The following is a 57,362-nucleotide window of genomic DNA, read 5'->3' as shown; positions in this document are numbered from 1 at the left end:
GGAGCGGCGACGAGGCCGGCGATCGCGAGCAGCGCGGCCGCGCGGAACGCACGCGTGGGGGCGTGACGTCGGAGGCGGCTGAGGAGGCGCATGGACACCAGTTTAGGAAATGCAGCCGTACGGACCCCGGTACCCTTGAGGGATGCCCTCTCTTGCCGAGTCCATGGACGCCCTGCGCGCGATCGCCGACTCCGCTCCCGTCTCCGCGCTCGCCTCGGCTTTCGCCGCGAACGGCCACGAGTTCGCCCTGGTCGGGGGCCCGGTGCGCGATGCGCTGCTCGGACGCCCGGTCACGGACCTCGACTTCACCACGTCGGCGCGCCCGGAGGAGACGCAGCGGATCCTCGAGACGCTGAGCGGCTCGGTGTGGGATGTCGGCCGGGACTTCGGCACGATCGCCGCGCGCGTGCACGGTGAGACGGTCGAGGTGACGACGTACCGTGCGGAGATCTACCGCGACGACTCGCGCAAGCCCGAGGTCACCTACGGTGACACCATCGAGGGCGATCTCGTGCGTCGCGACTTCACGATCAACGCGCTCGCGCTCATGCTGCCCGAGCTCCGTCTCGTCGACGTGTCCGGTGGGGTGGAGGACCTGCTCGCGGGCGTGATCCGCACCCCCGCCTCCCCCGCGGTGTCGTTCACGGACGATCCGCTTCGGATGCTGCGTGCCGCGCGTTTCGCGGCGCAGCTCGGCTTCGACGTCGAGGCCGGCACGCTCGCGGCCATGGCGGAGTACGCTGATCGGCTCGACATCATCTCCGCCGAGCGGATCCGCGACGAGCTGGTGAAGCTGCTCTCCGCGCCCGATCCGGCGCCGGGGATCCGCCTCCTCGTCGATACCGGGCTCGCTGACCGCTTCCTTCCCGAGCTCACCGCGCTCGTCACCACCCAGGACGATCACGGCCGCCACAAGGACGTCTACGAGCACAGCCTCACGGTGCTGAGGCAGGCGATCGAGCTTGAAATTGCGCGGCGCGCGCCCGAGGAAACCGCTCCTGATCTGGTGCTTCGTCTCGCAGCGCTGCTGCACGACATCGGGAAGCCCGCCACGCGCCGCTTCGAGCGCGGCGGCGTCACGTTCCATCACCACGACGTCGTCGGCGCGAAGCTCGCCAAGAAGCGGCTGCGGGAGCTGCGTTTCGACAACGACACGATCAAGCGCGTGGCCCGCCTCGTCGAGCTGCACCTGCGCTTCTTCGGATACAGCGACCAGCAGTGGACGGACGCGGCCGTGCGCCGCTACGTGCGTGACGCCGGGGAGGAGCTCGAGCGCCTCCACATCCTCACCCGCGCGGATGTCACGACGCGCAATCGTCGCAAGGCGGAGCGCCTGGAGCACGCCTACGACGACATCGAGCGGCGGATCGCGGAGCTCGCCGAGGCCGAGGAGCTCGCCGCGGTGCGACCCGAGCTTGACGGCGGGCAGATCATGCGCCTGCTCGGCATCCCGGCCGGCCCGCTCGTGGGCCGCGCCTACCGGTACCTGCTCGAGGTTCGGCTCGATGAGGGCCCCATCGGCGCCGAAGCCGCTGAGGATCGGCTTCGGGCCTGGTACGCAGAGCAGCCCGAGGCGAACCCCGAAGCGAACGGAGCGTGACCAGCATGGAGACGACGCAGCAGGAGGGTGCCGCGGCGCCGAACGCGGACCCCGGATCCTGGTTCGATGGCCGGTCGCGCGTGATGTTCGTGCACGCCCACCCGGACGACGAGACGATCACGACGGGGGGCACCCTCGCCGGGCTCGCTGAGGCGGGACGGGAGCCCCTCCTCGTCACCCTCACCCGGGGTGAGCGGGGTGAGGTCGTCGCGGGTCCGTTCGCGCACCTCGCCGGAACCGACGCCCTCGCACCCCACCGGCAGACGGAGCTCGCCGCGGCGCTCGCGATGCTCGGGCTCGAACGGCACGCCTTCCTCGGCGTTGAGCCGGCACGGGCAGAGGGCTACCCGCCCGTGATCTACGAGGACTCCGGCATGGCGTGGGGTCCGGACGGTCGCGCGGGAGCGGCGCCCGACGCGAGCGCCGACGCGCTCACGAGCGCCCCCGCGGTCGAGGCCCTCAACGATCTCTTGGCCGCTGCGTACCAGGCGGGCGCGCAGGCCATCGTCAGCTACGACGATGGCGGCGGCTACGGGCACCCCGATCACGTGCTCGCCCATCGCCTCGCCCGCGCGGTCGCCCAGGCGCTGGGGCTCCCGTTCTGGGAGATCCTCGGCGACGAGGCCGCCGAGCGCGCGCTCGCCGAGACGGGCGCTGCCGATCCGAGCGCCGCCGAACCTGGAGTCGCCGAACCTGGAGCCGCCGATCCCGGCGTCGCCGATTCGGGCGCCGCCGATCCCGGCGTCGCCGATTCGGGCGCCGCCGATCCGTCGATCGATGCCGCCTCCGATCAGGCTGCCGCCTCCGCTCCCGCGATCGAGGTCCACGACGTCACGGCCTGGCTCCCCCGCAAGGTTGCGGCGCTGCGCGCGCACGGCACGCAGCTCACGGTCGACGGCGATGACATCGTGCACGTCGGCGGGCAGCGGGAGCCGATCGGGGATCGCGAGACGTTCCGCCGGATTCCGGCTCCTCCCGGTCACGGTGGCTAGAATTGGAAGCTGTGGGTGCGGCGGGTCCGCACCAGCATGCGAATTGAGGGATGCGATGACGGTAAAGGTTGCCCTCGCGGGCATTGGCAATTGCGTGAGCTCTTTGGTGCAGGGCGTCGAGTACTATCGCGGCGCAGCCGACGACGAGAGCGTTCCGGGCCTCATGCACGTGCGGCTGGGCGGATATCACGTCTCTGATCTGGAGTTTGTTGCCGCCTTCGAGGTCGACGCCGAGAAGGTCGGCCGTGATCTGAGCGAGGCCATCTGGGCCGGGCACAACAACACGATCAAGTTCTCGGACGTTCCGGAGCTCGGCGTCACGGTGCAGCGCGCCCCGACGCTCGACGGTCTCGGGGAGTACTACCGCGACGCCGTCGAGGAGTCTGCCGCCGAGCCGGTTGACGTGGTGCAGGTGCTCCGCGACTCCGGCGCCGAGGTGCTCGCCTGCTATCTTCCGGTCGGCAGCGAGCAGGCCGTCAAGTTCTACGCGCAGGCCGCGCTCGAGGCCGGTGTCGCGTTCGTGAACGCGGTGCCCGTGTTCGTGGCGAGCGACCCCGAGTGGGCCGCGAAGTTCGTCGATGCCGGTCTCCCGATCGTCGGCGACGACATTAAGAGCCAGGTCGGCGCGACGATCACGCACCGCGTTCTCGCCCGCCTGATGGAGAGCCGCGGCATCGCCCTCGACCACACCTACCAGCTGAATGTCGGCGGCAACATGGACTTCAAGAACATGCTGGAGCGCAGCCGCCTGAAGTCCAAGAAGATCTCCAAGACCCAGGCCGTCACCTCGAACATCGACGTCGACCTCTCCCCCGATGATGTCCACATCGGTCCGAGCGATCACGTGCCGTGGCTCGAGGACCGGAAGTTCGCCTTCGTGCGCCTCGAGGGCCGCGGCTTCGGTGACGTGCCGATGAGCCTCGAGTACAAGCTCGAGGTGTGGGACTCCCCCAATTCGGCCGGCACGATGATCGACGCGATCCGCGCCGCGAAGGTCGCGCTCGATCGCGGCGACGCCGGTCCCGTGGAGTCCGCCTCCGCGTACTTCATGAAGTCGCCGCCGGTGCAGAAGCCCGACGATGTCGCACGCACGGAGCTCGAGGCGTTCCTCGACCGCTGATCCCTGCCGCGCGAACAGAGGCCCCGATCCCTTTCGGATCGGGGCCTCTGTCGGTATCTGAGTGCGGGAAGGCGGATCGCCGATCAGCGCCGCGCGAGTTCGCGGTAGAGCGCTTCGAGGCGCTCGGCGTGCCGCGCCCAGTCGAGCGTGAGCGCGAACGCGCGCGCGCTCGCACCGAGGGCGGACCTGCGCGCCGGGTCGCGGAGCAGGCCGTGGATCGCGCGCGCCCAATCCGCCGGGTCGCGCCCGTCGACGAGGATCGCCGAGCGGCCATCGGGGGCGGACTCGAGCAGCCCGGTGTGGCGTCCCGCGATCGTCGGAACCCCGCACGCGGCGGCCTCGACGGCCACGAGGCCGAAGGTCTCGGAGCGGGACGGCACGAGTGCGAGGTCGGCGGTGGCGAGGAGCCGGGCGGCCTCGGACCGTCCCTGCGCGGGGAGGAATCGCACGTGATCGGTCGCGCCCAGTTCTTCGGCGAGGTGCGGCAGGCCCGCGGCCCAGGCTTCGCCTCCCGGGGTCGGCTCCCCCGCGATCAGGAGTTCCGTGCGAGCCGCGAGCTCCGGATCGAGTTTCATGAGCGCGCCGATCGCGCGGATCGCGAGATCCTGCCCCTTCAGGGGCTGCACCCGGCCGAGCACGACGATGCGGAACGGGCGACGGTCCCCGAGCCGCTCCGTTTCACGGGAAACATCCCGGGGCGTAAACGCGGAGGTGTCGACGCCGGGGTGGATGACGATCCCCCTGCCCGCCGATCCGCCAGCTGCCGAGCGCGCGGCCGCGAGCTCGCCCTCGCTCCCGGCGACAAGGGTGCTCTCCCTGATCAGCGCGCGTTCAGCGGCGATCCTGAGCGGCGGTTCCCCGCGGTCGTTCGCCGCGAGCCGCGCGTTCTTCTGCGCGCCGACGGTGTGCAGGCTCAGCGCGAGGCCGACGCTGCTGCGCGCCGCGGTCTCCCGCGCCGCGACGCCGCTCAGCCAGTAGTGGGCGTGCACCGCGTCGAACGGCCCGAGCGCGGCGAGTGCGCGCGAGGCCGCGGGGAGGATCGTCGGCAGCTCTTCTTTCCGGAGCCCGGGATCCCCGGCCTCGATCGCCACGAGGCTCGGGCCGGGACGCGCGGGATCGAGGGGCCGCTCCCCCGCTGCGGCGTCGTCGCTCGCTCGCGTGATCACCGAGACCTCGTGGCCGCGGGCCGCGAGTGCGTGCGCGGCCTCCGCGACGACCACGTTCATGCCGCCGGCGTCCGCCCGTCCGGGCACCGCACCGGGCGAGGTGTGGAGGGAGACGAGGGCGATCCGCATCCCCCCAGCGTACGACCGGAATATCGGGGTGCCGAGCGGCTCGGATGATGCTAAGCTATTGGGGTTGTCTGCGCACCGAGCAATCTGCGAGGTGAGCGGGCACGATGCACAACACCCTCCTGCCACAGAAATCCTGTGGCCGTGAAGTCCGAAGGAGGTGGGTCAGTAATGCATCCGTATGAACTCATGGTGATCCTCGATCCGGGTATCGACGAGCGCACTGTGGCCCCCAGCATGGACAAGTTCCTCGGCGTCATCCGCAACGCGGGCGGCGAGATCGAGAACGTCGACATCTGGGGCAAGCGCCGTATGGCCTACGAGATCAAGAAGCAGTCCGAGGGCATCTACGTCGTGGTGAACTTCACCGCGTCGAACGAAGCCACCGCTGAGCTCGATCGTCAGCTGGGTCTCTCCGAGGCCGTTCTCCGCACCAAGGTCCTCCGCGCCGACGAGCTCATGGCTCAGCGTGCAGCGCAGGCCAAGCGCGACGCGGCCAAGGCCGCACGCGCCGCGAAGGCTGGCGCGTAGCCCATGGCCGGCGAGCCGCTGATCACCGTGGTGGGCAACCTCGTTGCCGACCCCGAGCCGCGTGTCAGCCAGGCGGGCAAGTCGTGGGTGACCTTCCGGATCGCCTCGACGCCGCGCGTGCGCGACCGTCAGTCCGGTGATTGGTCGGACGGCGAGCCCCTGTGGCTCGGCTGCCGCGCCTACGGTGAGTACGCCGACAACATCGCAGCGTCCCTCACCAAGGGCACGCGCGTGATCGTCCAGGGCCGTCTCACCCAGCGCAGCTACACCGACAACCAGGGTCAGCAGCGCACGTCGCTCGACCTCGAGGTCGAAGAGATCGGCCCGTCGCTCCGATTCGCCACCGCTCAGGTCGCCCGCGGTCAGTCGCGCGGCCAGGTCGGCGGCTTCGGCGGCGGTCAGCCCGCAGGGCAGAGCAGCTGGGGCAAGCCCGCTGCTTCCCCGCAGGACAACCCGTGGGCCAGCTCCGGCGGCCAGCAGGGCGGTTCCGCTGGCGGCGATTTCGGCGGCTTCGACGACGAACAGCCCTTCTAAAGGCACCTGTCGGCCATCGAGCCGACGCACCACTTCTTGTTCCGGGACACCCGGAGCGAAATACGAAAAGAGACCACTATGGCAGGCAAGTCCAGCGGCGCAGGCCGCAAGCCGGGTCGCGGAAAGAACTCGAAGGTTCTCGCACCGGCGAAGAAGCAGACCGTCGGCGTCATCGATTACAAGGATGTCGCTACGCTCCGCAAGTTCATCTCTGAGCGTGGAAAGATCCGCGCCCGCCGTATCACCGGCGTGTCCGTGCAGGAGCAGCGACTGATCGCGAAGGCCGTGAAGAACGCCCGCGAGATGGCACTCCTCCCCTACGCCGGCTCCGGCCGCTAAGGAGGAAACATCATGGCGAAGGTAATCCTCACCAACGAGGTCCAGGGCCTCGGTTCCGCCGGCGACGTCGTCGACGTCAAGACCGGTTACGCCCGTAACTACCTCGTGCCCCAGGGCTACGCGGTGCACTGGTCGCGTGGCGGCGAGGCTCAGGTCGCGCAGCTCCGTGCCGCGCGCGATGCCCGCGCGCTTGCTTCCGTCGAGGACGCGCAGGCGCTCAAGGCCAAGCTGCAGGAGGGCAAGATCCGCCTGCAGGCCAAGACCGGCACCGGCGGCCGCCTGTTCGGCTCCGTGAAGCCCGCCGCCGTCGCGGCAGCGGTTTCCGAGGCCGGCATCGGCGAGATCGACAAGCGCAAGGTCACCGTGCCGTCCATCAAGACGACGGGCGAGTACAAGGCCATCGTGCACCTGCACGAGGGCGTCGACGCCGAGATCACCCTGCAGGTCATCTCGCAGCGCTAATCGCGAACGCAGCTCAGCGGGGCGGCGGATTCCTTACCGGATCCGCCGCCCCGCTGGCGTTTTTCCGCTGCGTTTACCTGGTCAGAGCACCTCTCCCCAGGGGCATGAATAACAGGTGAACGAACTTCCGCTCAAAACGCCGACATCGGCTTGACAAAGCGCGATTTCATCCGAAAGTTCTCCACACCCCGAGGCCCGCCAAAAGCCTCAAGCTCTACCTTAAACTTGAAAAACTTTCCTCTTGTGGATAAGTAAAATGCCTGATCAGGCGAAGAGTTGTCGTCATCTTTGTTCGTGATTCCACAGGCTATCCCCAAGCATGTGGAAAACCTGTGGCGAAACGCGAGAGGTTATACACGGAGTTATCCACAGGTTGAGCACCCGGCCGTTTGGCGGGTGCGGAAGGTGCCCATACCGTGAATGTCCGGGGTCGGGTGTGTGATGTTCAGACACCGAGTTCGAGCCGTGGCAGAGGAGTGATCGAGTGTCTATCGCCCACCTGGGAATCCCTGATCCGTTCGTCGAAGACGAGGGTCGGGGGCACGAGCGTACCCCGCCGTACGATCTCCTCGCCGAACAGAGCGCGCTCGGCGGCATGCTGCTCTCCAAGGACGCCGTCGCCGACGTCACGGGCCAGCTCAAGGGCCCCGACTTCTACGTGCCGAAGCACGAGGTCATCTACGAGGCCGTCCTGTCGCTCTACTCGCGCGGCGAGCCCACCGACGTCATCACCGTCACCGACGAACTGACCAAGACCGGCGATCTCCAGCGCGCGGGCGGTGCCGAGTATCTCCACACCGTCACGAGCATCGTGCCCACGGCCGCCAACGCCAGCTTCTACGCCGAGATCGTCGCCGAGAAGGCGCTCCTGCGGCGCCTCGTCGAGGCGGGTACCCGCATCGTGCAGATGGGGTACGCGGGCGAGGGCGAGGCGATCGACCTGGTCAACGTCGCGCAGTCGGAGATCTACGGGGTCACGGGGGAGAACCAGGGCGAGGACTACGTTCCGCTCTCGCTCGCGGTCGACGCGGCGCTCGAGGAGATCAACAAGGCCAACGGTGCCGCGGACGGCATGCTCGGCGTGCCAACGGGCTTCAGCGAGCTCGACGCGATGACGAACGGCTTCGCCGGCGGCCAGATGATCATCATCGCTGCGCGTCCCGCGATGGGAAAGTCGACCCTCGCGATGGACGTGGCGCGTAACGCGTCCGTCCACGCGAACGCTCCGACCGTCTTCTTCTCGCTCGAGATGGGCCGCGCCGAGATCGCGATGCGACTCCTCGCCGCGGAGGCCTCGATCCCGATGCAGACGCTCCGCAAGGGCGCGCTCGACAACCGCGACTTCCAGAAGCTCGCGGCAACGCAGGCGCGCGTCGCCGAGGCGCCGCTGTTCATCGATGACAGCCCCAATCTCACGCTCGTCGAGATCCGCGCGAAGTGCCGGCGGCTCAAGCAGCAGCACGGGCTCCGGATGGTCGTCATCGACTACCTGCAGCTGCTCTCGAGCGGCAAGAAGTCCGAGAGCCGTCAGCAGGAGGTCAGCGAGTTCTCGCGCGCACTCAAGCTGCTGTCCAAGGAGCTCGACGTCCCCGTCATCGCGCTGTCGCAGCTCAACCGTGCCTCCGAGCAGCGCGCCGACAAGATGCCCGCGATCAGCGACCTCCGCGAGTCCGGCTCGCTCGAGCAGGACGCCGACATGGTGATCCTGCTCCACCGCGAGGCCGTCGGCGACCGCGACAGCCCGCGCGCTGGCGAGGCGGACTTCATCCTCGCGAAGCAGCGCAACGGCCCCACGGGCACCGTCACGGTCGCGTTCCAGGGCCACTACTCGCGCTTCCAGGACATGCCGAGCGGTCTCTAGTCCTCTCCGCGCCCGAAGACCTGGCAGCGCGGGTTGCGCGTGCCCAGGCGAGCGACCCGTGGGGAGACTGCCTGCTCAGATCAGAATCGGGCGCCGTTCGGGCCCGCATGCGCTCGGAGCCGGGCAGGGTAGACTGGGGCGGTGCGAGAAAGGGGCGTCATGTCGGCTGCGGCAGCGAACGTGTCCGGTGAGGCGACCCCGGAGGCGCGACCCTCACGGGCGATCCGTCTGATCCGCGTCGGGGTTCTCCTCGTCGCGGCGATCGCCATTGCATTCTCGGCCACGATGCACGAGCAGCTCGGCTTCGACCTCACCGTCGCGGCGCTCGCGCTCGCCGGGATCGGCGTCGCGCACGTGATCGAGGCCACGGCGCCCGCCTCGGCAGGCCGGCGCACCGTGCCGGCGCTGCTCGCTGGCGTCGCCCTCTTCGCGGCGGTGCTCGTTCCCATGAGCGCAACCGCGATCGGCTTCGCCGTCGTCATCGCCGCCTGGTCGCTCGTGAGCGCCCTGCTCGAGTTCCTCGGCAACGCGATCCGTCCAGGAAGTCGCCCCGATGTGATCATCGTCGGCGCGAGCGGCTTCCTCCTCGCCCTGTTCGTCCTCCTCGCGAGGCAAGACCAGGTCGCGATCCTCGGCTTCTTCGGCGGCTACGCCGTCATCGCCGGAGTGTTCCTCGGAATCTCCGCCTTCGACACCCAGCGCGAATCGCGCTGACCCCACCCCGACACGGAAAGCAGACGATGCAGAACCCCAGCGAGCCCGCACCCCAGGCACCCGTGACTCCGTCGCGCAGGGACCGCCTGCGCCCGCTGGAACTCGTCGGGTTCGCAGCGGTGCTCGGCATCTTCGCCGGCGGCATCGTGCTGCTCGCAACGCGCAGCTTCATGCTCGCGCTGATCTTCCTCGGGGTCGCCTTCATTGCCACCGTCATGACGGTCGCCCTGATCGGCCTCGGTACGAAGCCGAGTGCGGAGGATCTTGAGGCCCGCAAGGACCTCCAGCTCCCCGACGACGGCGGAAAGCACTGGCACTAGCCGAACCCGACCTCTCGGGAGGGATCAGCGGGCCTGAGCGCGCACGTCCCTACTTCGCTCCCGCGCCCGCCAGTTCGAGGTCCCGCGGGAACGAGACCTCGTCGAGCACGCTCCGGTCCCCGGAGTAGTGGACCTCGTTGAGCACGGTGGTGACGGTGCGCCGGATCAGTTCGGCGTCGATGGGCGGCATGCCGGGGAGGAGGCCGCGGAGGATCACCGGGCCGGTGAGCAGATCTGCGACGTACGCGGGATCCGCGCCCTCCGGGATCTCGCCGCGAGAGACGGAGCGCGCGAGGAGCACGTGCGTGTGCGCGCGGCGCGGGGCGAGATAGCCCTCGATGAACGGCTGCGCGTCGTCCGGGTTGACCGACAGGTGGTCGAGGAAGCCCGCGAGCACAGACTTCGTGAGGGGGTGGTTGAACAGCTCCGACTGGCGGATCTGGATTTCGAGCAGGTCGCCTGCGAGGGTGCCCGTATCGACGTCGGAATCGTCGCCGAAGTCGGAGGCGAGGATAAGCGGAACGACGTTCGCGATACTGCGGAATCGGCGGTAGAACGCCGGTTTCGAGGTGCGCGCGTGCTTCACGATGCGCTCAACGGTCAAGCCCGAATACCCGTACTGCGGCGCGAGTTCGGCCACTGCTCGAACGATTCGGACGTCAATCCCTGCCTCGCGGGGTCGTCCAATCTTGGTCATGCATCCAACAATAGCGCGGTTCAGTAACGGAATTCTTGAGTCTCGTGTTTCCCAGGGAAACTCGGAGCGAATACTAAGTATCGATCTCGAAAAGGGGGACTGGACGGGACTTTTCCCGATAATGACACCGGGAAACTGGCCGTTTAGTCCTCAGGATCGGCGGGATCGATAGGTGCGTGATGATCGAAGTTCGCGTCTCCGCGCTTCCAGTACCCGCTGATCGAGTAGCGCTCGCGCGGCAGCCCGAGCTCGCCGCGCAGGTATCGCCGGAGCGAGAGGAGACGCCCGGCCTCGCCCCCTGCGAAGACGTAGGTCCCGTCGTCGATGCCGGCGGCCCGGGCGGCCTCAGCGAGCCCGTCAGGGCCCTGCGGGGCCGCGGTGATGGGCACGTCGCGGCCGCCCTGGGCGGCGAGGTAGCTGCGGACCCAGTCGATCGGGCCCGGCAGGTCGACGATCACCTCGACCCTGGCGGAGTCCGGCATCTCCTCGATCCAGCGGGCTGCGGCGGGAAGAGCCGTGGGATCCACCACGCACAGCACCCGGCGGGCCTCGGTCGCGGCGTCCACGGAGCCCCGCGGCCCCACGACCACGAGCTCGTCGCCCGGCTCGGCCTCGACCGCCCAGGCGGCAGCCGGGCCGGGGTTATCGTGACGGAGCACATCGATGTCGAACTCGGTGTGCCCCGATCCCACGTTGATCCGCACGTTCAGGGGAGTGAAGTCGCGACCGAACGCGGGCCGATCCGGGCGGATGATGCCGGACTCGGTGGGACTCGCGGCGGTCGGCGCGACGAGCTCTCCGGTCTCGGGATCGGGGAAGAAGACCTTCGCGTGGTCCTCGGGCCCGGTGCTGGTCCAGTCACCGAGCTCATCGCCGGAGAGCGTGACGCGGATGAACTCCTCCATCCGTGCGACGCGCACCGCGGTGACGCGGCGCGCCGTGAACCGGTGCATCGTGCGAGTGCGGGCGAATTCTTCGGACTGCGGCGACATGCTGACGAACCTGCTTTCGCATTTGCTGGAGATCGGCGGCGGGCCGACGATCGGGAGGGGTGAGGAGGCCGTGGCGCACACGCTTTCCTCCTCTCTAGCCTCTCGCACTCCGCGACGCGCCGCATCCCGAATTCCCACAGGGGGGAACCGTGCAGGGCAAATGCCTCAATGATCGGGGCCTTCTCCTCACTTTGTTTGCGGACGAGCGGGAACGCAATCGTCGGTCGGCACCCGAACTGCGGTTGCAATCCCATATGCTGACCTGGAAAATGAGATTGGATTCTCGAATCGTTCGCGGAGGACATGTGGCGGTCAAAGAGCGCGGTGGAACCGTGCGTGGTAAGCAGAAGCGTGGGCTGGAGTCGCGAGCAACGCTGCTCGAGTCGGCCGCGGCAATTTTCGCCGAGAAGGAGTACGAGGGAGCGCGGCTCAAGGACATTTCCGAGCACGCCGGCATCAGCCTGGGCTCGCTCTACTTCCACTTCGGGAACAAGGAGGACGTCGCGAAAGCCCTCCTCGAGCAGCAGAGCGAGCGGATGGTCCAGGCCTTCGAGGCCGCGGTCGAGGGCGAGGATTCACCACTCGAGCGATTCCTCGCGGCCCGCGAGCGTCTCGGGGCCCTCATCGCAGAAGACAGGATCGTCCAGTCCGGAATCCGGCTGCGGCAGAGCACGTCCGAGGAACTCCGAAAGCTCGGTGACGCCCCCGATCGGCACTGGGCGGGAATGACCGTGGAAATGCTCCAGGCCGCCGTCGACGCGGGTGAGCTGTCCGAGGATCTCGACGTGGCCACGCTCGCGGAACTGCTCAACGAGATGTTCGTCGGCGCCCAGATCATGTCGGGGCAGCGGGGCGAGTGGTCCGAGCTGACCGGGCGTCTCGAACGCCAGCGGCCTTACGTCTCGCAGCTGCTCGGACTCCCGCAGTAAGGGCGGCCGCGTCGCAACGCGCGAGGCGCCCCGGACCGCCACAGCGGTCGCGGGGCGCCTCGCGCGTTCACCTGCCCATAAAGGGGCCTCGGATTAGCGCTGCAGGTAGTCCAGCAGGCGAGCGGCGTCGCCGATGTATCCGGCGGGCGTGAGCGCGAGCAGGCGCTCCTTCGCCTCGGAGCCGATCTCGAGGCCCTGCACGAACTCGACGAGCTCGGCCTGGCCGATCCGGCGGCCGCGGGTGAGTTCCTTGAGCGCAGCGTAGGGGTCGCTGATGGTCGAACGGCCCGCGGTCACCTCGGCCCGGATCACGGTCTGGATCGCCTCGCCGAGCACCTCCCAGTTGGCGTCGAGATCCGCCGCGAGCACCTCGGGCGCCGCGTCGATCTGGCCGAGGCCCTTGAGGATGTTGTCGAGGGCGAGCACCGAGTGGCCGATGCCGACGCCGATGTTGCGCTGCGCCGACGAGTCGGTGAGGTCACGCTGCCAGCGGCTCGTGACGAGCGTCGCGGCGAGCGAGTCCAGGATCGCGTTCGAGAGTTCGAGGTTCGCCTCCGCGTTCTCGAAGCGGATCGGGTTGACCTTGTGCGGCATCGTGGAGGAGCCCGTCGCGCCCGCGACGGGGATCTGGCGGAAGTACCCGATGGAGATGTAGCTCCAGATGTCGGTGGCGAGGTTGTGCAGGATCCGGTTCGCGTGCGCGATCCGCGTGTAGAGCTCCGCCTGCCAGTCGTGCGACTCGATCTGCGTGGTGAGCGGATTCCAGTCGAGGCCGAGGCCCTCGATGAACTCCTGCGAGATCGCGGGCCAGTCCGCGTTCGGGTCGGCGGCGATGTGCGCGGCGAAGGTGCCGGTCGCGCCGGAGAACTTGGCGAGGTACTCGATGTCGTCGATCTGGTTGAGCTGGCGCTCGAGGCGGTGCACGAACACCGCGAGCTCCTTGCCGAGCGTCGTGGGGGTCGCCGGCTGTCCGTGCGTGCGGCTCATCATGGGGAGCTCGCGGTACTGCTCGGCCTGGCGGGCGAGTTCCGCGATGACCCTCTCGAAGCGGGGGCGCCAGACGTCTGCGACGGCCTGCTTCACGGTGAGCGCGTAGGAGACGTTGTTGATGTCCTCGCTCGTGCAGCACACGTGGGTGAGCTCGGCGAGATGACCGAGGCCCTGCTGCTCGAGGCGGGCGCGCACGAGATACTCGACCGCCTTCACATCGTGCTGGGTGGTCTTCTCGGTCTCCGCGAGCTCGTCGATCTCGGCCTGGCCGAAGTCTGCGGCCCAGGCGCGCAGCGACGCGAGCTGCTCGGCGTCGATCGGGGTGCCTCCGAGCAGCGAGTGCTCGGTCAGATAGGCGAGCCACTCCACCTCCACGTGCACGCGAGCCTTGTTCAGGCCGGCCTCCGAGAGCGTGTCGCCGAGCGGGGCGACCGCGGCGAAGTAGCGGCCGTCGAGGGGGCTGATGGGCTGCGGGGGCAGGGGCGTCATGGGGTCTCCGAGCGTAATCAAGTGGAGGCCGGCGCCCGGTGGCGCGGCCGCGCGTCTATTCTCCCATGCGATCTGGCGCGTGCCGATTGGGGGAGGCCGAGCGGAATCCGTGCCCGGATCGGGATCAGTGCCCGGATCGGAGCCGGGGTTCGAGGCTCGCGAGCAGGGCGCGGCTCGCGCGCTCGACCTGGGCGAGCACGGCGTCGAAGGCCGCGTCGTCGGAGAAGTAGGGATCGAAGACGTCCGGGTCGGCGGGCTGATCCGGATCGAAGTCCGTGAGCAGCACGAGGCGGTCGCGGGGTGCTCCCGCGGCGAGCAGTGCGCGCTCGTGATCGCGGGCGAGGGCGATGATCAGGTCGTTCTCCGCGATATCCGCGTCGGTGACCTGCGCGGCCCGGTGTGCCGCGCCGTCGTAACCGGCGCGGTCGAGCGCGGCGACGGTGCGCGGGTCCGCGGGGTCTCCCGCGTGCCAGCCGCCCGTGCCGCTCGAGGTCACGGTGAGGCGACCGCCCCAGCCGGCGTCCTCGGCGAGCGCGCGCAGGACGATCTCGCCCATGGGGGAGCGGCAGATGTTGCCCGTGCAGACGAAGGTGACGCGGAACGGGCCCGGATCGGTGACGCGATCAGCGCTCATGACGCTCAGCGGTTCTCGCGCGGGCGCTTGCGGGTGCCGAGCAGGCCGTTGAGAATGCCGGAGAGGATCGACAGCACGATCGCGCCGAGGACGCCCCACCAGAAGCCGCCGACGCCGAGGCCGAAGCCGGCGAGCTGCGACAGCCAGGCGACCACGGCGATCATGATCCCGTTCACGATCAGGCCGAACAGGCCGAGGGTCAGGATGTAGAGCGGAATCGAGACGAAGCGGACGACCTTCCCCAGCGTGCCGTTGACGAGCCCGAACACGAGGGCCACGAGCACGAGCGTGAGCATCTTCCCGGCGTTATCGTTCTGCAGCGGGATGATCCACATGCCGTGATCGCCAGGGCCGCCCACGATGAGCGTGGTCAGCCACAGCGCGAAAGCGTTGACGAGGACTCGGATGATGGTGCGCATGCCCCCGATTCTCCCATCGGGGGCCGCGAAAGCTACCAGCCCGCGCTGAGGTCCTTCACGACCGGCTTCCCGTTCTCGAACTCGATCCTGCCCGACATGCGGAACTTGTCCTCGGAGAGCTTCGGATCCTTGTCGAACGAGGTGGCGTTGCGGCGGGTGCCGACGACCCCCTGATCGGTCGTGAACGAGGACATGTCGAAGCGTTCGAAGCCCTGCGGCTGGCTCACGATCTTCATCTCGGACAGCTTCGTGCTCTGGACGCTGTAAGGGCATGCGGCGTCCATGTTCGTGGGGACCTGCACGCACTTCGTGGCCCGAGCCTGCGCGGCCTTGAGCACCTCCTCCTTGAGCTTGTCCGTCGGCTCGCCCTCCACGTGCACCGACACCGAGCTCCCAGCGACCTCCTCGGGCAGGGCCCGGAGCTCATCCGTCGAGACGCGGAAGTAGTCGTCGCCATTGCCGCCCACGGGATAGACGCCCGGATAGAGGTAGACGGACTTCGACCCGGACCCGGTGAAGGCGCCGTCGGAGCTCTCGAGCTTGACCTCCGCCGTGCCGAGGGCGACGGCCGGGGCGTCGGAGCCGCTGATGTTTCCCTGCACGACAAGCGCGTCCTCGAGCTTCCACGTGTCGAGCACGAGGAACTCCTTCGGCCCGGCCGACACGGCGAAGGTGCGGGAGAAGCGCTCGCCGTCGATGGCCAGCTCGGCGCTGACGCTCGCGCCCGAGGCGCCACGATCGATCGTCTGTACCTCGACGATCTCGATCCGCTTCGACGCGGATCCGAGCACCTCGTTGGTGAGCAGCTCGCGGTCGGCGGTCCTGAGTCCGGGATCGACCATTTCGGTGGCCGCTTCGGCCTGACCGTCGGCGAGGAGCTGCAGGTACTCGCGTACCTCCGCCGCGGGGTCGCGAGTGCTGTTGATCGCCGCCGTGGCGATCACGCCGGCGACGACGAGCAGCACGACACCGAGCACGGAGAAAACCCCGATGAGCAAGCCCTTCTTGGTGCTGGGCTGAAGCGGTGCAATGGCCGGGGGAGCGCCAGCTCCCGGCGATCCGGCCGAGGGGGATTCGATCGCGGGGGATCCGGCCGCGGGGGATCCTGCCGCCGCCGGTGCCGCGTCAGGTGAGCCGGCAGGCGACGACGTGGCGGCGCCGGGCCCCCGAACCGGGAGCGGGAACAGGGCTGCGGGATGCGCGGCCGAAGCGAGCGCGGGGGGCGGGGGAGCGGTCGTCTCGAACGGCTCAGTGCCCGCCACCGGCGGGGGCGCGGTCTGCTGGCCGGTGGCCTGCGCCGCGTGATCCTGGGGGAGCGGCGGCACCGCGCCCGTGTCCGAACCGAAACTCATCGCAGCAGGCCACGGGGCGTTCGCCCCGGCGGCCGGGTCGGCTGCCACCGTGGTCGACGGCGCGGCGGCGGGCGCAGCGACCGGCGGGATCGGCTGCCCCGCGAGCCACCGCGAGATGGTCTTCTGCGAGGCGAACGCGCGCAGCAGCCCGGGACTCAAGCGGGTGAGGAAGAGCGGCAGCACCTCCGCGCCCAGCGAGACGAGCGCGGCCACGAGCGCCATCAGGAACGGAACCGACCAGTCCAGGCCCAGCTGCACGGCACCGCGCAGCGGCACGAAGCCGGTCGCGGCGCCCGTCGCGCCGATCCCGAGCAGTCCCGAGGCGAGCACGACCCAGGCGAGGAGCACGACGGCCGGGAGCTGCCAGACCCTCGCGACCTCGAAACGGCCGGTGCGGGGCCGATGCAGGCCGATCGACACCGCGGCGAAGATCATCATCAGGAGTCCAGCCAGGTGCACCCAGATCGCGTTCCCGCCGAGCAGATCACCCGCGTGAGCGGTTGCGCTCCCGGTGAAGCTCGCCGCGCCGGCAACCCCGCCGAACGAGGCGAGCGCCGCGGCGAAGCCCGCGATGTTCCCGAGCAGCGGAAGCCCGGCGAGGATCGCGAGCGGAGCCTCCATGCGGATCGCGATGATGACGAGCGCAATGAGTCCCACGACGGCGAACGTCGAGAACTGCACGGCAAGGAAACGGGCGCCCTCCCGGAGCGTGAGGGCGAGGCCGCCGTCTCGGATCCCGAGCAGCTTCCTGCGGGGAATCTCGCGCGCGAGGTACAGCGTCACGAGGAGGAGCACGAACACGGTGCAGAAGATCCGGAGCGGGTTCGTGCCCACCTGGATGGCGTCCGAGCCGGTGAGCGACGCGCTCCCGGACAGCCTCGGCAGCCCCGAGACGAGCGCGAGGACCAGCGCGATCAGCGCGGAGTCCACGGCAGCGCGGCCGAGCTGGAGTGCGGCGTTCGGAGCGGGGGAGTCCTTCGGGACCGAGCGGTAGCGCACGATGATAGCGGTCACGAGAACCACGACGGCAAGCGCGCCGAGCGCGAAGACCGAGATCGTCGCGGCGCCCTCGCCCAGGGGGCCAGCGCCCGCATCGACCTGAACCCCGCCGCCGAGGACGAGGCCCGTTCCGATGAGCAGGATCGTCATGGCCTGGGAGAACTCGACGCCGCTCCCGCTCGTGAGCCCGCCGAGGAAGAGCAGTGTCGACCCGATCAGGGCGACGCCGAGCGTGGCCGCGGCGATCACGGCGAGGGTGATGATCCCGTCTCTGCTGAACGACTTCTTCACCTCGGCGACGAAGGGGGTGTCGGCGCGGGGGGACGGCTGGTGGCCGTGGGGGTGCGCGGGGTGCGGCTGCGCTTGCTGGGCCTGCGGCTGAGGGGCCAGCGGCTGAGGGGGCTGCGGCTGCTGGGGGAACGGCTGTGGCTGTTCGAGGTGGGCCTGCGGCTGCTGGAGGTGCGGTTGAGGCTGCTCGGGGTGCGGCGCATACTGCTGCGCCTGCGGCGCATACGGCTGCGCCTGCTGGCCGTACTGCTGCCCGTGCGGCGCCTGCGGCTGCTGCGTCCCGGCCTCCGGGGCGTCGAACGGCCGATCCTGCGGGTCTGATCCGGGGTTCTCGGCAGAGGGCAAGGTGAACTCCTTCGATTCGCTGTGTCGCACTCCACCGGACCCTGCGAGCGGGCGTCCCCGGGTTGCGAAACGAGTGTAGCAATCTTGGAATCAGCTGTGTGGGCCTGGTGTTCCCGTTCCCAGCCCCGCTGCCCCGCTCACGCGCTCGAGGCGGTTTCCCGATGTGCGGCCGGCAACTCGCGCGCCAGCAGCACGCGCTCGCCGAATGCGTGGATTCCCTCGGAGTGCTCCGACGCGGGGAGTTCTCGGAGAAATCCCCGATCCGGCACTATTTCGGCGAAGCCGCGTGCGCGGTAGAACGGCGCGTTCCACGGCACGTCGCGGTAGGTGCGCAGGGTGAGCAGCTCCGCTCCGCGCTCGTGGGCGACACGGGCGGCGGTCGCGAGGAGCTCCGAGCCGATCCCGCGCCGAGTGACCGCGGGCGAGACGGAGAGCTGCTCGAGGTGGGCGAGTCGCGGGGCGCCGTCGGGATCTCCCGCGCGCGCCTCTGGTTCGAGAACGTGCGCGAAGCCCACGACGGTCCCGGCCAGCTCGGCGACGAGGAGAAACCCCGGATCAGCGTCGCGAGCGGCCCCCGTTGCCGGGGGCGGCCAGTCCGAGGCGGCGAAGCGCTCAACAAAGAGGAGGTCGGCCTCCCGCTCGATCGCCTCGAGAAGCGGAAGATCCGCGGGAGTCGCTCTCCGAACGATCGGAGGCTGCACGGCGGGGGTCAGCGGGAACCGGCGGCCGACGCCTCGGGAAGCGGGTACTCGGCGGCCGCGGCGCCGACGGCGAGCAGCCGCGTGGCGAGAGCGGCCTCGTCGACGCCGGCCTGCGAGCAGACCTCGTGGACCCAGGCGGCAGTGCTCTCCAGCACCTCCTGCGTGAAGCCGCGGCCCGCGGCGGTCGACTCGAGCTGCTGGGTGTTGCCGCTGCCCTCGCGGGAGACGTCCATGGCGAGTCCGAGAGCGCGGAGATGCGCGAGGTGCCCGGACACGGTGGGGGTCGAGTAGTCGAGTTCCTCCGCGATCTCGCGGCCGTTCAGGCCGGGTGATGCGCAGACCAGGCGCAGGATGGCGAACTGCGGGAGCGTGACGCCGTGCATGCTGAGCTGGGCCTCGGTGCGATGGTTGAGGGCCGCGAGAAAGGCGGAGAGCTCGTGCCCGAGGTTGGGTGTGGTGCGCGGGGCCGGAATCGGTGACTCGGCCGTGCGGCCGGTGACCTTCTCGCTCAGCCGGGTCGAGACGATGTCATTGAGCGCGCGGAAGATGGCCGACAGCTCCGAGAAATCCTCGCCTGCGATACGGCAGCACTCGACGAGCGGCGTGTGGAGTTCGGAGGCCAGCGCCGTGAAGAGCTCGCGGCCCGCATGGGTGAGTTCGAGCCGCTGTGCGCGGCCCTCGCCACGCTGGGTGCGGCTCGCGACGAGTTCTCCGCGCGTCAGGATCTTCAGCTGCTTCGACGCGGCGGCCCCGGAGACCCCGAGGCAGTGCGCGACACGCTTTCCCGGGATGCCGGGGGTCTCGGTGAGGATCGAGAGGATGCGGAACTGGGTGTAGCTCGTATTTCGCCTGCGCAGCACGGTCTCGCCGTAGGAGTTCATCGTGCGAGCCAGGGCGGTTGCCGCGCGCTCGAGGTCAAGGGAATCCGACATGTCGGGCCTTTCCGCTGGTGAGTGTGCGAGATCGGATCAGGATCTACGGTTTCGTAACTTACTAAATTCGTTACGCGACGTACGTAATGGTATTGCGGGCCGGAGCACCCGCGGTCTCGGAAAGAACGCGTGAACTGCGTATTCAAGCCGAGAGCGCCGAGTTGCCCCCGGCATTCCTGGCCCAGCATAGCGGAGCAAACAGTAAATTAACTTCAGCGCCGTACCGTATTGGTGGGAATTGGCTTGAAGTTTCGGGAGTTCCGGGTTACGTTCCATATCGTCTCGTTTCTCGGGGACATTTCAGTTGAGCTGCGGGCGAGGCCTCCGCAGCGTCCGGACAGGAGAGCCCATGAATCACCCGCGCACCCCGCACGCACGCGGTGCACAGCCGAGCAGAATCCGTCGCTTCGCGGCCGGAATGCTCGGCATCTCGCTCGTCGGAGGCGGACTGTTCTTCGGCGGTGGAGCGGCCGCTCCGGCCGAAGCCGCCGCGTACAGCCCCACCTGCGCTGCGGAACTCACCTCCGCTGCGATCACGCCCTCTGAGGACCTGACGCTCACGGGGCGCGTCCTTGAGAGCTGGCTGAAGCCCGACTGGGAGTTCGACAACATGAACCAGGCCGCGCAGCGGGGCCAGTCGAACTTCGACATCAAGGTGGCGCCGGAAGCGAAGGCAGGGGACACCTACACGCTGCACGTCGACGGCATCGGAACGTTCGCCGGAACGCCACGCGACCTCGTCAACAAGGCAGATGGCGCAGTGATCGCGACCGCCAAGATGATCGGGTCGACCGGCGTGGAGTTCACCTTCACGGACTACGTCAACACCCACAAGGACGTGACCGGCACCTACGAGCAGTCCTACGGCTACTCGAGCGTCTACGCCCCCGGCGGTGTCCTCCAGCCCGGCCAGGTGTACACGACGACCTTCTCCGGCTGCGAGAACGGCGTCTCGACCTCCTTCGACACCACCACCCCTGAGCAGTACAACACCACGGGACTCCGCAGCTCCTGGCGCGGAACTCAGGACGAGGCCAAGCTCGCGGTCGTCTACAACGGCCAGCCCGCAGCCTCGGCAACCGATCTCACCACGGTGTCGCTCACGATCGATCGACCGGGCACCAAGTGGGATTGCACGCAGCTCGAGAACCAGACCTCTCCCTTCGGGATCGGGTACGGGATCTGGGGCGGCAAGTTCATGACGGATGCCAAGCTGAGCACGCAGACGACCGCTGCCCCGAAGCCGGGTGAGTACCGAATCGTCTCCTGCACCGACCGTGAAATCAAGATCGAGTGGATGCCGCAGGCCGCGGGCGAGACGTTCCGCGCGCAGCTGCAGACCATCCCCGACGGCACGAGCCAGTGGGAGGCCCTGGGCCGCAATCCGTTCACGATCGGCGCGCACGAGGAGTCCCTCGAGCACGGCGCGATCGACCGCAGCGCGGTCCCCACGCGCCCCTTCACCGACGGCAGCGCCGCGGGCGATCTGAACTACGTCGACCCGGTGATCACCAAGGTGCGCGCGGCCGACGGCTCGTTCGAGCTGACGGTCACGAACCCCACGACCGATGGCGTGGTGAAGGCGCAGAGCTACACGGACGCGCTCTACAACGCGGCAGGCGTGCTTTCCGCCGATCAGCGAGCCTTCGATGGGCACCGTGTCGAACAACGTGTGGAAGCTGCCGATGCTCGCGCCCGGCGAGACGGCGACGGCGAAGGTCGCGTTCGACGAGTCGACGATCCCCGCTGGCGACAAGATCACGAACCGCTTCGGCATTGACGAGTCCGACTGCGTGACCGGTGAGCTAGATCCCGCCGAGCTGGGCAAGGTCTGCGCCGAGGTGGTCGTCGAGGTTCCCCCGACGGCGGTTGTCCCGACGCAGCCCGCGATCGCGGCCGCTGAGTGCACGCCGGCCGACGCCGGGAAGACGGTCTGGGAGACCGTGAGCGCCCCCGCAGCGGTCGAGGGCCTGACGTTCTCGGACGTCACGGTCGACGACGCGCACGTCGCCACGGTGACGGCCACCCCCGAGAAGGGCTTCGCGATCGACGAGTCCAAGCTCGGCGAGGGCTGGAAGCTCAACGCCGACGGCACCGCGACCTGGACGAAGCAGCTCCTCTCCAAGGACTGCGCTGACGCGGTCACGCCGCCGAAGGAGCCGACCACGCCCACGAACCCGGAGAACCCGGCCAAGCCGGCAACGCCGAAGGACCCGGATCTCGCGGTCACGGGCGGCGCCGAGCAGATGGGCCTCGCCGCGGGAGCCGGCGTCCTGCTGCTCGCCGGCGTCGCGAGCGTCGTAGCGGCCCGCCGCCTGCGCGCCCGCAAGGCGTAGCGACGCACCACCCGAACGGGCTCGTCGAGGGATTCCTCGGCGGGCCCGTTCGTCGTTTCTGCGGTCCGAACGGCCCAACTGGGCGTTCCCCGCAACCCCGCGCGTATCCCGATCCCGCAATACCCTGCTCACTACACTCGGAACTATGAGCGACACCGCAACGCCGCCCGTGCGCCTCCGCGCCGACGTGCTCGCAGTACCCGCCTACCGCCAGGGGGCCACTCCGAGCAAGCCGGGCTACAAACTCTCGAGCAATGAGAACCCGTTCGACCCGCTTCCGGGCGTCGCCGCCGCGGTCGCGGCGCGCGTCGACCACAATCGCTACGCCGCCGCAGGCATGCCCGACCTCCGCACCGCGATCGGCGCGGAATTCGGCGTCGGGCCAGAGCGCGTGCATCTCGCGGCCGGATCCGTGGCGATCCTGTTCCAGCTGGTCCACGCTGCAGCCGCCGCAGGGGAGAGCTACGTCTTCGCCTGGCCGAGCTTCGAGGCGTACCCCTCGCTCGGCCTCGCGAACGGCGCGCGCGGCGTTGGCGTTCCGCTCACCGCTGCCGCAGAGCACGACCTCGAAGCGATGGCCGCGGCGATCGACGAGAGCACCAGGGTCGTCCTGCTCTGCACCCCGAATAACCCGACCGGGCCGGCGATCCGGCGCGACGCCTTCGACGCGTTCATGGCGCGCGTGCCCGCCGACACCCTGGTGGTGCTCGATGAGGCGTACCGGGAATTCGTCACCGATCCGGATGCGGTTCGCGGCGAGGACGTGCTCGCGGCCCACCCGAACCTCGTGGTGCTTCGCACCTTCTCCAAGGCCTACGGGCTCGCCGGACTCCGGATCGGCACCGCGGTGGGGCACCCGGCGATCCTCGCCGCCGCCGCCAGCGTCGGTATCCCGCTGTCCGTGACGGGCGTCGCGGAGGTCGCGGCTCGCGCCTCGCTCGCGCCGGAAGCGCGGGCCGAACTCGCGGACCGGATCGGGGAGATCGTGTCCCGCAGGGAGGAACTCGCCGCTGGCCTCCGCCGGCTGGGCATCGATGTTCCCGCGGCGCAGGGCAATTTCGTCTGGCTGCCGGAGCGCGCTGACGCGCCGGGCGGCATCGCGAGCGCGGCTGCGCTCGCCGCCGATTTCGCGGAGACGGGCACCCTGGTGCGCCCGTTCGCGGGAAGCGGCGTCCGGATCTCGGTCGGCGAGGCCGAGAGCATTCCGGTGGTCATCGAGATCGTGCGCGAGTACCTCGCGCGGCAGGAGGGCAGCAAGTGAGCCACGACACGAACCGGGAGGCCCGGCACGCAGGCGCCGCGGATGCCGAGGCCGCGATTGCGGCGGTGCCCGCGTACGGCGCCGCCGATCCCGAGCCGATCCGCTTCCTCGACGCCGAGGGCCGCTATGCGCCGTCGGACTCGGCAGCGGAGTTCGCCGCGGAGCTCGATGGCGTCGGTCTCGAGGACTTCAAGGCCTGGTACCGCGACATGGTGGAGACGCGCGCCTTCGATACTGAGTGCACGCATCTGCAGCGCCAGGGCCAGCTGGCCCTGTGGGTGCCGAGTGTCGGCCAGGAGGGCTGCCAGGTCGGTCTCGCCCGCGCGAGCGAGCCGCAGGACACGATCTTTCCCGCCTATCGCGAGCACGCCGTCGCGAAGATCCGGGGCGTCCCCCTCGTCAAGGTGGCCGCGCTGTTCCGCGGGCTCACCCACGGCGGCTGGGACGTGAACGATCCCGCGAACGGGAATTTCCGTTTGTACACGCTCGTGCTCGGCGCGCAGACGCAGCACGCGACGGGCTACGCGCTCGGCCAGCTGCTCGACGCGAAGCACCGGGCGGGCGACACGAGCATGGAACCCGGCGAGGCCGGCACCGCGACCGGCGAGGCCACCATGGTCTTCTACGGTGACGGCACCTCGAGTCAGGGCGACGCGAACGAGGCGATGGTGTTCGCCGCGAGTTACCAGACCCCCGAGGTCTTCGTGGTGCAGAACAACCGCTGGGCGATCTCGGTGCCCGTGACGCGCCAGTCGCGCACGCCCCTCTACCGGCGCGCGCTCGGCTTCGGGATCCGCAGCGTTCAGATCGACGGCAACGATCCGCTCGCGGCGTACGCCGTGGGCCGCCGCTTCCTCCGCCTCGCGCGCGAGGGCAATGGCCCCGGTTACATCGAGGCACTCACCTACCGGATCGGCGCGCACACCACGAGCGACGATCCCACCCGGTACCGCGAGGAGCAGGAGCTCCGCGACTGGGAGCGGCGCGACCCGATCGACCGCCTCGAGGCGTATCTGCGGGAGCAGGGCGTCGAGGACGACTTCTTCGCCGACGTACGCGCAGGCGCCGACCGCGACGCGAAGCGGATCCGCGACGAGATTCTCGCCCTCCCCGCGCCCGAGCCGGACAGCATGTTCGCGCACGTGTACGCCGAGGAGCACCCCCGGATCGAGGAGCAGCGGGCGTGGCTCGCGCACTACGAGGCCTCCTTCGCGGGCCAGGAAGGAGCGGGCGCATGACCGGCACCGCAGCCGTTGCGACGCTGAGCGAGCGCCAGACGCTGCCGCTCGCTCGCGCACTCAACGAGGGGCTTCGCTCCGCGATGGTCGCCAACGATCGCGTGCTCATGATGGGCGAGGACATCGGGCCGCTCGGCGGCGTCTTCCGCGTCACCGACAAACTCCAGGCCCAGTTCGGCTCCGCCCGCGTGCTCGACACGCCGCTCGCCGAGGCGGGAATCGTCGGCAGCGCGATCGGCCTCGCGCTGCGCGGCTACCGCCCCGTCATCGAGATCCAGTTCGACGGGTTCATTTTCCCCGCGTTCAACCAGATTGTGACGCAGCTGGCCAAGTTCAGGAATCGCCATGAGGGCGGCGTCGCCCTCCCGATCGTGATCCGAGTGCCCTACGGCGGACACATCGGCGCGGTCGAGCATCACCAGGAGAGCCCCGAGGCCTACTTCGCGCACACGCCGGGTCTCCGCGTCGTCTCCCCGTCGACGGCGAACGACGCGTACTGGATGATCCAGCAGGCGATCGAGTCCGATGATCCTGTCCTGTTCTTCGAGCCGAAGGCGAAGTACTGGCACAAGGGCGAGGTCGATCCGACCGCCCCGTCGGGGGCCCTCCACCAGACGCGGATCGCCCGACCGGGCACCGACTGCACGGTTGTCGGCTGGGGCGCCATGGTGACCACGCTGCTGCAGGCCGCCGAGGTGGCGCAGTCGGAGGGCACGAGCCTCGAGGTCGTCGACCTCCGCAGCGTCTCGCCCATCGACTACGCGCCGCTGCTCGAGTCGGTGCGCCGCACCGGCCGCCTCGTTGTGGCGCACGAGGCCCAGGGCTTCGGCGGAATGGGCGGGGAGATCGCCGCGCACGTCGCCGAGCACGCGTTCTATTCGCTGCAGGCCCCCGTGCTGCGCGTCACGGGCTACGACGTACCGTTCCCGCCTGCCCGGCTCGAGGGCCTCTACCTTCCCGACGCGGATCGCGTGCTCGAGGCCGTCGACCGCACCATGCACTACTGAGCCGACCGGTAACGTCGGACCCACCCACCCCGGAATCACGCGGAGCAGCAAGGAGCAGCGATGAGTGAGATGACCTTCCCCCTCCCCGACGTCGGCGAGGGCCTCACCGAGGCCGAGATCGTGGCCTGGCACGTGAAGCCCGGCGACACCGTCGCGCTCAACCAGGTGATCTGCGAGATCGAGACCGCGAAATCCCTGGTGGAGCTGCCTTCTCCGTTCACGGGCACGGTCACCGAGGTGCTCGCGGAGGAGGGGCAGACCGTCCCGGTCGGCGACCCGATCCTGCGCGTCACGACCGACGCGAACGGCGACGGAGGGGCCGGGAACGGCGCCCAGCAGGATCCCGCGTCCGAGGAGGAGCGCGCGGCCGTTGCCGACGCGGTGGCCGACACGGCGGGCAGCGTCTCCCACGAAGACGGCGAAGGCGGCGACGGCGGCGGGGCGGTGCTCGTCGGGTACGGCACGGGCGGCGCGGTGCGCTCGCGACGCCGCTCCGGAGGCGAGCCGCTGCTCCATCAGGCCGCGGGTTCCGCGGCGCACTCCGCGATCCCCGTGGCGGACGCCTCGCCGGTGCTCGCAAAGCCCCCGATCCGGAAGCTCGCGAAGGACCTCGGCGTCGATCTCGCCGTGGTCTCCGGATCCGGCATCGCCGGCGAGATCCTGCGCGACGACGTCGTCCGCCAGGCCTCGCAGGCGAAGCTCTTCCGCAACATCGAGACGCCCGAGCCGTCCGAACTGCGCGAGGAGCGGATCCCGCTCAAGGGCATGCGGAAGCAGATCGCGAAGGCGATGGTGGCCAGCGCGTTCGAGGCTCCGCACGTGAGCGTCTTCACCGAGGTCGATGCGACCCGCACCATGGAGTTCGTGAAGCGGCTCAAGACGTCCACGGACTTCGCGGGCGTGAAGGTCTCGCCCCTCCTCATCTTCGCGAAGGCGATGCTCTGGGCGATCCGTCGAAATCCCCAGGTCAACGCAACTTTCAACGAGACCGAGATCATCCGGCACAACTTCGTCAACCTCGGCATCGCCGCGGCGACGCCGCGCGGTCTCATCGTTCCGAACATCAAGGACGCGCAGGATCTCAGCCTGCTCGACCTCGCGCGGGCGATCGAACAGCTCACGATCACGGCCCGCGACGGACGCACCCAGCCCGCAGACATGGCCGAGGGCACGATCACGATCACCAACATCGGCGTGTTCGGCATGGACTTCGGCACGCCGATCCTCAACCCTGGCGAGTGCGCGATCATGGCGATGGGCACGATCCGCGAGAAGCCGTGGGTGGTCGACGGCGAGGTGCGTCCCCGCATGGTGACGACCGTTGGCGGCTCCTTCGACCACCGCCTCGTCGACGGCGATGTCATCTCGCGCTTCGTCGCCGACGTCGCCTCGGTGCTCGAGGAGCCCGCCCTGCTCCTCGACTAGCTCGCGACCCCGGCGGCCGCGTTCGCCCGGATTGAGATCCCGGAGCCCTGACCCCGGGGCTGCCGCGCCGCCCCCGCGGGGGCGTTCGCCGTTCCCCTGCGCGCGTTTCGGCCTGCTTCGCTCGGCGGGGCGGGCGACTCGGCGGCCGCTGACCGTAGATCAGATGTACTCCGGCTATGATCGGGAATCACGGCCTGGCGAGAGGGGAGCCCCGAGCGGTGAAGCAAGACAGCGGCGAGAGCAGTGCGGGAGCGGTGGGAACCACCGCGACGATTGCCCGCGAGACGGCGGTCGCGAGCCCGGTTCCGGTCCTGATCCCGGCGCCCGTTTCCGAGGTTTCGCGCGGGCAGGAACGCACCGATGCGCCGGCTGTCCCGCGCGGCGAGGTCCGGCCGCGCAGCGACTCCGCCGCCGACCGCTTCATGCGGCGGCTCCTGCGCGTGCAGCTCCGCGAGGCCACCCCGGCGAACGAGCGCGCCGCGCACCGCGGCTTCCAGATCGCGATGGTGATCTCGGGGGTCCGCTGCCTCGTCACCTACCTCCTCATTCCCGTCCTCGCGCCGATCCTCAGCATTGCGAACGTGTTCGCGGCGCCGATCGGGATCCTGCTGTGCGCGATCGCCGCGGTGAGCGGGATCTCGAGCCTGCGCCGGTTCTGGGCGAGCGACCATCGCAGCCGCTGGATGTACACGGCCTTCATCGGCGTCGTCTTCCTCGTGCTCGCCGTGGCCGTGTCGTTCGACATCGGCCGGATCGTGAGCGGATCGTGAGCGGGGAGGAGCTTCGAGTGACGGAACCGGGCGCGGATCGGGCGGATCGCGGGACGGAACTCGCGGCGGACACGGCTGCGGTGCAGGCGGCCCGGCCACCGCAGGGCGTTTCCGGTGCCGACGAGGGGCCCGAGCGCGTTCCCGCGCGGGTGTGGGTGACGCTCGTCGGCTTCGCGGCCTTCGTGCTCGCGTTTGGCACCTGCGCGGCGAACTACCTGTTCAACTAGGAGTTCCGCGGGCGGGGCGCGCTATCGGTGCACGTGCGCGCCGGTGACCCTGTGGCTCTCGGGTTCGAGCTGCAATGTGACGTGCTCGGTGTCGAAGTGCTCGTGCAGGCAGGCCCGGAGCTCGTCGAGAATCGCGTGGTAGCCCCGCTCGTTCCAAGCGGTGTCGGCCACGGTCACGTGCGCAGAGAACGCGGGCACGCCCGAGGTGATCGTCCACGCGTGCACGTCGTGCACCTCGTCGACGCCGGGCACCGAGAGCATGTGCTCGCGCGCCACCTCGAGATCGAGGTTCTTGGGGGAGGCCTCGAGCAGCACGTTGACGACGTCCCTGAGCAGGGAATAGGCCCGGGGCGCGATCATGAGGGCGATGAGGATCGAGGCGATCTGGTCGATCATCATCCAGTCGGTGAGCCAGATCACAATCCCCGCGACGATCACCGCGAGCGACCCGAGCAGGTCGCCGAGCACCTCGAGATAGGCACCGCGCACGTTGAGGCTCTCCTTCTGCCCGCTGCGGAGGATCAGCAGGGACACCAGATTCGCCGTCCCGCCGATGGCGGCGGCGACGAGCATGGGCCCCGAGTGCACCTCGACCTCGGAACCGAAGCGCGAAACCGCCTGCACGAAGATCACGACCGCGATCACCCCGAGGACGATCCCGTTGGCGAGGGCCGCGAGCACCTCAACGCGGAGGTAGCCGAAGGTGCGGCGCGATGTTGCCGGCAGCCCCGCGATCAGGCTCGCGATCAGGGCGATCGCCACTCCCGTGCCGTCGGTGAGCATGTGGCCGGCGTCCGCGAGGAGGGAGAGCGAACCCGAGATGAACGCGCCGATGAGCTGGACGACGAACACCGTGAGCGTGATGCAGAGCACCACGATGAGGCGCTTGCGGTGCCGGGCCGTCGCGGTGCGCACGGCGCCGCCCGCGCCGCTCGCGTCGGCCGCCGTGAGCCCCGGGTCGGGCGCGGTCAGGCCGTGATCGTGGCCGTGTCCGCCGCTCGTGCCGGCGGAAGCCGGGCGCTCGGGATGACCGCTGCTGAACTCCGCGTCGCAGTCCTCGGCGCCGATCGGTTCCTGTGTCACCGCTCCGCCCGCCTTCCGTTCCACGTGAAACCCCACGAACCCGCGGCGTTCATGCTGTGCCTCCTGACACTCACGACTTCCGGCCCCTCCTTCTAGCTTGCGCGACGCGGCGCTAGCGTGCAATCCCGGTGAAGCGGCGCAGCCGCAGGCTGTTGCCCAGCACGAACACGCTCGAGAACGCCATCGCAGCCCCGGCGATCATGGGGTTGAGCAGCCCAAGGGCCGCGAGGGGGATCGCGGCGACGTTGTACGCGAAGGCCCAGAACAGGTTGCCCTTGATCGTCGAGAGCGTGCGGCGGGCGAGGCGAATCGCGTCCACCGCGCTGCGGAGATCGCCCCGAACGAGAGTGAGATCCGCCGCCTCGATCGCGGCGTCCGTCCCAGTGCCCATCGCGAGACCGAGATCCGCCTGCGCGAGCGCCGCGGCATCGTTGACGCCGTCGCCGACCATCGCGACGACGCGGCCCTCGGCCTGGAGCGCGCGGATCACCTCGACCTTCTCGTCGGGGAGCACCCCGGCGTGCACGCGGGCGATTCCGACCTCGGCCGCCACCCGCTCGGCCACGCCCTGATTATCGCCCGTGAGCAGGATCGGCGTGAGGCCGAGCTTCACGAACTCGCGAATCGCCTCGGAACTCGTCGGCTTCACGAGGTCCGCGACGCCGAGCACGCCACGCGCCTCGCCGTCCCACGCCGCGAGCACCGCGGTGCGGCCGTCACCCTCCACCCGCGCGAACTCCCCGGCCACCGCCTCCGAGATCGCGATGCCGCGCTCGGAGAGGAGCGCCGGGCGCCCCACGAGCACCCGCCGCCCGAGGACCAGGCCCTCGATCCCGCGGCCGGCCTCGTTGCGGAAGTCATCGACAGCGGGAAGCTCGTGCCCGAGCTCGTCGACCGCGCCGCGCGAGATCGCCTGCGCGATCGGGTGTTCCGATCCCGCCTCGACCGCGCCGGCGAGACGCAGCAGTTCGTCGCGATCCTGCCCAGGAGCCGGAGCGATCTCCATCAGGGTCATGCGCCCCGTGGTCACCGTTCCCGTCTTGTCGAGCACGACGGTGTCGACCTTGCGCGTCGACTCGAGCACCTCCGGCCCCTTGATCAGGATCCCGAGCTGCGCGCCGCGCCCCGTTCCCACGAGGAGGGCCGTCGGCGTCGCGAGACCGAGGGCGCACGGGCAGGCGATGATGAGGACTGCGACGGCGGCGGTGAACGCGGCGCTCACCGAGCTGCCGAACACGAGCCACGCGCCCAGCGTGAGCAGGGCGATCACGATCACGATCGGCACGAAGACTCCCGAGATCCGGTCGGCGAGGCGCTGTGCGGCCGCCTTTCCCGACTGCGCCTCCTCGACCATGCGCGCCATCTGGGCGAGGCGGGTGTCGTCGCCGATGCTGGTCGCACGGACCACGATCCGGCCGCTCGTCGACACCGTTCCGCCCGTCACGGGGTCACCGGCGGCGACCTCGACGGGCACGGACTCGCCCGTGAGCATGGACGCGTCGACCGCGGTGGCGCCGTCGACCACGACGCCGTCGGTCGCGAGCTTCTCGCCCGGCCGCACCACGAACAGGTCGTCGACGGCGAGGCCCGAGACCGGGATCCGCGTTTCGACACCGTTGCGGAGCACCGAGACGTCCTTCGCGCCGAGCGCCATGAGGGCGCGCAGGGCCGATCCAGCGCGCCGCTTCGCCCGGCGCTCGAAGTAGCGACCGGCGAGGATGAACATGGTGACGCCGGCGGCGACCTCGAGGTAGATGTTGCCCGAGCCGTCGTGCGGGTGGATCGTGAGCTCGAAGGCGTGGGTCATTCCCTTCTCGCCAGCGGTGCCGAGGAAGAGGGCATACAGGGACCACAGGTAGGCGGCGGCCGTGCCGACCGACACGAGCGTGTCCATGGTCGCCGCGCCGTGCCTGAGATTGACCCACGCGGCCCGGTGGAACGGCCACGCGGCCCACACGATCACGGGCGAGGTGAGGGCGAGCGCGGCCCACTGCCAGTAGGGGAACTGCAGCGCCGGAATCATCGACATGAGGATCACGGGCACGGAGAGCCAGATCGAGCCGATGAGGCGCTGGCGGAGCGAGCGGAGCTCCGGGTCGTCGGCGTCGGCCTCGGCGTCAGATGAGCCGGATCCGCCGGCGCCGTCCGCGGCCGTCGCTGTGCTCGGGGCCGCCGGAGCCGGCGGCGGGGGGAGTTCGGCGGTGTAGCCGGTGCGCTCGACCTCAGCGATGAGCGCCTCGGGGGTGATGCCCGCGGCAGCCGACACTCTGGCCTTCTCGGTCGCGTAGTTCACGCTCGCCTCGACGCCCTCCATCTTGTTGAGGCGGCGCTCGATCCGGTTTGCGCAGGAAGCGCAGGTCATGCCCCCGATTTCGAGCTCAAAGTCGGTTGCGGCAGTCATGGAGCTGTCCTCTCCTCGCGTGCTGGTGGGCTGGCGGGTGTGGGTGCGTGGCGGGCGGATGCGCTGGGGCGCGGGCCTGGACTCAGCTCCTGGCGGCGTCGTAGCCGGCCTCGTCGACGGCGGCGACGATGGCCTCGTCCGACACCTCGGCGGTTCGGGTGACGCGGAGGATCCCGCTGGCCGCGCTCACCTCGACGCCGCTCACCCCGGGGATTTCGCTGACCTCCGCGCGGATCGCCCCCTCGCAGTGGCCGCAGCTCATGCCGGTCACGGTGAATTCGGTGGTGGTCGCGGTGTCGCTCATGTGGTCCTCCCGGTGCGTGTCGACGGATGATCCGTACCTCGATTGTATACCCCCATGGGGTATCACGAAAGGCAACCCGGATGGAACCGCAGGTATTCCCGATCGGGCCGAAAAACGGTGCCGCGGATTGCGCGCTAGGTCGTCAGCTGCTCGGCGAGCTGCAGGAGCAGCACCTCGGAACCGGTGCGGCCGATGAGCTGCACGCCCATGGAGAGGCCGCTCGGCAGCGTCAGCATCGGAACGGCGATCGCCGGCAGCCCGGCCACGTTGACCATCGAGGTGTACGGCGCCCACTCGCACTGCAGCCGGTAGTCGTCGTCGGGATCGAGCTCGAGGAAAGCCCCGATCCTCGGCGGAACCATGGCAAGGCCAGGAGTGAGCACGACCTCGGTGCGCCCCCACTGCTCACGCATGCCGGCCGCGATCCCGCGCAGGATCTCGGCCGCCTCGCGATGCGCCAGGGGCCCCCGCGCCACCGCCCGCTCGCGAAAACGCGCCGTGAGCGGCATCAGGCGTTCCGCAGCCGCCGGGGGCACCCGGAGCTCGGCGAGACCGGACGTCCACACGCGAGAGAACGCCTCCGGATAGCGCGGATCGTGCCGGATCTCGGCCTCCGCGACGCGATGACCGAGTGCCGCGAGCCGCTCGGCCGCGAGCGCGTACGCCGCACGCGCCTCTGGGGAGAGTGGCACGGGATGGGCGGTTTCGAACGGCGAGGCATCGCTCATCGCAATCGCGACGCCCGTGACCTCCCCCGCCCGGTGCACCGCCTCGATCGCCGGTTCTCCCTGGGCGCCGCGCAGGGCGTCGAACAGCAGCGCGGCGTCGCGCGCGTCGCGGGCGATCGGGCCAGTGACCGCGAGCCGCGGCGCGCCGAAGTCGTCGTGCATGCCGCCGGACAGATCGGTGGGAACGGCGCCGAGCCCAGGCTTGAGCCCCACGAGCCCGCAGGCGAGCGCGGGAATCCGGATCGACCCCCCACCGTCCGTGCCCGGCGCAATGGGGAGCAGTCCCGCGGCGACCGCGGCTGCGCTGCCGCCCGAAGAACCGCCCGGCGTGCGCTCCCGGTCGAGTGGATTCCGCGCGGGGGGCGCAATGCGATTCTCGGAATAGCTGGTGAGGCCGAACTCGGGCACCTGCGTCTTTCCGAGCGTCACACAGCCGGCTGCGCGGAGTGTGGCGACCGCGGGGGAGTCCTGCGTCGCGACCCGATGCTGCAGCGCCGCGCTGCCGTGGGTCGTGCGGAATCCCGAGGCGTCCGACAGGTCCTTGTGGGCGATGGGCAGGCCCAGCAGGCGGGCCGCTGACGGCGCGGGATCGTGGTCGTGGCGGGCCGCGATCAGGCGCGCGTCCGCGGCGTCGGCGTCATCAATGGCCCGATCCCCGTCGATGCTGACGAAGGCCCCGAGCGCGCGCTCCGCCTCGATCCTGGCGAGATACGCCGAGGTCGCCTCCCGCGCGGAGAGGTCTCCCCGCCGGAGGGCGTCTCGCAGGGCGATCGCGGACCCGGGCAGCTCGCTCATCCTCCCAGCCTACGCGCGGATCGCGTCGGGCAGGCGGTGCCTCGGACGCCCCGCACCCCCGCGCTTGTTGCGAACGGTTCTCACGAGACGCTAGAGTGAGACTCGTTCTCATTTAGAAAGTACCCATATGCATCCGAACTCTCGCAAGACCACCCCCCTTCGCCTCGCAGGAGCCGTTGGGGCGCTCGCCGCAACGCTTCTCCTCGCCTCCTGTTCCGGCGGCCCAGCGGGCGCCTCCGACGGACCGGAGGGCAAGCTCAAGGTCGTCGCGACGACCACCCAGCTCCAGGACTTCGCCGCCGAGGTGGGCGGCGACGACATCGAGCTCACCGGGCTGCTCCAGCCCGGTGCCTCCGCGCATCACTTCGATCCCTCCCCCGCGGATCTGCTGGCGCTCTCGAAAGCCGACGTGCTCGTCGTGAACGGCGCGAACCTCGAGGCCTTCGTTGATAGCGCGGTGCAGGCGTCCGGGTTCTCCGGCAAGATCGTCACCGCCGCGGACGGCGTCGACCTCGAGGCCGCGAAGGAGATCACGAAGGAGAGCGGAGCCGCCGGCGGCGACGGCCACGATCACTCCCACGCGGGCGAGGGCGCTGGCGGCGATGCCCACGCGCACGCCGAGGGTGAGACCCACGCTGAGGGTGACGCCCACGCGCACGCCGAGGGTGAGACCCACGCGCACGCTGAGGGTGAGACCCACGCGCACGGCGCAGAAGAGTCCCACTCCCACGAGGGTGAGGGCGGCGCCGAGGCCGGGCACTCCCACGACCACGGCGATCTGAACCCCCACATCTGGACCTCGCCGAAGCTCGCCGAGGGAATGGTGAACGAGGTCGCGTACGGCTTCGAGCAGGCCGACCCGAAGCACAAGGCCGAGTACCAGGAGCGTGCGAAGGCCTACACGGAGCGGCTGCACGCCCTCGACGAGTGGACCGCAGCGCAGTTCGCGCGCGTCCCGGCGGCGGAGCGCGTCCTCGTGAGCGGTCACAACTCGATGACCTACTACCTGCACGACTACGGCATCGAGTTCGCCGGCTCGATCCTGCCCTCCTTCGAGGACAACGCGGAGCCGAGCGCCGCAGACGTCGACGCACTCGTGGCGAAGATCAAGGAAAAGCACGTCAAGGCTGTCTTCGTGGAGTCGTCCATGAGCCCCAAGCTCGCGCAGACGATCGCGAAGGAGGCCGGCGTGAAGGTGGTCGACGCGGAGACCCTGTACGCGGACTCGCTCGGCAAGCCCGGCACCGAATCGGGCACCTACATCGGGGCCACGATCTCCAACACGCAGACCATTCTGGACGCCTGGGGGGCCAAGACCGACAAGGTGCCGGATACGATCAACTGATGAGCGAGGCGATTTCACTGCGGAATGCGGCGTTCGGCTACGCCGGCGCCACGCGAGTCGAGGGGCTGACGCTCGACGTTCCGAGCGGCTCGGCCGTCGCACTCATCGGCCCGAACGGGTCGGGAAAGTCGACGCTGCTCCGGGGCATCCTCGGCCTCGCCGAGCGCACCGCCGGCACGATCACGGTGCTCGGCACCACGCCGGAGCGCGCCCGCCCGCGCGTGGGATCGCTCCCGCAGGCGGACACCCGCGACGCGACGCTGCCCATCACCGTCCGCCAGGTCGTCACGATGGGGCTGTACCGCAGCCGCGGTGCACTCCGCCCCATCGGGGGCGGGGGCCGCGCGGCCGTCGCGTCCGCCCTCGCGAGGGTCGGGCTCGACGGCTTCGCGGGCCGCCGCTTCGGCGAGCTGTCCGGCGGTCAGCAGCAGCGCGCCATCCTCGCGCGAGCCCTCGTGGCCGATCCCGCGCTCCTTCTCCTCGACGAACCGTTCAACGGGCTCGATCGCGAGAACCGCGACGTGCTCCTCGAGCTCGTCCGCGAACTACGCGCGGAGGGCCGCACGGTCCTCGTTTCGACGCACGATCTCGAGATCGCGAAGGAGGCGTGCACCCACGCCCTTCTCCTCGCGAGCGGGCACCGACCGGAGCAGCCCGGGCATCCCGCGGCGTTCGGCCCGCTCGACGAGGCGCTCACCCTGGATCACGTGCAGCACGCCTTCCACGACACGACCGTCGAGCTCGACCACCACACGGTCACCACGACACGGGAGACGGAATAGTGCCGCCGATCGGGGATCCCTTCGCAGGATTCGGCCCGGTCGAGGTGTTCGCGCTGCCCTTCATGTGGCGCGCCCTCCTCACGGTTGTCGTGCTCGCGATCGCCGCGGGCATCGTGGGCCTCTTCATCAGCTTCCGCGAACTGGAGTTCGTGAGCGACGGCCTCGTTCACGCGGTCTTCCCCGGCCTGGTCGTCGGCTCCGCCGTCGCCGGGACAAGCGGCATCCTGCCCGGCGCGGCCATCGCCGCGGTCGCGGCCGCCGTGCTCTTCACCGTGCTCGAACGCCGGGGCGGGGTCGGCGCCGACTCGGCCATCGCCGTCGTGCTCACGGGCCTCTTCAGCCTCGGCGTTGTCCTCGTTTCGAAGCAGGAGGGCTACGTTTCCCAGCTGCAGGATCTCCTGTTCGGACGCCTCCTCACGGTCACGGAGGAGCAGTTCTGGCAGATCGTGGTCGTCGCCGTCCTCGCTTGCGCCGTCGTGATCGTCACCTGGCGGGCGCAGCTCTTCCGGGCCTTCGACCCCGCCGGAGCAGAGGCCGTCGGCTACCGCCCGCTCGCAGCCGACCTGTCGCTCGGCGTCGCCGTCGCGCTGCTCGTCGTCGCCGGAGTGCAGGCCCTCGGCGTGCTCATGGTGATCGCTCTGCTCACCGTGCCGATGGCCGCGGCCCGGCTGCTCACTCGCCGCTTCGCGCTCCTGATCCCGCTGGCGATCGCGCTTCCCCTGCTCGCGGGCCTCTTCGGCCTGTGGGGCTCCTTCGAACTGTCCGTCGGCTTCCAGGCGACCGTGTCGCCCGGTGCCGTCGTCGTCCTCCTGCTCGTATCGCTCTACGGCGTCGCCGCCGCGTTCCGCGCGCTCGGCGGCACCGGCAGGCGTCGCGCGAAGGGTGGGGCCGCCGCATGAGCTACTTCGCCCTCGCCGCCCTCGAACTCGCCCTCCTCGGCCTCCTCTCCGGGGCTGCCGGCACGCTCATCGTGCTCCGGCGCAGGTCCTTCTTCGCCGTGGCGCTCAGCCACGCCACCTTCCCCGGCGGCGTCGTGTTCGCGATCGCGGGCTGGAACCTCCTGATCGGGCAAGCGCTCTTCGCCGGGCTGCTCGTGGTGCTCATGACCCTGCTCTCGCGCCTTCCCGGACAGGGCAGGCAGGTCGCTTCCGGCGTCGTGCTGTCCTTCGGCTTCGCGCTCGGGACCCTCCTCGCGAGCCTCAACCCGGGACTCGGCATCCCCGTTGAGGCCCTTCTCGTTGGCTCGCCGCTCGGCGTCGCGCCGAGCGACGTCGCCACCACGGCGATCGTGCTCGTCGCGGTCGTCGCCGTCCTCGCGCCCTCGGCGCGGCGGATCCTGTTCCACACCTTCGACCCGGTCGGATTCGCCGCGGCGGGATTCCGCACCTGGCCCGTCGAGCTCATCGTGACGGGTGTCATCGCGGCGTCCGTGGTCGTCGCGATGCCGGCGGTCGGCGTGATCCTCGGTGTCGCGGTGCTCATCGCCCCCGCCGCCGCAGCGCGCGTGCTCGCCCCCAGTGTCGTCTGGATCCCGCCGATTGCCGCTCTCATCGGGGTTGGAGGCGGCCTCGCCGGCCTCTGGGCATCCCGTGAATTCTCGATCGCCGCGGGCGGTTCGGTCGGGCTCGCCGTGACCGCGTGCTTCCTGCTCGCCCTCGCCTTCGACGGGGCCCGCCGCGCGCTGCGCCGCCGCGGTGGCCGCGGCGCCCGGCGTTCGCCCGCGGCAGATAGCCTGAAGAGCCAGGGTTTCGCTACGGTGGAGTGACATCGTCGGGCAACAGAGGAGCATCATGCAGCCCAAGCGGAACACGTGGCAGCGCGAAGCGGTGCGAGCGAGCCTCGCGCAGGCGCGCGGGTTCGTGAGCGCGCAGCAGCTCCACCAGGCGTTGCGCGACGGGGGCTCCACGATCGGGCTCGCCACCGTCTATCGCACCCTCGCGAGCCTCGTCGAGACGGACGAGGCCGACACGCTGCAGTCACCCGAGGGCGAGAGCCTCTACCGCTCCTGCGCCACGAAGGGGCACCATCACCACCTCATCTGCCGCGGTTGCGGGGACACGGTGGAGCTGTCGGCGAACCTCGTGGAGGAGTGGAGCCAGCGCGTCGGTGCCGAGCACGGCTTCACCGAGATCGATCACGTCGTCGACCTGTTCGGGCTGTGCGCACGCTGCCGCGCCAAGGGCGACGGCGCGGCAGCGTAGCGCGGGGACGATCCGCGGGCCCCGCGGGCCGCGCGGACGCCTCTCGGGCCGCGCGGGCCTCGCGGATCAGCGCACGGGGCGGGTCGACTCGTCCGGATCCTCCGGGTCCTCGGCTCCGGGCCGCGCCGCGTGATCCGGCCCGTCGGACCGCTCCGAACCCCCGGATCCCACCGCATTTCGCGGCCCGGTGGGCGCGGTGACCGTGGCCGACGCGGAGCCGCGCTCGGACGGGTCCCGCTGGTCGAAGAGCCCCTCGAGCTCGGTCGTCGGCGCCTCGGCCCCGGCGGGCGCCAGCTTCGCCGCACCCGAGGACCAGCTCGAACCGAATGAGCGCGCCGACGGTGCCGGCATTCCCGCGAGTGCCGCGGCCTTCCGCTCGGCCCGGTCCGCGCGCCGCGCGAGTCGCCGCTCGCGGCCGCCCTCCACGAGCGTGTAGAGCACGGGAACGAGGACGAGGGTGAGGAGCGTCGACGAGATCAGGCCGCCGATCACCACGATCGCGAGCGGCTTCGAGATGAAGACGCCGCCGCCCGTGAGCCCGAGCGACATCGGGATCAGCGCGAAGATCGTCGCCGCGGCCGTCATGAGGATCGGGCGGAGCCGGAGGCGCGTGCCGTGCTCGACCGCCTCGGCGAGCGGGGCACCCGCCGCGCGGAGCCGGTTCACGAGGTCCATGAGCACGATCGCGTTCGTCACCACGATGCCGATGAGCATGAGCAGGCCGATCATCGCGGGAAGTCCGAGCGGGGTGCCCGTCACGAGGAGACCCAGCAGCGCGCCGGTCGCGGCGAACGGGATCGAGACGAGCAGGATGAACGGTCCGCGGAAGCTGCGGAACGTCGCCACCATGACGATCATCACGAGGAGGATCGCGGCGAGCATCGCGGCGCCGAGCTGCGCGAACGCGTCGTCTTGCTCCGCGCTCACACCGCCGACGTCGAAGGAGGCGCCCGCCGGGAGCTTCGTGTCCTTCGTCGCCTTCGCGATCGCGGCGTTCGCGGCCTCGAGCTCGCCCTTCTTGGGCGTCACGCTGAGGGTGACCTGGCGCTCGCCGTCGGCGCGCGTGATCACGGGGGCGACCTTCTCCTCGGACACCGTTGCGATCGTGCGCAGCGGGATCGCCTTGCCCGTCACCTCGGTCGCGGCCTTCTGCTCCTTCTCCGCCGCCTGCTGCTCCTCGAACTGGGCGGCCTGATCCGAACGGGACTTCTGGAGGGCCGCGATCTGCTCGTCCATGCCCTCGATCCCGGACTGGGCGCCCGAGATCGCGCTCTCCAGCTGCGCGAGCTGTTCGGCGCGCTGCTGCTGCGCGTCCACCTGCGCCTGCTGCTGCGGCGACTGCGGCCGCTCGGGCACGATCGGCGCACGGCTGAGCTCGCCCAGCTGGGTGTTGAGCTGACCGAGCTGGTTCACCAGATCGGCTCGCTGCGCTGCGGCCTCGTTGAGCTGCTTCGTGATCTCCGCGTCGGCGTCGAGGCGCGCCTGCTCGGCCTCCGCCTCGGCCTTCTTCTGCAGCCGGTCGCTCGCGGCCTTCTGCGCCGCGGCCGTCTGCTGGGGCGTGACGGGGAGCAGGATCTCGCCGAGCTCCGAGGCGGAGCGCGCCGACTTCGGGGTCACCATGACGATGTCCCTGTCCTGGCCGCCGAGCGTGATCTTGCCGATCGTCTCGCCCTCGAGCGCGGCCTGGACGGCCTTCGCAACGCTCACCTGGTCGAAGCCGAGCTGCGCCGCCTTAGCCTGGTTGAGTTTGACGCTCATGGTGGGCTGATCACCGGAGATGTCGCTCTTCACGGAGCGGACGCCCGGCGCGTCCTTCAGCTGCTTCTCGAGGAGGTCGCTCGCCTGCTTGAGCGCGGTCGGGTCGGAGCCGCGGATGTTGAGGGCGATGCCGCCGCCCGAGGCGTCGGTGAACGAGTCCTGCGTGAGGACCGAGAGCTCGCCCGCATCGGGGAGCCGCTTCGTCTCGGCCTCGACGGCGTCGGTGACGACGGTCGCGTCAACGCCCTTGTCGAGCAGCAGTTCGTAGGAGACCGTCTGCTTCTCGCCCGGGGTGGCGAGCGGAATCGTCGTCATGACGTCGCGCACACCGTCGATCTTGCGGAAGGACTCCTCGATCGGGGAGACGGACTCGACGAGCTCCTTCGTGTCGGGAGCTCCCTGCTTCGCGCTCGCCGGGGTCTGCTCCACGCGGATGCTCTCCGCGCCCGAGGACCCCAGGAAGTCCTGCTTGATCAGGGAACTCATGACGAAGGTGAGAACGAGGATCAGGGCGGACGCCACGAGCGTGATGACGGGGTGGCGCCGCGTCGTGTTGAGCGCGGGCATGATTGCGCGCTGCAGCCGGTCGGGGGCGGTGTGGATCTCGTCGAGCTCGGAAGGGATCGCTGCGGGGTCTCCCGCGGCAACGCCGGCGGCGCCAGGGGCCGCGGCGTGCGCCTTCGCCGGCCGGTTGCGCAGGAACCAGAACGCCATCACGGGCACGATCGTGAGCGCCACGAGCAGCGACGCGAGCAGCGCGATCGTCACGGTGACGGCGAACGGGCGGAACAACTGCCCCGCGATGCCAGACACGAAGGCGATCGGCAGGAACACCGCGACCGTGGTCAGCGTGGACGCCGTGATCGCCCCGGCGACCTGGCGGACCGAGGCGACGACGGCCTCGATCGTGAGCGGCCCGGTTCCCCGCCGCCTGCTGATGTTCTCGATCACGACGATCGAGTCGTCGACGACGCGGCCGATCGCGATCGTGAGGGCGCCGAGGGTGAGGATGTTCAGGGTGTTGTCGCTCCACCACAGGCCGACGAGGGTGATGAGGAGGGAGAGCGGGATCGAAACCGCGGCGATCACGGTGGAGCGCCATGACCCCAGGAACGCGAGGATGACGAGGACCGCGAAGAGCAGGCCGAGTGCGCCCTCGACGGAGAGGTCGTGGATCGACTGCTCGATGTAGGGGGCCTGGTCGAAGATGGGAACGAAGTCCGCCTTGAGGCCGGGCGCGAGCCGATCGAGTTCGGCGTGGACGCCGTGCGAGATGTCGACCACGTTCGCGCCGCGGTTCGGGGTGACCTGCAGGGTGAGGGCGTCCTTGCCGTTCACGCGGGAAATGGTGGTCGCTGGCACCGTTTCGTTCGTGACGTCGGCGAAGTCCGACAGCAGTACGGCGCCGTCGGCGGTCGGGACCGGTAGGTTCTTGAGGTCGTCGATCGAGGTGATGCCCGTGCCGACGGAGACCGACAGCGGGCCGTCCTTCGAATCGGCCTGGCCCGCCGGCACCGCGGCGCCGTGGGACTCGAGGATCGGCTGGAGCTGCGCCGTCTCGACCTTGTGCTTCGTCACGTCGCCCGGACGCAGCGCGATCTGCACGCGCTGTTCGGCGCGGCCCGCGAGCTCGACGCGCTGCACCCCGGGAACGCTCTGCAGCGCGGGGACGACCGTGGCCTGGAGCGCATCGGCGAACTCGGTGGGATCGCCCGAGGTGCCGGCGCTCAGCATCATGGCCGGTATGTCCTCGGAGCCGCCGGAGAAGACCTGGACCTCGGATCCGGCCGGGAGCGTGCGCTTGAGGGTGTCGCTCGCGCCCCGGATCGCCCGCATCGTCTCGTCGTCGTCCACCGAGGTCGGCCACTCGACCGTGAGCTCGGCGTTGCCGCTTCGCGTCGACGAGGACACCTTCTTCACGCCGGGGATGGCGCGGAGAGCCTGCTCGGCGGGCTCGGTGACGGTGTGCGACATCTCCTCGGGCGCGAGCCCGGGGGACTGCGCGGACACGTAGGCCACCGGCATCTGCATCGAGGGCATGAGCTCCTGTTTGAGCGCGCCCATGGAGAAGAGGCCGACGATGGCGATCGCGATCGTGATGAGTCCGACGATCAATCGGTTCTTCAGGCTGGCGCGTGTGAGGAGGAACATGGTGCCTTTCGTGGGTACGGATCGGACGACCCTTCCACACTGGCGCAGCAGACGCCCCACGGCATCGCACTCAGGTACCACTCACCTCGTGCTCAGGGATGAGATTTTCTCACCCCATTGGAGGACTGTTTCGTTACGTGAAGTTGCGATAAGATGACGGCCCGGATCAGGGTCCGAGATCAGCGCCCGAAATCAGCGCCGGGACGCCCGCCGGAGGCCGGCTCGACACGCACCCAATCAGGAAACTTCGCCGAGCGCCCGTCGCCGCTCGAGCGCCCCGTCAGGCGGCGCTGGATCCAGGGCAGCACGTGCTCGCGCGTGTACCGCATCTGCTCCCTGCGGCCGGGACGCGGGATCGGCTCCGCCGAGAGGACCCAGTGCGCCGGCGGCTCGTACCCGAGACCGCGGAGGACGTTCGCGGCCACCCTGCGGTGCCCGATCGGCGCGAGGTGGAGCCGATCGTTCGACCAGTACTGCCGGTGCGCGAGCTCGGGGTCGCTCCAGTTGTCGACGAAGCGGATCCCGAGCCGGTCCGCGATCCCCCGAGCGGCCACCACGAGCTCGTCGCCCTTCGCCTTGACGCGGCCCCCGCCGGGAAGCCCCGCGGTGGGGTTGGCGCCGGCGAGGAGCAGCGGCTCGGAACCGGCCTCGAGGATCCGGCGCATCGCCCCCTCCGTCTCGGCCGAGATCCAGGGGATATCCGTGCCGGGGCGCAGCATGTCGTTGCCGCCCCCGTTGAAGCTCACGAGCGTCGGCGCGGGGGACAGGTCGAGAGCGGGAAGCAGCTGCTCGGCGATGATCGGGCCGAGCAGACGGCCGCGGATCGCGAGGTTCGCGTACCGCACCGGCTTGCCGGACACCTCCGCGAGCCCCTCGGCCACGAGATCGGCCCACCCGCGCACCCCGCCGTCTGGCAGGTCATCGCCGACCCCCTCCGTGAAGCTGTCGCCGATCGCGACATAGCGGATCTCATCTCCCGGGAGCTGCGCGGACATGCCACCCACCTTATGCGGAAGAACAGCGCGGCGCCCGTGACAATCGTGTGTCACGGGCGCCGCTCAGCCTCGAGGAGGGATCAGGCGTGCACCTCCTGGCCGCTCTCGCGGCGCGCGGCCGCGGGAGCGAGCCACATCGAGACGAAGCTGATCAGGCCCATGAACGCGATGTATGCCGCGATGGGCCACCAGGCGCCATCAAAGAGCGCGTAGAGGCCGGTCGCGATGAAGGGCGAGAGGCCGCCCGCGAACACGGCGGCGACCTGGTAGCCGATCGACACGGCGCTCGTGCGGATCTCGGTGGGGAAGAGCGAGCCCATGATCACGGGCTCGAGTGCGAACATGACGCAGGCGATGCCGATCGTGATCGTCATCGCGATCGTGATCGTCACGAAGTTGCCCGTGTTGAACATGAGGAAGTACGGGAAGGCGATCGCGATCGACGCTGCCGCCGCCCACAGGAACATCTTCCGGTGCCCCATCGACTCGGACCATCGCCCGAACAGGGGAATCAGCACGAACTCGACGAGCGCGCAGATGAGCACGGCGTTCAGGATGATCGTCCGATCGAGCCCCAGGGCCTCGACGCCGTAGGTGATCGAGAACACGGTCACCACGTAGAACGTCGAGTTCTCGGAGAAGCGCGTGCCGGCGGCCGCGAGGATCGTGCGCCAGTGGCCACGCACCGCGACCGCGAGCGGCATCTTCTGGACGCGACCGCTCTCGACCACCTCCTGGAAGGCGGGCGACTCCTCGATCGAGATCCGGATTACGAGGCCAACGATCACGAGCAGGAAGCTCGCGAGGAAGGGCAGGCGCCAGCCCCACGAGAGGAACTGCTCCTCGGGGAGCAGCGCGAGCAGGCTGAACGCCCCGGTCGACAGGATCGTACCGACCGGCACGCCCATCTGGGGAATCGAACCGAAGAAGCCCTTCTTCCCGGACGGCGCGTGCTCGACGCTCATCATGACCGCGGCGCCCCACTCACCGCCGACGCCGATGCCCTGGATCAGGCGCAGCGTGACCAGCAGGATCGGGGCCCAGACGCCGATCGTGGCGTAGCCGGGGAGGAGGCCGATCGCCGCGGTCGCGAAGCCCATGATGAGGAGCGTAGTGACCAGGACTTTCTTGCGGCCGATCTTATCGGCGAGGTTGCCGAAGATTGCGCCGCCGAGAGGCCGAGCGGCGAAACCGACGCCGAAGGAACCGAACGCGAGCAGCGTGCCAATGATCGGTTCCTCGCTCGGGAAAAAGACCGTGCCGAACACGAGGGCCGACGCGGTTCCGTAGAGGAAGAAGTCGTACCACTCGATGCTCGTGCCGATGAAGCTCGCGAGCGCGACCTTGCGCGGCGAGCCCGACTTTCTAGCGCGGGTGTTCGGTGAGGTGGGGTGAGCTGCGAAGCCTGCCACGGTGCATCATCGCCTTTCGGGGTGCGGGGTTAAACGGGGGTCGGTCAAGATTTGCGGGGGAAACGGTTTCGCGGAGGGTCACAGCCGCGGAGCGAGCTGCAGCCCGCCCGCAACGTGTAGCACCTCGCCCGTGATGAACGCGGCATCGGGGCCCGCGAAGAACGCGACCGCCGCCGCGACCTCGTCCGGGGTGGCCACACGGCCGAGCGGTGCGGCCTCCGCATAGCGGCGGAAGTTCTCATCGCGCGAGTCGCCCATGCCCATCGAGTCGACGAGCGGGGTGTCGACGGGGCCGGGAGCCACGACGTTGGAGGTGCCGCCCGTGGGGCCGAGGGCCTGGACCACGGTCCGGCAGAGGCCAACGATCCCGGCCTTCGACGCGGTGTACGCGGGGTTGCCTCCCGCGAGCCACGTGCGCGAGCCGACCATCACGACGCGCGCCGCCGGGGAGCGGCGCAGCGCCTCGGCCGACTCGGCGCACATCAGGTAGGCGCCGCGCAGGTTGATCGCGATCGTGCGGTCCCAGTCGGCGAGGCTCGTCGTGTCGAGGCCGCCGACGGGGGAGTAGCCCGCGTTGTTAACGAGGATGTCGATCCGGCCCTTCGCCGCGAGGACCTCGGCGATCGCCGCCGAGATGGAGGCCTCGTCCGCGAGGTCCACGCGAACGGCGCTCGCGTCGCCGAGCTCGGCGGCGACGCGCTCGGCCGCCGCGAGATCGAGGTCGGCGATCACGACGTGATTTCCCGCGGCGACGAGCCTGCGAGAGATCGCGGAGCCGAACGCGCCAGCGCCGCCGGTCACGATCGCGATCGGCTTCCCTGAAGCGGCCTCCGTCTCGAGGGAGGGGGTGCCGGGTGCGGTGTCGTTCACGATGCTGTCCTTTCGGGAGATTGCGGGGAAGCTGGGGGTGAGGAGGGTCAAGAGGGGAGGGCGAACGGACGGAGATCGACGTCTGCGCCCGAGACGCGCGGGGGCTCGCCCGCGACGAGCGCCGCGACGATGTCGCCCGTCACGGGGCCGAGTGACAGCCCGTGCATGTTGTGGCCGGACGCGACCACGATGCGCGGATCGCCGGGAAGCGCCGAGATGATCGGGAGCCCGCTGCCGGTCATCGGCCGCGGACCCACCCAGTGCTCGCTCGTCGCATCCCAGTCGATCCCGCGCAGGAAGCGGGAGGCGCGGTGTGCGAGATGCGCCTCGCGCGCGGGCTCGCTGCGGTCGTGGCTGCCGTCGAAATCCATGAGCCCGACGATTCGGAGCCGCCCGTTCATGGGGATCGCGACCGTGCGCTCCGCGAGGGAGCCGAGCAGGTGGGTCGGAAGCGACTCGGACTCGACCGTGAAGCTGTATCCCCGACCGGGGCGCACGCGGAGCCGCGCCGGCACGCGGATTCCGCTCGCCGAGAGGAGCGCGTCGGTGCGTGAGCCGGCGGCCACGATGACGGACTGGGCGGTGAGCAGGCGTTCCCCGCTCGCGGACCGGGTGAGCACCGCGGGACGTGAGCCGCCGTGGATCACGGTCGTCGCGGCGACGCCGGAGACGAAGCGCGCGCCCAGCTCGGTGAGCCTGGCGATGAGCTCGTCGACGAACAGGCCGGGGTCGATGAACCGCTCGGTCGGGGCGATGTAGGCCGCGTTCACGCTCGCTGCGAGCAGCGGTTCCGCCTCGCGTACCTCGGCACCGCGGAGGATCGGCTCGGGGTGCGCAACGCCGAGATGGTCTGCCCGGGCGATGAGCGATCGGCGGTGGGCCTCGAGCACCCGCTCGTCGGGGTGCGTGTAGAGGTAGCCCGTCCCGCCGCCGGCGAGCGCGAAGCCCTCGGCGGCGAGCGCGTCGTACGCCGCGAATGCGCCGCGGGCGAGCTGGTCGAGGGCCCGGGCGCCCGCGGCGACCCGCCTCGGCGCGCAATGGGCGAGAAAGGACAGGCCGAACGGGACCAGGCGGGGAAGCGCGAGGGGAGAAATGTTCAGGTAGTGCGTGCGGGAGAGCACCCCGCGAAGCGTTTCGGCCGCCATCGCCGGACCAGCGAGCGGCAGCGCGTTGAGCGGCGTGATCTCCCCGGCATTCCCGCGGGCGGCGCCGGAGCCGGGTCGCTCGCGATCGATGATCGTCACGCTGCGTCCGGCGCGCGCGAGCGCGTGCGCGCTGAGCAGCCCGATGAGTCCGCCGCCGACCACGATGACCTCCGTGTCGGCTGCGCGCGCGGCGGGTGCGGACGGCATCGTTCCTCCTGGATCCCGGCCCGTCCACGGCTGCCGTGCGAACGAACCTCGCTGTTCGGTGGGCCTCACGCACGTCGGCGTCGCACCCGGTCTTGCCCAGCCTGTCAGCGAATGAGCGCGCTCGAGCAGGCCATCCTGGCGAATGCCGGATCAGCGGTTGGACGAGGTGGAGGGGGAGCGATCCGCGGCGGCCTCGGGTTCACCGACGTCGCTCGTGCGGCACTCGATCGCGAGCCAGAGCTCGAGAAAATCCTCGGGGTTCGCAAGGTTTCTCCCGGTCAGTTCCATAATCCGGGTCACACGTGCGCGGACGGTGTGGCGGTGGACGCCCAGCGCCTCCGCCGTCGCCTCGTGGTTGCCGAGCGCCGTGAGATAGGCGCGGACGGTTTTCACGAGCTCGCCCCTGCCCGAACGGTCCGCCTCGTCGAGGGGCGCGAGCACCTCGTCGGCGAAGCGGTGGCGGGCCTCCGGATCGCCCATCTGCATGAGGGCGCGATACCCGCCGGTGTCGGCGCGTTCGAGCAGCGGGACGTCGCGGGAGATCGCGACGGTGCGCGCGAAGCGGGCCTGCGACAGGCTCTCGGCGATGCCGAGCAGCGGGCGGCGCTCGCCCAGGCCGGAGTGGCCGAGGCGGAGCTGCTGCACGAGCTCGCGCAGCGGATCGGCGAGCGGCCCGTGCGCGTTGATGAGCGCGAAGATGCAGCCGTCAGGCATCCGGGTCACGAGCACCTCGTCGCACAGCTCGAGCACCTCGGCGATGAACTGGTCGTAGTCCGCCTCGTCGGAGGGGAGCCCCGTGCTGAGGACCTCGATGTGCGTGGCCTCGACGCCGTGCTGTGCGAGGTAGCGCTGCACGTCCGTGACCGTGCTCGAGTCCGCGAGGAGCCCGTTGAGGAGCTGCGATTCGAGCATGCGGCGGTGCTTCTGCGAGGCCATGCGGCGCTCGAGCAGGATCCCGAGCAGCGACGCGGCGAGCCCGAGCGCTGCCCGGTCGTGCACGCTCAAGGCGGACGGTTTCGAGCGGGTGAGGATCCCCGAGAGGCGGCCCTCCGTGCCGAGGGGGAGAACGACGAGCGAGTCCTCCTGCCCCTCCATCGAGATCGACCAGCGGAGCCCCTCGCGCAGCCGCGCGCGCAGTTCGTCGCGGATCGGCGTCACCCGTTCCTCGGCCGCGGCGCTGCTCTTCGCGAGCACGCGCAGCCGCTCGTCGAGCACGACGGTCTGGAAGCCGAGCACCCGGTTCAGCACCTCGACGATCCGGTCGGGGCCGCCGGCGCTCGACGCGGCCTCGCTGAGCTGCCGCTGCACCGAGAAAGAGCGCACGAGGTCCTGATTGGCCGCGTGATAGAGCGCGTCCGAGACCTTCTGCACGACGCTCTGCATGAGCGTGTCGTGCGGCACGTGGATGAGCGCGAGACCGTGCTTCTCCGCGGCCGCGATCAGCCCCTTCGGGATCGACGGATAGGGCAGGCTCGGCCCGGTGCTCATGCCCACCACCGAGACCTGCGCGCTCGCCACCCTGCTGCAGTACTCGTCCCACGCCGTGGCGCTGTCTTTGAGCGCGAAACCTGTGGTGAGCAGGAGTTCCTTGCCGAGGAGCCAGGGTGACGGGTCGACGAGCTCACTCACGTGCGCCCACCTGATCTCGGGTGAGGCTCCGGTCGGAGTCACCACGGGCGTCAGGCCGAGCTCGGGGATTTCAAAGACGTCGTGCAGGCGGATCATGCTGGGCTTTCTTGCGACCGCTGGCGCGGGGCCCTAGACGCTGCGGAAGGCGTTGTACCCCTCCGCGATGCGACGGATGCCCTGGCTGATTCGGTCGACGGGCAGTGTCGGAAAACCCAGCCTACCCCGGCTGTATCGGGGGTTTTCGCTGTAGAACGACGAACCGGGAACAAACGCGACGCGGTACTCGGGGATGAGCACCTCGCGGAGGAACCGATCCGTATCGACGTCCTCGGGGAACTCCAGCCACAGGAACAGGCCGCCCTGCGGCGTCACGTAGCGGATGTCGTCGGAGAGCTCGGCGCGCAGCGCCGCGACCGTGTGGTCGCGCTTCCCGCGGTAGTGGTCGCGGATCCGATCGAGGTGTGCGTCGTAGTCCTGCTCCTCGAGATAGTTCGAGATCGCCGCCATGTTCAGGGTGCTGTTCTGCGTGTCCGACGCGAGTTTCAAGAGCGCCAGCCGTTCGATGAGCTCGGCATCGGCGACCACCCACGCCGTGCGCAGGCCCGGTGCGAGCGTCTTCGAGAAGCTTCCGACGTGGAACACGCGCCCGTCGGTGTCGAAGCTCTTCAGGGTCGGCAGCGGGGCCGCGCCGAAGTACAGCTCACGGTAGGGGGCGTCCTCGAGGATCACGACATCGTGCTCTCGGGCGAGCTCAACGACCCTGCGGCGGCGCTCCGTTGTCATCGTCACGCCGGTCGGATTGTGGAAATCGGGGATCGTGTAGATGAGCTTCGCGCGCGGGTTCGCGCGCAGCACCTCCTCGAGATGATCGGGATCCATTCCGTGATCGTCGGTGCGCACCGCGCGATACTCCGGCTCGTACGGGTTCAGGCCGACGAGGCCGCCGAGGAAGGTGGGCTCCTCCGTGAGCACGACATCGCCCGGCTCGAGCCACATCTTGCCGACCAGGTCGATGGCCTGCTGGGCGCCCTGAACGAGGAACAGGTGCTCCGGGCCGCACTCCATCCCGTCGGCGCGCATCCGCTCGGCAAGCTGCTCGCGCAGGCGCGGCAGGCCCTCGGAGTGGGTGTACTGCAGCGATACCGCTGCCTGCTCGCCGAGGGCGCGGGCGTAGGCCGCGGCCAGCTCCCGCGCGGGAAACAGATCCGGATCGGGGTAGCCGCCCCCGAAGGAGATGACGTCGGGATCCGCCGCGAGCGCGAGCAGCTCCCGGATCGCCGACGGCCGGACGAGTTGCATCCGTGAGGCTTGCTGCGGCATGGGAGCTCCTTCGCTGATCAGGGGATCGTGAGCCCGCGCTGGCTGATGATCCGAGCCTTAAGATAGCGCCACCCCGCGCGCAGCGGGATTCGACACAACGGATAGCCGCCGCACCCGATCTCGCCGCACTGTACAACGCCAGCCGCCCGGCTCGTTCGTAGGCTGGTGCCGCGCACCGAGGCGCCCCGGATCCGCGGGAGTCAACGGCGATGCGCGCAAGCGAAACGTGGATTCCGAGGAGGACCCCGATGGTGTACAGAGTGGTGAACCCGGCGACGGGCGAGCAGGGCGACGCGCTCGCGCCCCTGAGCGATGCGGAACTCGAGGCGACGATCGCGCGGGCCGACGCCGCCAGGGCGACCCTTGGCGCGCTGAGCCTCGACGAGCGCTCCGCGATCCTGCGCCGGACGGCGGATCTCCATCAGGAGCGCCGTGAGGAGCTCGCCGACATTATCGTGCGCGAGGTCGGGAAGCCCCGCTGGCAGGCCCTCGGCGAGATCGACTTCGTCGTGCTCATCTACCGCTACTACGGGGAAGAGGGCGCCCAGTACCTCGCCGACGAGGTCATCGACTCGAAGCGCGGCCGCACGGCGATCGTGCGCCCCACCCCACTCGGGGCCCTGCTCGGGATCATGCCGTGGAACTTCCCGTTCTACCAGATCGCGCGCTTCGCGGCGCCGAACCTGCTCGCCGGGAACACGATCCTGCTGAAGCCGGCCTCGCAGTGCCCGGAGTCGTCCGCGGCGATCGCCGCAATCCTCGCCGAGGCGGGTCTGCCTGAGGGCGCGTACCAGAACCTCTTCCTCGAGAGCGCCAGGATCGAGGGCGTCATCGCCGACCCGCGCGTGCGCGGCGTCTCCCTCACCGGTTCCGAGGCCGCGGGCCGCTCCGTCGGCGAGCTCGCCGGGCGATACCTCAAGCCCGTCGTGCTCGAGCTCGGCGGCTCCGATCCGTTCATCGTGCTCAGCGTCGACCGCATGGAGGACGCGATCACTGCGGCGTTCAACTCGCGTCTCCACAACAGCGGCCAGGCGTGCAACGGCGCGAAGCGCTTCATCATCATCGACGAGCTGTACGACGCATTCCGCGACGCGTTCGTCGGGGCGCTCGCCGCAGCTCCCGTGGGGGATCCGGACCTCGAGGGCGTGCGTGTCGGCCCGATGTCCTCGGTCGCGGCGGCCGAGGAGCTCGAGCAGCAGGTTGCGCGCGCGGTGGCGGACGGTGCGAAGCTGACGCTCGGCGACGGCGTCGCCGACGGCGCGTTCTTCCGGACCACGGCGCTCGAGGAGGTCCCGGTCGGATCGGGGACGTCGCAGACCGAGTTCTTCGGCCCCGTCGCCCAGTTCTACCGCGTCGGCTCCGAGGCCGAGGCGATCGAGCTCGCGAACGACATCCCGTTCGGGCTCGGCTCCTACCTGTTCACGACGGACCGCGAGCAGGCGTTCCGGGTTGCCGACGCGCTCGACACCGGCATGGTCTACGTCAACGAGTCCCTCGCCGACTCGCCGGAACTCCCGTTCGGCGGCACGAAGGCGTCGGGCTTCGGCCGCGAGCTCGGGCGCTACGCGATCTCCGAGTTCCTGAACCAGAAGCTCATCCACCTGCCGAGCGAGGCCGACTGGCCGGTCGCGCGGTAGCGCGGAAGCTGGTCGCGGGAGCGATCCCGCCGTTCGAACGGGGAGGCGTGGCAGCAGCCGGGCCTCCCCGTCGCGGCGTGGGGATGCGGTTACGCTGGCCGCACCGGGAGCGGCCCGGTTGACCGGCCTAGCGCTCCTCGGCGGGCCAGGTGAAGAAGCCCTGCCCGCTCTTCCTGCCGAGCTTCCCCGCCGCGACCATGTCCCGCATGATCCGGGGCGGCTCGAACCTCGGGCCGAGCTCGGCCGCGAGGTACTCGGCGATCGCGAGGCGCACGTCGAGGCCGACCATGTCGGTCATGCGGAGGGGGCCGACGGCGTGCTGGTAGCCGAGGCGCATGCCCCGGTCGATGTCCTCCGCGGACGCGACGCCCTCTTCGAGCATGCGCATGGCCTCGAGGCCGATCGCGAGCCCGAGGCGCGAGGTCGCGAAGCCCGGCACGTCCCGTGCGGTGATCGCCTCACGGCCGAGGCGCTCGGTCCAGAGCTGGGCGCGCTCCACCGTCGCGCCCGCGACGCCGGGGTGCAGGATCAGCTCGGTCAGCACGGTGTCGGGCACGGGCTGGAAAAAGTGCATGCCGAGGAACCGCTCGGGCCGGGCGAGGGCCCCGGCGAGCGACGCGATGCTCAGCGAGCTCGTGTTCGAGCACAGGATCCCATCGGCGGCGAGCTGCCCCTCCGCCTCGCGTAGGACGCGATGCTTGAGCTCCGGGATCTCGGGCACCGCCTCGACGATGAGGTCGGCGACCGGGGCATCCGCGAGGGATCCCGCGACTGAGAAGCGGGCAGGGGCGTCGTCGGCGCCGCGCGCCGTCGCGTCGGAGATGACCCCGAGCGCGAGTTCCTCGCGACGCTCCGGGTCCGTCTCCACGAGGACGACGCGGTCGGGCGTGCGCGCGAGCGCGGCGATCGCGATCCCGCGCCCCATCGTGCCGCCGCCGATCACGATCAGCGTCAGCGGGAGACCGGGATCCTGATCCGCGCGCTCGCTCATCAGGCGCCGCCCGCGAGACCGGACGGGTCGTAGCGGAACTCGCCCGCCACCGCGGTCGCGAGCACGGGGAGCGCGGCGATCCGGGTGGGATCCCCGCCGACGAGATCGCCGTCGAGCACCGCGAGATCGGCGTGGTAGCCGGCGCGGAGCATGCCGAGGCGGTCGCCCAGGCCGATCGCCAGGGCCGGGTCGATCGTGTAGCCGCGGAGCGCGGTGAGCACGTCGACGCTCTCGTGCGGGCTGAACGCTGCGCCGGTGGCAGTGCGGCGCAGCACGGCGTCCTGGATCGCGCGCAGCGGGCGTCCCGAGACCACGGGGCGGTCACTGCCGCAGATCACCGTGACCCCGGCGTCGAGCAGGGAGCGGTGGCGGTAGGTCCACGGCGTGCGGTCGCCGAGACCGGCCATGACGTTGTCGCCCAGCGCGCTCACGAACTCCGGCTGGATCGAGGCGATCACGCCGTCCGCCGCGTAGCGCGCGACCTGATCATCGCGCAGAATCGAGGCGTGCTCGATGCGGTGCCGCCACCGGTTCCGCGGTGCGGCGGCGCGCGCGGCGGCGATCACGTCGAGCGCGACGTCGTTCGCGGCGTCGCCGATCGCGTGCACCGCGAGCTGCCAGCCCGCTCGGGTGGCCGAGCAGGCGAGCCCCGTGAGCTCCTCGCGGCCGAACTGCATGACGCCCGTGCCGCCGTGATCGCAGAACGGCTCGGCGAGCGCCGCCGTGCGGCTGCTGATCGCCCCGTCCGTGAACATCTTGAGCGCGCCGATACCGAGGAAGTCGTCGCCGAAGCCGGAACGAAGCCCCAGATCAAGGCCCAGATCCACGAGATCGCTCGGCGCGGAGACCACGGAGTGGAGGTTCTCCATCGACACCATGAGGCGCACCCGCACGCCGAGCCGGCCGCGCTCCTGCGCCACCTGGTAGGGGAGCAGCTCGATCGGGCTCGACCCGACCACGGCGGAATCCCCGATCCCGGCCTCGCCGACCGAGGTGATGCCCTCGGAGAGGAAGCGGTCGCTCGCGCGGCCGAGCGCCTCCGCGAGCACCTCGACCGAGTGCGGCCTCGTGAGGTCGCGGAAGGGCGCCATCGCCTGCTCGCCGACGAGACCCGTCGGCTCGCCATCGGCCTCGCGCTCCACGAACCCGCCGTCGGGGACGGGCCAGCCCGGCGCACGCGCGCCGACGAGCTCGAACACGGGCGTGCTCGCCACGAGCATGTGGGTGGTGCGGTGGTTCACGATCACGTTGCGGCCCGGCGCCGCCCGGTCGAGGCCCGAGCGGGTCGGATGCCCGCCGAGCAGGTGCTGATCGTAGGAGTCTGCGACGATCCACTGGCGATCCGGCTCGCGCGCCGCGAGCTCGGCGATCGCGGCGTACAGCTCGTCGAGCGAGCCCAGCGCCCCGGCGTCGATGTTCGCGAGGCTGCGCCCGAACGTCGCCATGTGGTTGTGCGCGTCGTGGAAGCCCGGGACGATCGTGCGCCCACCGGCGTCGATCGTGCGCTGCGCGGGAAGGTCGGGAATCTGCTCGTCCAGGCCGACGATCCTGCCCTGCCAGATCCCGATCCGGGCCGCCGTTGGCCGCTCGGGATCCATGGTGAGCACGCGCGCGTTAGTAATCAGTGCATCGAGTTTCACAAGGCTCATCGTATGACCGGCGCGCGAGCGCGGCATTTCGACATCGTGTCCACGGCATGCCGTGAAATGTACGGCTTGGACAGCCGGTCGGCTCCCCCTCTCTCCCTATCTTTGAGCGAAGCGACGCAGATGAAAGGGACGGTAACGATGCCAAGCACCCCACATCCGTATCTTCCGAACTCGGTTCCGGAAGTACGGCAAGAGATGCTCGACACCATCGGGGTGGCGACCATCGACGATCTTTACAACACGATTCCGACGGAACTCCGCATGCGCGAGGGCCTCGATCTGCCGGCCGCGCTGAGCAGTGAGGCGCACCTCGTCTCCCACATGCGCGGCGTGCTCGGCAAGAACCGCCCGGCGGCCCCGGCGACGAGCTTCCTCGGTTACGGCTGCTACCAGCACTTCGTTCCCGCGACCTGCGGTGAGATCAACGGCCGGGCCGAGTTCCTCACCGCCTACGCGGGCGAGTCGACCGAGGATCACGGCAAGTGGCAGGCGCTGTTCGAGTACACGAGCCTGATGGCGGAGCTGCTCGACATGGACGTCGTGTCGATCCCCACCTACGACGGCTACCAGGCCGCAGCGACGGCGCTGCGCATGGGCCTGCGCCTCACCGGCCGCTCCGAGGTGGTCATCTCGACCGCGATGGAGGCCGGCAAGCTCGAGAAGATCCGCACCTACCTGCCCGACGACGTCGAGGTCCGCCTCGTCGACGTCGACGAGGCCACCGGCCGTCTCGATCCCGCGACGGTCGCGTCGCTGATCGGAGACGAAACCGCTGCCGTGCTCATCGAGTCGCCCAACGTCTTCGGCGTTGTCGAGACGGGGGCGCGCGAGATCGCGGGGACGGCGCACGCGCACGGCACGGTCGTCGTCGCCGCGACCGACCCGGTGGCGCTCGGCTACCTCGAGGCCCCGGCCAACTGGGGCGCCGACATCGTGTGCGGCGACATCCAGTCGCTCGGCGTCGGGATGCACTTCGGCGGCGGCCACGGCGGCTTCATCGCCACGCACGACGAGCCCGAGTTCGTGTTCGAGTTCGCCTCGCGACTCTTCGGCCTCTCGCCGACGGAGGAGCCTGGCGAGATCGGTTTCACCGACGTGGCCTACGAGCGCACCTCGCTCGCCCGCCGCGAGGAGGGCAACGAGTGGGTCGGCACGGCGGCGTCGCTGTGGGCGATCACCGCGGGCGTCTACCTCTCGCTCATGGGGCCGGAGGGCATGCGCGGCCTCGGCGAGTACGTCGCGGGGATGACCCGCTACGCGAAGGACCGGATCGCAGCGCTGCCCGGTTTCACGGTGCCGCACGCCGACTCCGCGAACTGGCGCGAGTTCGTGATCCGTCACGACACGCTCTCGGCGGCTGAGCTCCGCGCGCGCATGCTCGAGCGCGGATTCCACGCCGGAGTCGACCTCGGCAAATTCTTCCTCGGGCGAGACGGCGACCTGCTCGTCGCCGTCACCGAACAGCACACGCAGGCAGACATCGACGCGCTCGCGCGCGAGTTGGGAGCAATCGCATGACCACGGCACCTGACACCACCGGCGTTCCCGCGGTGTCCCGCGACCTGAGCGCGCCGCGCGAGTACCACGCGCCGCGCTGGCAGGAACCCCTGATCTTCAGCTACGACGTCCCCGGGAGCCGCGGCATCCACGTGCCCGAGCTGCCCGCGGAGCTCCGCGAGGGCCTCGCGGAGTCTCCCGAGGCGTCCGCCGCATCCGATCGCGCGATCGGCCTGCCCTCCGTGGCGCAGGCGCAGGTCCAGCGCCACTTCCTGCGACTCTCGCAGGAGACGCTCGGGGCGGACCTCAACGTCGATATCGGCCAGGGCACCTGCACCATGAAGTACAGCCCGAAGGTCAACGAGCAGTTCGTGCGCGCACCCGAGGCCGCGGAGATCCACCCGCTGCAGGACGAGTCGACCGTGCAGGGCGCCCTCCAGGTGATCCACGAGCTCGAGCGCTACCTGTGCGAGATCTCGGGCATGGACGCGGTTTCGCTGCAGGCCCCGGCCGGATCGGCGGCGATCTTCGGCAACGTGAGCCTCGTGAAGGCGTACCACGCGGCCCGCGGCGCCTCGGATCAGCGCACCGAGATCGTCACGACGGTGTTCTCGCACCCCTCGAACGCGGCGACCGCGAAGACCCTGGGGTACAAGGTCATCACGCTGTACCCGGGCGAGGACGGGCTCGTGAGCCTCGAGGCGCTGCGCGAGGTGCTCTCCGAGCGCACCGCCGCCGTGCTCATCACGAACCCCGAGGACACGGGGATCTTCAACCCCGACATTGCGGAGATCGTGGCCGCGGTTCACGAGGTCGGCGCCCTCGGCGTCTACGACCAGGCGAACGCGAACGGCATGCTCGGGATCACGAGCGCCCGCCAGGCCGGCTTCGACATCTGCCACTTCAACCTGCACAAGACGTTCTCCACGCCGCACGCCTGCGGTGGCCCCGCTGCGGGCGCCATGTGCGTCACCGCGGAGATCGAGCCGTTCCTCCCCGGGCCGCGCGTCCGCGAGCGCGACGGCGAGTTCTTCCTGGAGGAGGCCGGTCCCGAGGCCGTGGCACCGATCCGCCCGTTCTACGGCGTCGTGCCGAACCTGATCCGCGCGTACGCCTGGATCCGGGCGCTCGGCCCCGACGGGCTGCGGGCCGTCGCCGAGGACGCCGTGCTGAACAACAACTACATCGCGGCTCGCCTGCGCGACGAGCCGGGCGTGGAAGCCTCCTACGAGGTGCCCGGCCGCCTGCCGATCGAGCAGGTGCGCTACAGCTGGCAGCGGCTCGCCGACGAGACGGGGGTCACCTCGGCCGATCTCGGCAGCCGGATGGCGGACTTCGGGTTCCACTACTGGACGAGCCACCACCCGTACATCGTCCCCGAGCCCGCGACGATCGAGCCGACCGAGTCCTACTCGAAGGCCGAACTCGACGAGTACGTCAACGCGCTCATGCGCGTCGCCGCGGAGGCCCGCGAGAACCCGGAGCTCGTGCGCACGGCGCCCCACCGCAGCAGCATCCACCGGGTGCGCGAGGAGGCGATGAGCGATCCCGAGACCTGGGCGACGTCGTGGCGGGCCTACGAGCGCAAGTACCTGGGTCGCGAGACCTCGGTGCCGACGCACTGGACGCCGCCGGCCGGGTTCGTGCCGCGCGACCGCCCCGAGAAGGCGTTCCACCGCTGATCTGCGGTTTCGATACACATGCGCGCTGAAGCGAACGCCTCGCCGCCCGCGATCGGCCTCGTCGTCAATCCCCTCGCGGGGATCGGCGGCGAGGTCGGCCTCGGCGGCAGCGACGGTGCGCGCGTGCAGGAGGAGGCCTCGCGGCTGGGCGGCAGGCCGCGCTCGCCGGAGCGGGCGGCGCGCTTCGTCCGTGAACTCGAACGACTCGTGCCCGGCGCGCGCGTGCTCACGGGGCCGGGGGCGCTCGGCGAGGACGTCGCGCCGGGCGCCGAGATCGTCCCGGTGCCCGAGGGCATCGGAGCCGACGGCGCAACGACCGCCGCGGCGACCGCGAGCCTCGCCCGCTCGCTCGCCGAGCGCGGCGCCGCGCTGATCGTGTTCGTCGGCGGCGACGGCACGGCGCGCGACGTGATGCGCGGCATTGGCCGCGGAAGCATTGGCGCCGGGGGACCGGGCGCAGCCGCGGGCCCGGGTGCCGACGCGGGACAGGGTGCCGCCGCGACACAGGACGCCGTCGGACCGGGCGACGCAGCGACCGCTCGCGGCGCCGAACAGCTCTGCCTCGGTGTCCCCGCCGGGGTGAAGATGCACTCCGGCGTGTTCGCCGTCACCCCGGAGGACGCGGCGGCGCAGGCAGCTGAGGTCCTCGCGGGCCGCGGCCGCAGCGTGGAGCGCGACGTCGTCGACCTGGACGAGGACGCGCGCCGCGCCGGCGTGCTCTCCACCGCGATCTTCGGGACCATGCGGGTGCCACTGCACGAGCGGATGCAGCGCGGCAAGCGCTCGCCGGCGCACGGCAGCGGCATCGACGCTGCCGGCGTCGCCGCGGAGCTCCGCGAGAGCGCAGCGGGCCTCACGCTCGTGTTCGGCCCGGGGACGACGACGGCGCGCGTGGCCGAGCGGTTCGGGATCGAGCCGACGCTGCTCGGCTTCGACGCCATCTCGCCCGACGGCACGATCCGGCACGGACTCACCGGCGAGGAG

50 protein-coding genes (2 of these 50 only partly in view) are annotated in these 57,362 nt (G+C 70.3%); 27 read left to right on the top strand and 23 right to left on the bottom strand.

From position 1 onward, the window contains the following. A protein-coding gene (locus tag JD292_RS07775; protein WP_200132168.1) for a DUF6049 family protein crosses the window boundary here: on the bottom strand, positions 1-92 show its 5' end (the start). Its footprint begins 2,128 nt before the window's first position; only the first 92 of its 2,220 coding nucleotides appear in the window; the start codon lies at positions 90-92; the stop codon falls past the left edge of the window. A gap of 50 nt (positions 93-142) precedes the next feature. On the opposite strand from JD292_RS07775, the gene JD292_RS07770 reads away from it, so the two are divergent. The 3 genes from JD292_RS07770 to JD292_RS07760 are packed head-to-tail and all read left to right on the top strand — an operon-like array spanning position 143 to position 3,712. Beyond that, positions 143-1,600 carry a CCA tRNA nucleotidyltransferase gene (locus tag JD292_RS07770; protein ID WP_200132167.1) on the top strand — a complete coding sequence of 486 codons (1,458 nt, stop codon included), beginning with the start codon at positions 143-145 and terminating at the stop codon, positions 1,598-1,600. A gap of 5 nt (positions 1,601-1,605) precedes the next feature. Beyond that, on the top strand, positions 1,606-2,592 hold the full coding sequence (locus JD292_RS07765; RefSeq protein ID WP_200132260.1) for a PIG-L family deacetylase: 987 nt from the start codon (positions 1,606-1,608) through the stop codon (positions 2,590-2,592). Between the two features lie 55 nt (positions 2,593-2,647). After that, complete coding sequence (locus JD292_RS07760; protein ID WP_200132166.1) at positions 2,648-3,712, top strand: inositol-3-phosphate synthase; 1,065 nt, start codon at positions 2,648-2,650, stop codon at positions 3,710-3,712. Positions 3,713-3,795: 83 nt separating this feature from the next. Here JD292_RS07760 and JD292_RS07755 read toward each other — a convergent pair whose 3' ends face one another. Further along, the gene (locus JD292_RS07755) at positions 3,796-5,007 is read right to left on the bottom strand and encodes a glycosyltransferase (RefSeq protein WP_200132165.1); all 1,212 of its coding nucleotides are present in this window, start codon (positions 5,005-5,007) and stop codon (positions 3,796-3,798) included. 168 nt (positions 5,008-5,175) lie between these two features. Here JD292_RS07755 and rpsF point away from each other — a divergent pair, with 168 nt between their 5' ends. From rpsF to JD292_RS07720, 7 genes are all read left to right on the top strand, one after another. Next, positions 5,176-5,535: a 30S ribosomal protein S6 gene (rpsF, locus tag JD292_RS07750; RefSeq protein ID WP_200132164.1), complete on the top strand. Its 360-nt coding sequence runs from the start codon at positions 5,176-5,178 to the stop codon at positions 5,533-5,535. Between the two features lie 3 nt (positions 5,536-5,538). Then, positions 5,539-6,069 carry a single-stranded DNA-binding protein gene (ssb, locus tag JD292_RS07745; RefSeq protein ID WP_200132163.1) on the top strand — a complete coding sequence of 177 codons (531 nt, stop codon included), beginning with the start codon at positions 5,539-5,541 and terminating at the stop codon, positions 6,067-6,069. Between the two features lie 78 nt (positions 6,070-6,147). Further along, on the top strand, positions 6,148-6,408 hold the full coding sequence (rpsR, locus tag JD292_RS07740) for a 30S ribosomal protein S18 (protein ID WP_200132162.1): 261 nt from the start codon (positions 6,148-6,150) through the stop codon (positions 6,406-6,408). A 12-nt stretch (positions 6,409-6,420) separates the two neighbouring features. Then, the gene (rplI, locus tag JD292_RS07735; RefSeq protein WP_200132161.1) at positions 6,421-6,870 is read left to right on the top strand and encodes a 50S ribosomal protein L9; all 450 of its coding nucleotides are present in this window, start codon (positions 6,421-6,423) and stop codon (positions 6,868-6,870) included. 484 nt (positions 6,871-7,354) lie between these two features. Continuing rightward, positions 7,355-8,731 (top strand): replicative DNA helicase, encoded by a 1,377-nt coding sequence (gene dnaB / locus JD292_RS07730; RefSeq protein WP_200132160.1) that lies wholly within the window; start codon positions 7,355-7,357, stop codon positions 8,729-8,731. A gap of 141 nt (positions 8,732-8,872) precedes the next feature. After that, entirely contained in the window at positions 8,873-9,445 is a 573-nt protein-coding gene (locus tag JD292_RS07725; protein WP_369411192.1) for a hypothetical protein, read from the top strand. A 26-nt stretch (positions 9,446-9,471) separates the two neighbouring features. Then, positions 9,472-9,765 carry an ABC transporter ATP-binding protein gene (locus tag JD292_RS07720; RefSeq protein WP_200132159.1) on the top strand — a complete coding sequence of 98 codons (294 nt, stop codon included), beginning with the start codon at positions 9,472-9,474 and terminating at the stop codon, positions 9,763-9,765. A gap of 49 nt (positions 9,766-9,814) precedes the next feature. Here the strand turns inward: JD292_RS07720 and JD292_RS07715 are convergent, their stop codons facing one another. Further along, the gene (locus JD292_RS07715; RefSeq protein WP_200132158.1) at positions 9,815-10,462 is read right to left on the bottom strand and encodes a TetR/AcrR family transcriptional regulator; all 648 of its coding nucleotides are present in this window, start codon (positions 10,460-10,462) and stop codon (positions 9,815-9,817) included. A gap of 143 nt (positions 10,463-10,605) precedes the next feature. Next, complete coding sequence (locus JD292_RS07710; protein ID WP_200132157.1) at positions 10,606-11,454, bottom strand: siderophore-interacting protein; 849 nt, start codon at positions 11,452-11,454, stop codon at positions 10,606-10,608. Positions 11,455-11,759: 305 nt separating this feature from the next. On the opposite strand from JD292_RS07710, the gene JD292_RS07705 reads away from it, so the two are divergent. After that, complete coding sequence (locus tag JD292_RS07705; RefSeq protein WP_200132156.1) at positions 11,760-12,383, top strand: TetR family transcriptional regulator; 624 nt, start codon at positions 11,760-11,762, stop codon at positions 12,381-12,383. Between the two features lie 93 nt (positions 12,384-12,476). Here JD292_RS07705 and purB read toward each other — a convergent pair whose 3' ends face one another. From purB to JD292_RS07675, 6 genes are all read right to left on the bottom strand, one after another. Further along, the gene (gene purB / locus JD292_RS07700; protein WP_200132155.1) at positions 12,477-13,862 is read right to left on the bottom strand and encodes an adenylosuccinate lyase; all 1,386 of its coding nucleotides are present in this window, start codon (positions 13,860-13,862) and stop codon (positions 12,477-12,479) included. A 124-nt stretch (positions 13,863-13,986) separates the two neighbouring features. After that, positions 13,987-14,496 carry a low molecular weight protein-tyrosine-phosphatase gene (locus JD292_RS07695; protein WP_200132154.1) on the bottom strand — a complete coding sequence of 170 codons (510 nt, stop codon included), beginning with the start codon at positions 14,494-14,496 and terminating at the stop codon, positions 13,987-13,989. Positions 14,497-14,501: 5 nt separating this feature from the next. Continuing rightward, positions 14,502-14,915, bottom strand: a complete 414-nt coding sequence (locus tag JD292_RS07690; RefSeq protein WP_200132153.1) for a phage holin family protein — start codon at positions 14,913-14,915, stop codon at positions 14,502-14,504. Between the two features lie 32 nt (positions 14,916-14,947). Next, positions 14,948-17,899, bottom strand: a complete 2,952-nt coding sequence (locus JD292_RS07685; RefSeq protein WP_200132152.1) for a hypothetical protein — start codon at positions 17,897-17,899, stop codon at positions 14,948-14,950. Between the two features lie 137 nt (positions 17,900-18,036). Beyond that, positions 18,037-18,600, bottom strand: a complete 564-nt coding sequence (locus JD292_RS07680) for a GNAT family N-acetyltransferase (RefSeq protein WP_369411191.1) — start codon at positions 18,598-18,600, stop codon at positions 18,037-18,039. A gap of 8 nt (positions 18,601-18,608) precedes the next feature. Then, entirely contained in the window at positions 18,609-19,532 is a 924-nt protein-coding gene (locus JD292_RS07675) for a MarR family winged helix-turn-helix transcriptional regulator (protein WP_200132151.1), read from the bottom strand. A gap of 349 nt (positions 19,533-19,881) precedes the next feature. Here JD292_RS07675 and JD292_RS07670 point away from each other — a divergent pair, with 349 nt between their 5' ends. The 7 genes from JD292_RS07670 (at position 19,882) to JD292_RS07640 (ending at position 27,796) form a co-directional block, all read left to right on the top strand. Beyond that, a complete protein-coding gene (locus JD292_RS07670) occupies positions 19,882-21,312 on the top strand; it encodes an Ig-like domain-containing protein (protein ID WP_200132150.1) in 1,431 nt (476 codons plus the stop codon). Between the two features lie 701 nt (positions 21,313-22,013). Continuing rightward, positions 22,014-23,129, top strand: a complete 1,116-nt coding sequence (locus JD292_RS07665; protein ID WP_200132149.1) for a histidinol-phosphate transaminase — start codon at positions 22,014-22,016, stop codon at positions 23,127-23,129. 65 nt (positions 23,130-23,194) lie between these two features. Next, the gene (locus tag JD292_RS07660) at positions 23,195-24,367 is read left to right on the top strand and encodes a thiamine pyrophosphate-dependent enzyme (RefSeq protein WP_369411199.1); all 1,173 of its coding nucleotides are present in this window, start codon (positions 23,195-23,197) and stop codon (positions 24,365-24,367) included. Further along, entirely contained in the window at positions 24,364-25,374 is a 1,011-nt protein-coding gene (locus tag JD292_RS07655; RefSeq protein WP_200132148.1) for an alpha-ketoacid dehydrogenase subunit beta, read from the top strand. The genes JD292_RS07660 and JD292_RS07655 overlap by 4 nt, the downstream gene beginning before the upstream one ends. A gap of 60 nt (positions 25,375-25,434) precedes the next feature. Further along, positions 25,435-26,799: a dihydrolipoamide acetyltransferase family protein gene (locus JD292_RS07650; RefSeq protein ID WP_200132147.1), complete on the top strand. Its 1,365-nt coding sequence runs from the start codon at positions 25,435-25,437 to the stop codon at positions 26,797-26,799. A gap of 218 nt (positions 26,800-27,017) precedes the next feature. Then, positions 27,018-27,569, top strand: coding sequence for a hypothetical protein (locus JD292_RS07645; protein WP_200132146.1), 552 nt, complete (start codon positions 27,018-27,020; stop codon positions 27,567-27,569). Between the two features lie 17 nt (positions 27,570-27,586). After that, complete coding sequence (locus JD292_RS07640) at positions 27,587-27,796, top strand: hypothetical protein (RefSeq protein WP_200132145.1); 210 nt, start codon at positions 27,587-27,589, stop codon at positions 27,794-27,796. A 21-nt stretch (positions 27,797-27,817) separates the two neighbouring features. Here the strand turns inward: JD292_RS07640 and JD292_RS07635 are convergent, their stop codons facing one another. The 4 genes from JD292_RS07635 to JD292_RS07620 all read right to left on the bottom strand — a co-directional run bounded on the left by JD292_RS07635 (position 27,818) and on the right by JD292_RS07620 (position 33,107). Then, positions 27,818-28,879: a cation diffusion facilitator family transporter gene (locus JD292_RS07635; protein WP_439649267.1), complete on the bottom strand. Its 1,062-nt coding sequence runs from the start codon at positions 28,877-28,879 to the stop codon at positions 27,818-27,820. 112 nt (positions 28,880-28,991) lie between these two features. After that, positions 28,992-31,280 (bottom strand): heavy metal translocating P-type ATPase, encoded by a 2,289-nt coding sequence (locus tag JD292_RS07630; RefSeq protein WP_200132144.1) that lies wholly within the window; start codon positions 31,278-31,280, stop codon positions 28,992-28,994. 82 nt (positions 31,281-31,362) lie between these two features. Further along, the gene (locus JD292_RS07625) at positions 31,363-31,584 is read right to left on the bottom strand and encodes a heavy-metal-associated domain-containing protein (RefSeq protein ID WP_200132143.1); all 222 of its coding nucleotides are present in this window, start codon (positions 31,582-31,584) and stop codon (positions 31,363-31,365) included. 134 nt (positions 31,585-31,718) lie between these two features. Next, positions 31,719-33,107 (bottom strand): amidase, encoded by a 1,389-nt coding sequence (locus JD292_RS07620; protein ID WP_200132142.1) that lies wholly within the window; start codon positions 33,105-33,107, stop codon positions 31,719-31,721. Between the two features lie 127 nt (positions 33,108-33,234). Between JD292_RS07620 and JD292_RS07615 the strand changes: the two genes are divergently transcribed. Genes JD292_RS07615 through JD292_RS07595 form a run of 5 tightly spaced genes read left to right on the top strand, consistent with a single transcriptional unit; the run spans position 33,235 to position 37,435 of the window. Continuing rightward, positions 33,235-34,452 carry a metal ABC transporter substrate-binding protein gene (locus JD292_RS07615; protein WP_200132141.1) on the top strand — a complete coding sequence of 406 codons (1,218 nt, stop codon included), beginning with the start codon at positions 33,235-33,237 and terminating at the stop codon, positions 34,450-34,452. Beyond that, a complete protein-coding gene (locus JD292_RS07610) occupies positions 34,452-35,234 on the top strand; it encodes a metal ABC transporter ATP-binding protein (RefSeq protein ID WP_200132140.1) in 783 nt (260 codons plus the stop codon). The genes JD292_RS07615 and JD292_RS07610 overlap by 1 nt, the downstream gene beginning before the upstream one ends. Then, entirely contained in the window at positions 35,234-36,133 is a 900-nt protein-coding gene (locus JD292_RS07605) for a metal ABC transporter permease (RefSeq protein ID WP_369411190.1), read from the top strand. The genes JD292_RS07610 and JD292_RS07605 overlap by 1 nt, the downstream gene beginning before the upstream one ends. After that, complete coding sequence (locus JD292_RS07600; protein WP_200132139.1) at positions 36,130-36,999, top strand: metal ABC transporter permease; 870 nt, start codon at positions 36,130-36,132, stop codon at positions 36,997-36,999. Before JD292_RS07605 ends, JD292_RS07600 begins: the two co-directional genes overlap by 4 nt. Before the next feature lie 25 nt (positions 37,000-37,024). Further along, positions 37,025-37,435, top strand: coding sequence for a Fur family transcriptional regulator (locus tag JD292_RS07595; protein WP_200132138.1), 411 nt, complete (start codon positions 37,025-37,027; stop codon positions 37,433-37,435). Positions 37,436-37,501: 66 nt separating this feature from the next. On the opposite strand, the gene JD292_RS07590 is transcribed toward JD292_RS07595, so the two are convergent. The 7 genes from JD292_RS07590 to JD292_RS07560 form a co-directional block, all read right to left on the bottom strand. Continuing rightward, positions 37,502-41,344, bottom strand: a complete 3,843-nt coding sequence (locus JD292_RS07590) for an efflux RND transporter permease subunit (RefSeq protein ID WP_200132137.1) — start codon at positions 41,342-41,344, stop codon at positions 37,502-37,504. Between the two features lie 179 nt (positions 41,345-41,523). Further along, positions 41,524-42,339: an SGNH/GDSL hydrolase family protein gene (locus JD292_RS07585; RefSeq protein WP_200132136.1), complete on the bottom strand. Its 816-nt coding sequence runs from the start codon at positions 42,337-42,339 to the stop codon at positions 41,524-41,526. Between the two features lie 80 nt (positions 42,340-42,419). Beyond that, the gene (locus JD292_RS07580; protein ID WP_200132135.1) at positions 42,420-43,751 is read right to left on the bottom strand and encodes an MFS transporter; all 1,332 of its coding nucleotides are present in this window, start codon (positions 43,749-43,751) and stop codon (positions 42,420-42,422) included. A 78-nt stretch (positions 43,752-43,829) separates the two neighbouring features. Beyond that, positions 43,830-44,621, bottom strand: coding sequence for an SDR family NAD(P)-dependent oxidoreductase (locus tag JD292_RS07575; RefSeq protein ID WP_200132134.1), 792 nt, complete (start codon positions 44,619-44,621; stop codon positions 43,830-43,832). A 47-nt stretch (positions 44,622-44,668) separates the two neighbouring features. After that, the gene (locus JD292_RS07570; protein ID WP_200132133.1) at positions 44,669-45,973 is read right to left on the bottom strand and encodes an NAD(P)/FAD-dependent oxidoreductase; all 1,305 of its coding nucleotides are present in this window, start codon (positions 45,971-45,973) and stop codon (positions 44,669-44,671) included. A 150-nt stretch (positions 45,974-46,123) separates the two neighbouring features. Next, positions 46,124-47,698 carry a PucR family transcriptional regulator gene (locus JD292_RS07565; RefSeq protein WP_200132132.1) on the bottom strand — a complete coding sequence of 525 codons (1,575 nt, stop codon included), beginning with the start codon at positions 47,696-47,698 and terminating at the stop codon, positions 46,124-46,126. Positions 47,699-47,731: 33 nt separating this feature from the next. Continuing rightward, positions 47,732-48,922: an aminotransferase-like domain-containing protein gene (locus tag JD292_RS07560; protein ID WP_200132131.1), complete on the bottom strand. Its 1,191-nt coding sequence runs from the start codon at positions 48,920-48,922 to the stop codon at positions 47,732-47,734. Positions 48,923-49,131: 209 nt separating this feature from the next. Here JD292_RS07560 and JD292_RS07555 point away from each other — a divergent pair, with 209 nt between their 5' ends. Beyond that, positions 49,132-50,559 (top strand): aldehyde dehydrogenase family protein, encoded by a 1,428-nt coding sequence (locus tag JD292_RS07555; RefSeq protein ID WP_200132130.1) that lies wholly within the window; start codon positions 49,132-49,134, stop codon positions 50,557-50,559. A 127-nt stretch (positions 50,560-50,686) separates the two neighbouring features. On the opposite strand, the gene JD292_RS07550 is transcribed toward JD292_RS07555, so the two are convergent. Together JD292_RS07550 and JD292_RS07545 are read right to left on the bottom strand one after the other, a co-directional pair. Then, positions 50,687-51,550 (bottom strand): 3-hydroxyacyl-CoA dehydrogenase family protein, encoded by an 864-nt coding sequence (locus JD292_RS07550; RefSeq protein WP_200132129.1) that lies wholly within the window; start codon positions 51,548-51,550, stop codon positions 50,687-50,689. Next, a complete protein-coding gene (locus tag JD292_RS07545) occupies positions 51,550-53,190 on the bottom strand; it encodes an amidohydrolase (RefSeq protein WP_200132128.1) in 1,641 nt (546 codons plus the stop codon). Before JD292_RS07545 ends, JD292_RS07550 begins: the two co-directional genes overlap by 1 nt. Positions 53,191-53,319: 129 nt before the next feature. On the opposite strand from JD292_RS07545, the gene gcvPA reads away from it, so the two are divergent. The 3 genes in view from gcvPA to JD292_RS07530 are tightly spaced (at most 18 nt apart) and all read left to right on the top strand, a layout consistent with a single transcriptional unit that may run on beyond the window. Continuing rightward, positions 53,320-54,717: an aminomethyl-transferring glycine dehydrogenase subunit GcvPA gene (gene gcvPA / locus JD292_RS07540; protein ID WP_439649266.1), complete on the top strand. Its 1,398-nt coding sequence runs from the start codon at positions 53,320-53,322 to the stop codon at positions 54,715-54,717. Further along, complete coding sequence (gene gcvPB / locus JD292_RS07535; RefSeq protein ID WP_200132126.1) at positions 54,714-56,378, top strand: aminomethyl-transferring glycine dehydrogenase subunit GcvPB; 1,665 nt, start codon at positions 54,714-54,716, stop codon at positions 56,376-56,378. The genes gcvPA and gcvPB overlap by 4 nt, the downstream gene beginning before the upstream one ends. 18 nt (positions 56,379-56,396) lie before the next feature. Next, positions 56,397-57,362 carry the 5' portion of an ATP-NAD kinase family protein gene (locus JD292_RS07530; RefSeq protein ID WP_200132125.1) on the top strand. It continues 279 nt past the right edge of the window, so only the first 966 of its 1,245 coding nucleotides appear in the window; the start codon lies at positions 56,397-56,399; its stop codon lies beyond the right edge, outside the window.

Origin of the sequence: Leucobacter edaphi, assembly GCF_016522535.1 — a bacterium.
Classification (GTDB): domain Bacteria; phylum Actinomycetota; class Actinomycetes; order Actinomycetales; family Microbacteriaceae; genus Leucobacter; species Leucobacter edaphi.
Note: the sequence above shows the minus strand (reverse complement) of the source record. Positions and strands in the feature narration are given on the sequence as shown.

Excerpts from the sequence above, each read along its gene's own strand:
- JD292_RS07765 (WP_200132260.1), top strand. The coding sequence starts at position 1,606 with ATGGAGACGACGCAGCAGGAGGGTGCCGCGGCGCCGAACGCGGACCCC.
- rplI (WP_200132161.1), top strand. The coding sequence starts at position 6,421 with ATGGCGAAGGTAATCCTCACCAACGAGGTCCAGGGCCTCGGTTCCGCC.
- JD292_RS07670 (WP_200132150.1), top strand. The coding sequence starts at position 19,882 with ATGAATCACCCGCGCACCCCGCACGCACGCGGTGCACAGCCGAGCAGA.
- JD292_RS07620 (WP_200132142.1), bottom strand. The coding sequence starts at position 33,107 with ATGAGCGAGCTGCCCGGGTCCGCGATCGCCCTGCGAGACGCCCTCCGG.
- ssb (WP_200132163.1), top strand. The coding sequence starts at position 5,539 with ATGGCCGGCGAGCCGCTGATCACCGTGGTGGGCAACCTCGTTGCCGAC.
- JD292_RS07675 (WP_200132151.1), bottom strand. The coding sequence starts at position 19,532 with ATGTCGGATTCCCTTGACCTCGAGCGCGCGGCAACCGCCCTGGCTCGC.
- gcvPA (WP_439649266.1), top strand. The coding sequence starts at position 53,320 with ATGAAAGGGACGGTAACGATGCCAAGCACCCCACATCCGTATCTTCCG.
- JD292_RS07690 (WP_200132153.1), bottom strand. The coding sequence starts at position 14,915 with ATGCGCACCATCATCCGAGTCCTCGTCAACGCTTTCGCGCTGTGGCTG.
- gcvPB (WP_200132126.1), top strand. The coding sequence starts at position 54,714 with ATGACCACGGCACCTGACACCACCGGCGTTCCCGCGGTGTCCCGCGAC.
- JD292_RS07770 (WP_200132167.1), top strand. The coding sequence starts at position 143 with ATGCCCTCTCTTGCCGAGTCCATGGACGCCCTGCGCGCGATCGCCGAC.
- JD292_RS07710 (WP_200132157.1), bottom strand. The coding sequence starts at position 11,454 with ATGTCGCCGCAGTCCGAAGAATTCGCCCGCACTCGCACGATGCACCGG.
- JD292_RS07560 (WP_200132131.1), bottom strand. The coding sequence starts at position 48,922 with ATGCCGCAGCAAGCCTCACGGATGCAACTCGTCCGGCCGTCGGCGATC.
- JD292_RS07615 (WP_200132141.1), top strand. The coding sequence starts at position 33,235 with ATGCATCCGAACTCTCGCAAGACCACCCCCCTTCGCCTCGCAGGAGCC.
- JD292_RS07610 (WP_200132140.1), top strand. The coding sequence starts at position 34,452 with ATGAGCGAGGCGATTTCACTGCGGAATGCGGCGTTCGGCTACGCCGGC.
- rpsR (WP_200132162.1), top strand. The coding sequence starts at position 6,148 with ATGGCAGGCAAGTCCAGCGGCGCAGGCCGCAAGCCGGGTCGCGGAAAG.
- purB (WP_200132155.1), bottom strand. The coding sequence starts at position 13,862 with ATGACGCCCCTGCCCCCGCAGCCCATCAGCCCCCTCGACGGCCGCTAC.
- JD292_RS07550 (WP_200132129.1), bottom strand. The coding sequence starts at position 51,550 with ATGAGCGAGCGCGCGGATCAGGATCCCGGTCTCCCGCTGACGCTGATC.
- JD292_RS07595 (WP_200132138.1), top strand. The coding sequence starts at position 37,025 with ATGCAGCCCAAGCGGAACACGTGGCAGCGCGAAGCGGTGCGAGCGAGC.
- JD292_RS07625 (WP_200132143.1), bottom strand. The coding sequence starts at position 31,584 with ATGAGCGACACCGCGACCACCACCGAATTCACCGTGACCGGCATGAGC.
- JD292_RS07720 (WP_200132159.1), top strand. The coding sequence starts at position 9,472 with ATGCAGAACCCCAGCGAGCCCGCACCCCAGGCACCCGTGACTCCGTCG.
- JD292_RS07565 (WP_200132132.1), bottom strand. The coding sequence starts at position 47,698 with ATGATCCGCCTGCACGACGTCTTTGAAATCCCCGAGCTCGGCCTGACG.
- JD292_RS07555 (WP_200132130.1), top strand. The coding sequence starts at position 49,132 with ATGCGCGCAAGCGAAACGTGGATTCCGAGGAGGACCCCGATGGTGTAC.
- rpsF (WP_200132164.1), top strand. The coding sequence starts at position 5,176 with ATGCATCCGTATGAACTCATGGTGATCCTCGATCCGGGTATCGACGAG.
- JD292_RS07695 (WP_200132154.1), bottom strand. The coding sequence starts at position 14,496 with ATGAGCGCTGATCGCGTCACCGATCCGGGCCCGTTCCGCGTCACCTTC.
- JD292_RS07715 (WP_200132158.1), bottom strand. The coding sequence starts at position 10,462 with ATGACCAAGATTGGACGACCCCGCGAGGCAGGGATTGACGTCCGAATC.
- JD292_RS07665 (WP_200132149.1), top strand. The coding sequence starts at position 22,014 with ATGAGCGACACCGCAACGCCGCCCGTGCGCCTCCGCGCCGACGTGCTC.
- JD292_RS07630 (WP_200132144.1), bottom strand. The coding sequence starts at position 31,280 with ATGACTGCCGCAACCGACTTTGAGCTCGAAATCGGGGGCATGACCTGC.
- JD292_RS07585 (WP_200132136.1), bottom strand. The coding sequence starts at position 42,339 with ATGTCCGCGCAGCTCCCGGGAGATGAGATCCGCTATGTCGCGATCGGC.
- JD292_RS07590 (WP_200132137.1), bottom strand. The coding sequence starts at position 41,344 with ATGTTCCTCCTCACACGCGCCAGCCTGAAGAACCGATTGATCGTCGGA.
- JD292_RS07570 (WP_200132133.1), bottom strand. The coding sequence starts at position 45,973 with ATGCCGTCCGCACCCGCCGCGCGCGCAGCCGACACGGAGGTCATCGTG.
- JD292_RS07755 (WP_200132165.1), bottom strand. The coding sequence starts at position 5,007 with ATGCGGATCGCCCTCGTCTCCCTCCACACCTCGCCCGGTGCGGTGCCC.
- JD292_RS07600 (WP_200132139.1), top strand. The coding sequence starts at position 36,130 with ATGAGCTACTTCGCCCTCGCCGCCCTCGAACTCGCCCTCCTCGGCCTC.
- JD292_RS07650 (WP_200132147.1), top strand. The coding sequence starts at position 25,435 with ATGAGTGAGATGACCTTCCCCCTCCCCGACGTCGGCGAGGGCCTCACC.
- JD292_RS07655 (WP_200132148.1), top strand. The coding sequence starts at position 24,364 with ATGACCGGCACCGCAGCCGTTGCGACGCTGAGCGAGCGCCAGACGCTG.
- JD292_RS07760 (WP_200132166.1), top strand. The coding sequence starts at position 2,648 with ATGACGGTAAAGGTTGCCCTCGCGGGCATTGGCAATTGCGTGAGCTCT.